Consider the following 57,671-nt stretch of genomic DNA (forward strand, 5'->3'; position numbering starts at 1 on the left):
CGAGAATGATATAATGGTCATGGTCGCTACTGATCGACTATCTGCTTTTGATGTGGTGATGCCTAAGGGAATACCCTACAAAGGGCAGATTTTGAATCAAATCGCCACTAAGATGATGGCTGATACGGCAGATATAGTGCCCAATTGGTTATTGGCCACTCCAGACCCCAATGTGGCCGTAGGCCATGCCTGTGAGCCTTTTAAGGTCGAAATGGTTATACGTGGTTATCTTTCTGGCCATGCCGCACGAGAATATAAGGCTGGTAAGCGAATACTATGTGGAGTTCCCATGCCCGAGGGAATGAAAGAGAACGATAAATTCCCGGAACCCATAATCACTCCAGCGACCAAAGCCGAAATGGGCGACCATGATGAGGACATTTCAAGGGCCGATATCATCAAAAGGGGTATTGTTACCGAAGCGGATTATTCGGTATTGGAAAAATATACGAAAGCCCTGTTCCAACGGGGAACTGAAATCGCTGCCGACAGGGGCTTGATCTTGGTCGACACCAAATATGAATTTGGAAAGACCAAGGACGGTAAGATCGTTTTGATAGATGAAATCCATACGCCGGATTCCTCACGCTATTTTTATGCAGAGGGATACCAAGAACGTCAAGATAGGGGAGAGGCCCAAAAACAACTTTCGAAGGAGTTTGTACGCCAATGGTTGATTGGTAATGGTTTTCAAGGGTTGGAAGGTCAGACCTTACCTGAAATGACCGATGCATACATTGAAACGGTATCGGAACGTTATATTGAACTTTACGAGAATATCACAGGGGAGAAATTTCAAAAAGCCGATATTTCGAATATTCAGGAGCGTATTGAAAACAATGTGCTCAATTATTTGAAAACGCGTTGAAAGGGAACAACTAAGGAAGGGGGACATATTCGTTGTAAAACCAGATTGTTCGCTTTCTGAGGTAATAGATGTATTTTGTCCTATGTAATAGGTTTTTAATTAGGCCTGCACAAACCTTAATGTCCAAGACATTTTGGATCGATCCATTAATGGTTAATTGAAAATGACCGAAAACCACTGTAATTTATATATAGGAACCTAACAAGGGCTGGGCCTCAAAGCCATCTTTTACGTTTAAAGAACAAAAGCGTCAATATAGAGGAGAGTACCATGAGTCCTATAGCTAATGGGTAGCCCCAGGTCTTACCCAATTCCGGCATAAACTTAAAATTCATACCATACATACTGGCGATTAGGGTAGGGGGCATAAAAATCACCGTTACCACTGTAAAGATCTTAATGATCCGGTTTTGTTCCATATCCACCAACCCCAAAAACGTGTTTTGTAGAAACTCCAAACGTTCAAAGTTAAAACTGGTATGGTCTAACAAAGAACCGACATCCTTAATCATCACCCGGATATTCTCATAATCCTCTTGTGGGAAAAACTTGCTTTTGAGTATCGCAGACAAAATACGTTGCTTTTCAATAATGTTCTCACGTATTGAAATGGTGGATTCTTGAAAGGTGGTTATCTTCAAGAGGATTTCACGTTCTATGGTATTATCCTTGACCAATCCTCTACTTATCCCGGAAATCTGTTCCGTAATATTTTCGATCAAGTCGGCATCAAAATCGATCCGTGTATCGAGAATGGTCAAAAAGACATCGATTCCGGTTTTTGGTTTTACCGATTTGATTTTCTTGTACGTATCCTGGAATGTTTTGTATTCATGTTCCCGCTGGGTGATCAAAAAGTTTTCCCTAAGGATGAATGAGACCGGCTCATTGATGTGTTTGTTCTTTTCAGACCTTAAAAAGTTCAGGTTGATCCCTATTTCATTCTCCGTCTCAGTGTATTTTGAACTCGACTCGATTTCCTCACTTTCTTGTATGGTGAACAATTCTACCCCAAAATACTGTTCAATTTGTTTTTTTTCCTCCTTGGTAGGACTGATCAAATCGATCCAGATGATGTTTGGATTTAAGGATTCAAGTCCAGTCTCTACTTTGAACTGACCATTTTCTATGCTGATATGTGTGATCATTCCGTTCCGTGTTATCTATTGGTTCCTGTTTAAGCCGCATACCAATGGTCCTTTATGCGAAAGTGATCATTGAAAAATAGCATGACATTTATTTAAGCGTGGCCAAATTTATGAACTTAGTACCATAACAAACGTACAGAAGGCTTTTTATTTAATCGTGCGGTATTGAATGATTTTAGCTCTAAATAGTATTGTCGGTACTGTGATTTATTACTATTTCGTTTTTTTTGAGGATAAAATAATATCAGCTTGTTGTTAAATTAGTTTATGATTTGTCTTTTTGTTTTCTGATCAGGTACGTGTAATCAAGATGAATACAGTTATAAGGCTTTTCCTTTTTTGGCAATAATAATCGTATGGATTTCAGTGGTACCATCCGATTTGGGATATTCCTTTTCAATACTATGGATTACTGACAAAGAGTTTTTGTCCAGTTCGTTTATGATGACTTTTGGGTCATGATAATAAAAATAGGTTCTATCTCCTGTACTACCCGTAATATATCCCGATTTCTTGTAATCACCAGGGACAAAACTCATATATAAAACAGCTTCCGACTGCATGAGGTCATTACAATCGGAAATCAATTTTAGGCAATCGTTTTTTGACAAGTAGTTCATGGTAAATCCACAAATGATAGCATCAAAGGTGTTTTCTATCTCCTGTATATTACGGCAATCCATGATTCGAAAATCTACATCGGGATTGTTCTTTTTGGCGAGTTCGACCATATTGCTGGAGACGTCGATGGCAGTGACCATACAATTCGGGTTGTTCTTTTTTAAATGGCGTGTAATATTCCCTGGACCACATCCGATTTCCAGGATTGTGGCGTCGGTTGTGTGCCAAGAATCGGAAAAAATAGCATAAGTGTCATTGTATAAATCGAGGAGCATGAATTTATCCTCATATAACTGGGCGATCTTATTCCAGGTCTTAAAGGTTTCCTGATATGATTTTTCCATTTTTTTCGACGGATTTTCACCTAATCGATATTGTTCTCAAGGGTTATTTTTGGTGTGGGGTCGTTTTCACGTATTCTAAGCCTACATTTCTTTTCAATGTCAAAGACGTTTTTCACACCTGACAGATAAACGATATCCGGTACGAATTTATCAGAACCTTTATTGCGACTTTTCATTTTTCCTGTTCGTAGTTCCATTTCCAAGTCACCGTAGATCTGTTTGTTTTTTACTTGGATATTGCCCGAAAATTGTTCCCAATCCTTTACGGTTATTTTTCCATTTCTATATTTTATAAGCCGCGTTTCGGTGCCTGCGAAAAATCCCCCTTTTTGGAAAAGTAAAACCAAGGCCCAAAGGAACATCCCAATACCCACGGCAACGAACAAACCTATTATGAGGGCCGGTACCAATACGGGTTCCCAATTGTCAAGACTGCCCGTGGTCGGTACATCGTTGGTCGTGAAATGTACTTCCTGTCCGGATACCAAGGGTACAATAAAGGCAATGACAAAAATGCTTACAAAGACATTCCAGAACAAAGAGAAAAACAAGAGGGAGAAGGCCTTCTTTCTTGGGTAGTTTCTTCGGCATTTGACGATGAAATCGGGTTGTTCTGGATTTATGATGTTTTTTAGATCAACAGGGATACTGTTTATATTCATCTTTCGGCGCGTTATGGTAAATCGTTTGAATGTGATTTTAAACCGACAAACCCTTTGGGATTATCGGTTGACTTAACCAAGATAATAAAAGCGCTGGTATTTTTTAGTCCAAATACTGAAACCCTGTCGATATATAAATCCGCTACTTACGGATTATTACTTCAATAAACCGGTGAAGATGAGGACGTAATACAACCCTGTTAGTATAAATACGACCCCTGCCACTAATCGCATTGCCTTTTCTATTTTCGTAATTCTAGTGTAGAACACCCCTATTTTACCGGCCGTAAAGGCTAATAGATAGGTAAAAAGAATTACCGGAAGCCCTGTTGCCAAAGCAAATACGATGGGTAAATAAAGTCCGTCTGCCGAGGCTATGGTCATCGGAATCAGCATCCCGAAGAACAAGGCTCCACTATACGGGCAAAAAGCCAGGGCAAAAATCACTCCGATAAAAAAAGACCCCAATAAACCTTGATCCTTGAATTTGTCGGATAGTTTCTCTTGAAAATTCAACTTACCCAAAAAGTTGAGTTTGATCGCATTGAGCATGATCAGACCGATAATGATCAACAAGGGTCCTAGGTATTTCTCCCCATTTTGATTGAAAAAGCGGGCGATATGGAATTTGCTGGCCCCAAAGTATAAGACTAAACCGATCGCAGTATAACTAAATCCCCTGCCCAAGGAATACAACAGGCCACTTAAAAACACCTTGCGTTTGCTCGATATGTTTTTTGAAATAAAAGCAGTCGCGGTAATGTTGGTTGCCAATGGACAGGGACTAATGGCAGTCATTAGTCCCAGTATAAAAGCCGATAGAAGGGGGAAATTGTAATCCGCTAAGAGCGATTGCAGGTAGTCCATTTAAAGCCCCGTTAGTTCCGTATCGATCTTCGCTTTCAGTTCTTTGGAAAATTGCTCCTGATCAAGTCCATTCATAAAGGCGAAATCGGTTAGGTTTATTGGGGTTTCCTTTCCTTTTTTGATGACATTCAGGAATAGGGCAGTGCCCGCGGCCTCGAACTTTTCAGCGATTTTTCCATTTTCCTCTTGATCAACGTCGATAACCTGGAATGTGATTTTATCCTCTTTCAGTTCCTTTGCGAAATAAGTATTGAGTGTATATTGTGTGTTGGCCTCTATCGCCTTACAGGTCATACACCTATGTGTTGAATGGAAGTCCAGCACCTCTATTTTGGAAATGGCTGGGTCAATGGCATTGGTTTTGTTTTTTTCTTGACCGTTACAGGAGGTGAATACGGTGGTTAGGGCCAAGATTGCTAAAAATTTGATTGTTTTCATGTTAAACGTACATTTTGGTTATAGTATGAGGTTGAATAAATATCCTGAAATGATGATGCAAAGGGTTACTACCCCAAAAAAGATGGCGATCAATTTTAAGGTCATTACTTTTTTAAGGAGCATTGCCTCCGGTAAAGACAGTCCAACGACACCCATCATAAAGGCGATGGCGGTACCTAAGGGAATGCCTTTCGCGACTAAGACCTGTGCTACGGGGAGAATGCCCGAGGCGTTGGAATACATGGGTACGGCCAGAATGGTAGCCATGGGTACGGCAAAAAGATTGTCTTTGGCCATATACTGCTCAAAAAAACCTTCGGGTATATAACCGTGCATTAATCCGCCAATCGCAATCCCGATGATCACATAGGGTATTATGCCCTTAAGAATATTGGAGGCTTCCTTCCAAATAACAGGCAAGCGTTGTCTAAAGGATTGTTTTTCTGCTTGGAATATATCCTGGTCCCTTTGGGCATTGGCCAGCACCTCTAGGACCCATGGGGTCAAATAACGTTCCAATCGTAGTTTCTGTAAAATACTGCCGGCAATTGTGCCCAATAGAATGCCACTGATGACGTATATAATGGTCGTTTTGATACCAAACAGCCCTACAAACAAGCCAATTGCAACTTCATTGACCAAGGGGGAGGTTATTAAAAAGGCAAAGGTAACCCCCAAGGGAATGCCACCACTGACGAAGCCAATGAACAGGGGTACCGATGAGCAGGAACAAAAGGGGGTGACCACCCCGAAAAGACTTGCCATAAGGTATTCCAAGCCGTACAATTTATTTCGTGACAGATAGTTTTTAACCCGGTCTATTGGAAAGTAGCTATTGACGACTCCCATTAAAAAGATGATGGTCAAAAGTAGCAGCAAGATCTTTATGGTATCGTAAATAAAGAAATTCAAGGCTTCCGACAGGTGTTGTCCCTTTCCGAGGGCGAAGACTTCATAGACGAGCCAATCGGCGAAATGTTGTATCCAATCAAACATTTTCAATGGTTATAATGGTACCGCTAATAGCGCATGATAATTTTACGGTATTGTAAATAGTACCGAATTTCTCAATGTTCTTTTTGAGTAAATCCGTATTCAAATTTTTGTCACTACTATGGATTTTTAGGGTGTAGTTGATGCTATCCAACCTTGGGGGTTTGTCAAGACGAACCGCATTTACTTCCAGGTCGGCCTTTGTATAGGTGAATTTCAGCATTTCAGAAAAACGCTCTACATTTTTTAGCATGCAGGCGGCAAATGCCCCCAAGAACATTTCTGCAGGGTTGGGTAAAATCTCGGCTGTTTTGGGCGTAGTGCCAAAATCGATGTCGGATTGTTTTATGTGCAGAACAGCATCCTGATCTGAAATGGATGAGGCCTTGATTTGGTAGTTCATGGCGTGTGTTGTATTTAGCTGAGTAGTTTCAATACTTCATCTTTTGAGGGTATTCTACCTTTTACGGTGATAACATCATCTATAACCAAGGCAGGGGTGGACATCACGTTGAACTTCATGATTTCTACGATATCCTCAACTTTTTCTATGGATGCATCAATCTTGTTCGCTGTGACTACTTCTTGAACCACACCGGTCATTGATTGGCATTTTGGACAACCCGTTCCTAAGATTTTGATTACTTTACTCATGGTATTTGTTTTTGTTTATCGCCAATAGACGATTGGTTTATTAAAAAAATATCAATCGAAAAACTCCTGAAACAATGTTTTGGCCATCGTCCAGTTTTCGTGATTGATACAGTACTTTATTTTTGGTGGTTTCAACTCCCCTTGGATGAGTCCGGCATTTTTAAGTTCTTTTAAATGTTGGGATATCGTTGATTGTGCCAAAGGGAATACATCGACCAAATCGCCTGTAAAACAGCAGGATTGATTTTCAAGATGCTTTAAGATGGCAATGCGCGTAGGGTGCCCCAAGGCTTTGGCAAATTTCGCCAAGGCTTCGGTATCTTTCCCGTATACGATATGTCCTAAACTTCTTTTCATATTCTTTATCGCAAATGTACGATGGGTTTTGGAATGCAAATGTGACTTTTGTCATATTTGACAGATTTTTATTCCTTTTTTTTAAAAAGTTTTTCAAAGGCATCATAGACGGCCAAATGCAATACATCACCATGGTCCTGTTCCTCGAAATGGTTGAAGAACAGTTGTATATCATTCTTCTTTTCCAAGGTTAACTTATAGAATAGGGATTGGGCGAGTCTTTCCATCTGTGCACCTTCCTTACCTACACCGATATAAACGGACTTGTCTTTCAATGATTTATCCAAATCATATGTCAACAGTTTCTCATCATTCCACCAAAGACTCGGGCTGATTATGATATAATTATCGAACAATCCAGGTCTTTCAAAAAGGATTTCAGTGGCCAATAAGCCGCCTAGGGATTGCCCTATAAGGGTTTTTGTTTTGGTTGTCCTGTACTTTTCGTCAATGATACCCTGTAATTCCTCAGCGATAAATGCAATGAACTTGTCCGATTTACCCGAGGTCGGTAGTTCCTTTTGGTCGATCTCTACTTCGGAAGGGGAGGTGAAGTCCCTTTTTCTATCAACATTCGCAATACCCACTACGATGGATTCCGGGAGTATGTTTATCCAGGAAAAAGAACAGAATTGTACGATTCCTGCAATATGTATGAAGTCTTCATCCGCAGAGCCATCCAAGAGATAAATTACGGGATATGTCTTTTCGGTATCCCTTTCATAACCATGGGGTAGATAAATATTCACGGTCCTTTCCTCTTGTAGGATTTTGGAGTTTATCTCAAGGGTTTCCCCAATTGAAAATTGACTCTCACTGCTTATTTGCGCATGCCCAAGGGTCATCAATAATAACGTGAAAATGGAACATAGGAAGGTCTTCATATTTTTTATGTTTTGGAAATGGTTAGTTAAATGGGGCTGTCCTATCGCGATTTTACCCTATTTTTTGTTCAGTTATTATTAATTTAACAATTCACGGTATTCAAAATAATCGAAGTCAGCCGCTTTTCTTCTTCCCGATAGGTCTTGGCAGCATAAACCGACAAAAGCTCCAGTGAAGGAGGCATTCTTATCACCTTCCTGAAATTCGTCGGAAAGTGTACTACAATCCAAATCCGGTCCAATGGAAATCCAGTTGGTCCCATCTTGGGAGTATTGGAAATTCAATTTGTCATAACGGACCTTGATCCGTAAATAACATTCTTTTTGGTTGTCCAAGGCTATTTTATTCCAAAGGGGGAAATGCGTATTACCTTTCACACTACTCATAATATCGATACATTTTCCCATTTCTTCATCATGGGTCACATACAGATAATAGAAGTTTTCGTTATCATAGAAAGCTGTAATTCCCGCCATCTGTTGAAAGGTTTCTGGATGGAAATCGAGACAGGTTTCGGCCGTATAGAAAAAGGATTGCTGTCGTCTTGCCACCAAGGCTTGTGTATGGTGCGAGTTTAGGGATTCCCTTCCCTTCAGCCTTAAAAAGCCTGGGCGCTCGGATAACGAATAGCTATCGGCATCGAGTTTTACCCTTAAAAATTGGAAATTGATATCCAACGTTTCAGTAATAAAATCATCCCGTTGTGGGAGAGCATCCCATTTGCATTCAGGAAGTTTTGGGGCCATGACCTTCAGTTGGGGTTCGTTACCACCACATTCCAATCGTAACCAGCCTTCCGGGGTCCACGTCATTTTTTGCAGGGCGGTCTCCCTACCCATTATACATCGCCCCCTCGAGGGCAAGTACCTGCCACAAAGATGTGCCAAGTACCATTCCCCTGTCTGTGTCTCGACCAATGAAGCATGTCCGGCCCTTTGCAATTCCAAAGTCGGGTTGTTGTACGATGTTAAGATCGGATTTTCGGGATCCGTCCCATAAGGGCCTTCAAGTTGTTTTGAACGAGCCATGGTCACAGCGTGTTTGTATACTGTGCCACCCTCGGCGGTCATTAGATAATAATAATTGTTACGCTTATAAATATGGGAACCTTCAACCAGTCCTATATCGGTACCCTTATAGATGTTCGTTATAGGGCCTACAAGTTTTTCTTCCTCGGGTGAATACTCTTGCAATACGATTCCACTAAAAGGATTTTTGCCTTTTCGGTGGTCCCAAAGTACATTCGTCAACCATTTTCTTCCATCGGAGTCATGGAACAAGGAAGGATCGAAACCCGAACTGTTCAGATAAATGGGGTCGGACCATTCACCCATGATATCATCGGTGGTAACCAAGTAGTTATGTACGTCCTTGAACGGACTTTTGAATGTTTTGACATCGGAATAAATCAAATAAAAAGTACCGTTATCATAGGATAGACAGGGAGCCCAAACCCCACAGGAATTCGGTGTTCCGGCCATATTCAGTTGTGAGGTACGATTGAGTGGCCGCGTCAGCAACCTCCAATGGACAAGGTCTTTGGAATGATGGATCTGAACTCCAGGGAACCATTCAAACGTTGATGTTGCAATATAGTAATCATCCGCTACCCTCAGGATTGATGGGTCTGGATTAAAACCGGGAAGGATTGGATTCTCTATCTCCATGGACTGCATTTATAGGGATACGCTACTTTCTTTCTTTTTTGGGCGGTTTACATTCCTTGCAATAATCGGAAAGCAAAAGGATTTCTTTTTTGACCGCATCATGTTCTTTCTTTAAAAGTGCCCCATTATTGCCAAAGTCCGTGGCACTATATATTTTGGCACTGGCTGTATTGCGTTCCGCGATCATTTTATCAAAATAAGGTTGAAAAAAAGTTACGTCGGAAAAGGTCTTTTTATTCTCGAAGAGTTCTTTTCGGATCTTTCTGGTATATAATTCGGAAAGGTCAAAATCGAATTGTACCAGTTTGATGAGTTGGTTGGCCTTTACGCTGTCGGGAGCCATAAGTGTAGCGGCTTCTTTTTGAAAGGTACATGCCAATTTGGAGTTGAAATTCTTGGTCAGCATGAATACAAAATTGTTCATTTGTACCGCAAATTCAATGTTGATGCCCGATTGAACATAAACCGAGGTCACACTTTTGTCGATTTTCGTTTGCGATGCCCTAAAGTCATTGATGGTGATCTGGTAATCGGGGTCCCATTCAATTTTAGGTTCCTGACCTATTGCGGAATACCCCAGTACTACGAGAAGAAGAAATATTTTATAATCCATAGGTTTTGTTTGATGCCAAATCGTGAAAGGAACGTTCCACGCCCATATCGATGGATTGAATTTCGGAAAAAATATCCAGTTAATCCCAATCCTCTTTGGTAATGTAAATATATTTTAATTTTCGGCTCGTCCGGTACTGATTACGACAGTATCATATCAATTTAATAACGAATTTTGCCATTCAACCATAGATGGTTCAAGTTCGTATCCCAATGGTCCTTTGGATTTTATCACACCCCACATGGCGGAAACGGTTCTTATTATGTGCTGTGTGGAGTTCGATTGAACTTTGCAGGGATACATTAACTTTCCCTCATGAGGGGATTTGGGTGTTTTTTGTAATGGAGTTGCTAAGAAATCACCCAAGGCCATTACTCTGCGTACGTACTGTTTGTTGGGTTTATGAACCGCCAATTCTTTTACGCCAAGATTGGAACCTGTTGGAAATTGTTTCGTATAAATCGTATTTCGGTAGGCTCCGTTTTCAATGAACAATGCCATATTGATAGTAAAGATATTTTCCGAAATCACGTCATCGCAGATACAGCCATAATGTTTTAATATTTTTCTATATCGGCGTAACAATTATATATTTGTTGTCCCAGGTCACTTACTGCAATGGGAATTTGCTTTATCATCCATACTTACGGCCCCGGAAATCTTTATATCATTTCCGATTTTTAAGGCGTGGGAGTACCCATAGGCTTTTTCAATTTCTTTTACGACTTCTTTTTCCTTTTGTCCGCAACTTTGAAGGGCAAAAGTCAATAGGAAAAGAATAAGGATTGAGGTCAGTGGGCTAGAGTAATGTGATGGTTTTTTTCTTTTTATAATTTCGACCGTACCAAAGTAAAATTCCTGTTACCGGAAGACTTGCTGTTAATAGGCTAACCAAGAAAGCGATTATTTTTCCGACAATTCCGCCAATTGCATCCATCAAGCAATGGACTTTCGATTACTGTTTTTAATTGAATTGGTAATGATCTTGACTACATTATCGGGGTCGAACCTGGAGCTATCGATCGTCAAATCATAATTCGTTGCATTATTCCAATTTTCACCGGTATAGTGCAAACAATAGTTGGCCCGTTCTTTATCTATTTTCTTTAACGCGCTATCCGAAATCCCCGATTTTACATTATACTCGGTAGAAATTTTCCTTTTGCGGTAGTTTTTATTGGCGTGTATGAATATGTTAAAGCAATTAGGATTGTCTTTTAGGATGAAGTTGGCACAACGCCCGACAATAACACAGGGTTCTTTAGCACAAATATTCCGTATTATTTTACTTTGGACTAAAAACAGGACATCAAGGGGTGGTTGTTTTTCATATACATAAGCATAGTTTTGTTCGTAAAGCTCAGAAAAGAGGGAAGGGGCTAATTTTTGCTCATGTTGTTGGATATACTCCGACGTAAATCCACTTTGTTCAGTGGTTAGTGCAATGAGTTCCTTATCATAGAAGGCAAGGCCCAATTTTTTAGCGAGTCGCATTCCGATTTCATGTCCGCCACTACCGTACTCCCTGGAAATGGTAATGACCAGATTAGTGTTCGAACCACTTACCGAGATACCCGAATCCAGTTTGTGGTCTTCACTTGGTTCAAGCCATGAATCAAGTACATGTATTTTTTGATGAAGGGATTTGGCTATAAAACCAACCAATATAGCGGCCACAATAGTACCTTCCCTAATGCCTTGTAGTTCATGCAGTAATACAAAGGAACTTATCAATCCGACAATAACCATGGAGCTGTCAATACCGATTTTCGCCTTCCCAAATTCCTTCTTAAACGTATCGGCAATGGCCATGGCCAATCCTTCACCAGGTAAATAAGTGAGCTTTGCCTTTACTTCCAAAAAAACACCAGAGGCCAATACCACACACCCCATGAGACACCATAATGCCTTCCAATAGTAATTGGAGACATTTAAATCTGAAACCAAATTCAAGGATATATCAATAAAAATCCCAAAAGCAAAGACCACGGGAAGTTGTACTAATTGCAATAAGCGATAATTTCTACGGAGTATAGCTATTTGGATCAGGATCAGGAAGATATTGAAGAATATGGTCAACGTTCCTAAGGTAAAAGGCAGTTTGAAGCTATATACATAAGGGATGCAGGATATTGGGGAAACCCCTAAATCAGCTTTGACCGATAAGGCCACACCTAGGGCCATAACAAAAAGTCCAAGACAAAAGGTGATGATTTTTAATGGAAGATTACTTTTTCCCATAAGACATGCCAAGGAGTTTCCCTTGGATAAAATTCAGATTGCAAAGGTAGAAAACCAGTAGGAGACAACTTTATATTGGAGGGGGTTTTTTGGGAAAAACATAGACATTTCCGGTCTTGAAATTAGCCGGAATCCACCTTCCTGCCAGCTGTTATTGTGCTTATTGTTTCTATCTTGGTTCCAACGCAATGGTTTTCTTAAGGTTGCCATTGTATACGATCTCAAGCCTTGCCTTTTCCTTGGAAGCGCTACCAAGGTGTTCGATCACAATATCGAACTGTCCATCGGTATCCACAAGGAAATAAGCTGATTTCGAATGGATTTTATAATCCCTTTTTGTTGCTCCGGATAAAGCAATTGAAGTGATGAAACTGCCCGTATTACCGTTTTTATTGTGAACGGTGATCGTTTTGGTGCTGCCAGGTTTGATCTTTACTTTTTTAGGTACGACCAATTCGGAAGCGATTAATTTTTGACCTGAGGGTTGGTCTTTATGATACACCTCCATATGGTGTTGGTTTCCTCCACCTCGGGTAGGGGAGCCGGCAGCAATATAGATACCTTCCCCTGATAAAATGGCCTGTGTGCCATGTCGTGGGTAGTGCATGGGGGCTTTATCGGTCCAACTTCCTGTATTGGGGTTATAGGCTTCCACAATGTTAAAGGCCGGACCCTTTTTTTCTCCTTCGCCGCCCATGACAAACAATTCATTATCATACACTATGATGCCCGGTGCGGCCCTGGGGGTAGGCAAATCGTTTTTTAACGTAGACCATTTGTTGGTTTTAAAGTCATAGATGTCAACGACACCAACCAAGGGGGAGAAAACACCTCCTTCTCCACCAGATTGCCTGCCACCGGCAGCATACAGAACATCATCGAGGACCGCTGCATGGAAATGATCCCTTTTCTGGGATGCATTTTCTAAAACGGTCCAACTATTGTCTTTAGGATCATAGGCATCGAACCAGTTTACATACCCTCCGTCATGGCCAATGGTATTACCCCCGACGATATAAAACACATCGTTGTAAACGACTAAACCGGCACCACCCCGTCGACGATCTTCAGGGATTTCAGGTCCCTTGATCCATTGATCGGTAGGGGGGTGGTACAGCCAAATGGCTTCTTCGGGTATTTCCCGGGGAAAGCTATTGGTCTTAAATGCACCAATGATCCATACAAACCCCTTATAAAAAGTGGCTTGGAAATGGTTGAATTCCTTGGGGGCCGAATTCACCGCCTTTTTCCAGGTATTATTTTTGAAATCGTACAATTCCAATGTTTGTGCGGATTCCCTTCCGCCTAGTAAAATAAAGGTATCTCCCGCTTGTACAAATGAACACTCATGACGTGCGGTATAATTTTCAGATTCATTTTTATCGATCCATTGGCCACCATTTGTTTCGGTAGTCTGGCTACAAAGAAAAAAAGGAGTTAAAAACAATACAAAGGGAAGGCGGAACTTTAAAGAAAAGTCGATTTTACACATGATTAAATCCTGTAAGCTTTATGACCCTCAAATTTAGTGATTATTGAATCGCCGTGAAATTTCTTGACCCATGAAAACAGCTTGATTCCAACAAACTTTCTAAGTAAATCATAGCGCTATTGTAATGCATGGAATATTTTTTTAAACCTTTGGGGAAATCCATCCTTGAAATGCATTTCCCTATGGGTAAATGGATGGATGAATTGTAAGGAGTAGGCGTGTAAATACAACCCTTTCCCGTTTAAAATCAGGCCATCTGTCCCATATTCCTTATCGCCCAATATGGGATTTCCGATATGGGATAGATGTTTCCGCAATTGATGTCTTCTACCTGTTCGGGGTTCCAATTCCACCAAATTGAGCTGACCGAATCTTTCAGAGGGTACGGAGTCGCAAAGTGTATAATTCGATTGTGATTTTTTGCCATCAATCGCTGAAATGATTTCCCCTCTTTCGTCCATGTCACCCATGGTAATCGCGTAGTAGGTTTTTTTTACCGCTTTATTCTCAAATAGTTTGTTAAGGGCGCGAATGCTTTGGCGCGTTTTGCCGACCAATAAAATACCGGTGGTTGCGAAATCCAATCGATGCACGGGTTGTGGGGTTGTTGCATCGGGCAGATTGCTTTGTTTTAAGTTTTGGGGTAGGGCATGGGCAATGGTTTTAAAACTATTGCCACTGACTAAAATTCCTGCAGGCTTATGGATTATCGCCAAGTAATCGTCCTCGAATAAAACTTGAAGGGGAAAGACCAGTTTTTTCTTTGGTCTTGCTATTTCGGGAAGGGATAAGCGAATACATTCCCCACCATGGATAAAAGTAGCGGTAGTGGCCAGAACACCATTCACCGTAATACAATGTTTCTTCAATGCTTTTTTTAAGGCTGATTTTGTTGAAACCGCTTCAAATATACCAACACCGTATTCTTGGAGACGAATAGGGGTCGATTGTTTGGGGACGATATGGGATTCTGTTGGCGTGATACTGATCTTATTTTAGTAAGGAGAAGGCATAGGAGCCTTATCCATAAACAAATTCTAATCTGATGTAAAGATAATGCCTATTTACTTTTATACTTATGGTGCCATTTTTTAAGGGCAGCATCGCTATTTAAAATAAACGTAGAGATTTCCTTAGCTATCATTATGGTCTGATTTTACCCTTGACCAAGAGACTTTTTCTTTTTTTCATTCGTCCAAAAAGCAATATCCGCTCACCTTTCTTCCAGCCCCCTTTTTGATGCCACCATACTGATGATCAACAATTGTATGGCGTGAAACAACATAAGGGGCAAAAGGATAATACCTATTGTAGCGATGTTTCCAAAGATTATTTTAGAGAATACGGTTCCGTGTACCAATGATTTTTTCGTTCCACAAAATTGGGCGGTAATTTGATCTTCAGTATTGAATTTCATTTTTTTGGCCAAGAAACCTGTTAAATAAAACAGGATGCCGAACAGCGCAAAAACACCTATAAGGAGTAACAGCAAATCCAATACGGATACCGAACTGAAGATGTCCCCATCAAATGACCGTGCAAAGCTTTTATAGATGATGAGTAGGATAACGGATTTATCGAACAAGGTCAACTGTTTCGTGTGTTTTCGGGCCATTTCCCCAAAAAAGCGCTGTAAAAGCATTCCGATTATCACTGGTAAAATGATTTGAACAAAGAGTTTTATATAGATGTCGCTAAAATCAAAATCCGTTTGGGCATTATGAACAAACAAGCCCATCCATAAGGGTGTTAGGGCCACACCTATGATCCCAGAGATACTGGCATTGAAAATGGCCGCGGGTATATTGCCCTTTGCAATGGAAACCATGACCACGGATGAGGATACGGTCGAAGGAAGTGCCGCTAGGAAAAAAAACGCCAACCAGATGAGTTCCTGTTCCTCGTTTTGGATGAAGGGCCGAAACACCAAAACCAATAAAGGGAATATCAGGAATGTGGATGCTTGCACGAGAAGGTGCAACTTCCAATTTTTAACTCCGGCTTTTAATTTTTCCGGACTCAATTTAAGTCCGTAAAAAAAGAATATAAGTGAGATTCCAATGGCACTGATCGTGTCGATGGGGATTTTACTTTCCTGTGTTCCCCATTGTGGAAATATATAAGCGATGCCAATGACCGCTATAACAGCTAGCACAAATCCATCAATCTTTATTTTCATGAAACTTTCTTTGTTGCGATACACCGAATAACGGATTTGGCGATATCATAAAAAGGTACGGACCCATTAAACAGGCCCGATACCTATATTGTTTAAAGTAATTGTTTTGTCGCTTTGGGTAAGGTAAACACCCTTTCTAGGGATGTTTTCTATTCATCCCCGTCATATAAAAATTCCATGGTATAGTCGGCATATTCAGGTTGTGAGATTCCTTCGGCATATTTTAAATTTTCTTTCTGATTGTATTTGTTCAAATATTCCTTGTCGATCAACGTGTTCAGTGGATCATTATTGTCAAGTTTTACACCTTTAACGTTAATGATATTTCGTCCATATTTAATTTGTCCACATCCCGAAGTTAAAAATTCGGTAAACCAACTTTTATGGCTTTTATTCCAACTTCTGGCAAAAATTCGATTGTCGACTTCAACCATCCAGATGTTTAAAAAAGTGTCCCTACTTTTTCCTCCTTTGATCCTCACAAGGGTATTGGCTTTTAGATAATGATGAAAATGGGTTGGAAATTCCATAATTGTACCTTAATTACACCCAAGGTGTTTGTTCATGGTTTGTTTTTTTGACAAGAACGAAGTTAATATAAGTAAACGAACCAAGGAAAAATCCGTTCGATTTTCAATAATAGCACGACCTCTATCCATCCACTTCTATTTTTACAATGTACTTCCAATTTTCATCTCCGTATGTAGGATTTGATCGACGGCTTGTCTGTATTTTGCGGGATTTGAAGCCTTTTTTATGGCTTTGTATGCTTTTTGTGGGTTTGATGTAGATCGGGAAAAGTACTCCCAAAATCCCAACATCTTCATTTTTATCGGGGTTGGTCCAGAAAGGTAGGCGTCATATTGCCGATAAATAGTGTCATGGAATTCCGAAAAAATAGACCATCGGTCTTTCGGGTATTCCGTGGTGTCATTCTTTATCATACGCGGTAAAAAGGGATCTGCGATCAAACCACGGCCGATCATAAAATGATCGATGTTGGGAAACCGTTTTTCAATGGCTTTAAAAGCGGAAACACTGGTAATGTCCCCGTTATAATACAACTTGTGTTTGGTGCTATCGATGCATTTTTCAAAAGCATCCAGATTTACGGGTCCCTTATAGAGTTGCTTTCCAATTCTGGCATGAATAGCGATGTTCTTTAATGGATATTGATCTAATATGGGGAAGGTGTCCAGGATTTCCTCTGCGTTTTCGTATCCCATCCTCATTTTCATGGAAACCAGGATATCCGTTTCGTTGTGTGCCCGATGCAAAATCTCATTGATCTTTACAGGCTGGCAAATTAGGCCAGAGCCCATTCCCGATTTGGTAACCATGGGATAAGGACATCCTAAATTCCAGTTTAATTCCTTATAGCCCAAGCTTTGCACGTATTTGGCAACATATATAAACTCGTCGGCACTGTTGGTAATGACTTGTGGGATTACCTCCAAAGTCGTGTTGTTTTCCGGTGCTAGATCGTTTTGATAGGATTGCTTTATTTTAAGTTTGCCATTTAGCCTAATGTATGGTGCATAGAATGTATCGATACCACCAAAGTAATGGTTAAAGGCATTGCGAAACCTGAAATCGGTAAATCCTTGTAAAGGTGATGAAAGCAGCGTAGTGGCCATTTTGTTGTTTAATTGGGCAAAGATAGGGTAATTGGTTGATGGTTTCGGTTTAGGAATATACTAGGGGTAATGGATGTCAGTTGATATCAAAAAGGCGGATTCCAATATGAACTGGGAGTAATTTTGGATCACGGGACCGGGGGTTTAGGCTGTTTTCCAGTTCGCAAACGTACAAATTTGGTACGGGATGATTGAAATTTTAGCGAAACCCACAGTTGTATGAGAACGTTGTTTATCCCCAACGTGACATCCCTTTAATTACGGAAATGGAATTGATAGCGTGGGTGCAAGTCCCTTTAGGGAGGAGCCGGTTATCCCATTACCCCCTTTTTATTTTTAGTTCCATTTCATATTGGTTGATTTTATTATCCAATCCAATACTCATTAATTGATTGATTTTTTCCTTAAGACGGTCGTCTACATTATTGATTTTTATTGTAGTTGAAATTTGTTTGATTGCGGAAAACAGTCTCTCCCAACTATCGGTACCTTTTGTGTTCAATAGGTCAAGTTGTGCCAAATAGCCACTATCAGGCTTAATGATAAAAAACGATTCAGGCTCATTGTTGGTATTCAAAACTTGAAAGTAATTGTAAATTCCATTTAGTAATGATTCTTTCTGATTGTCCCAAGAATATAATTCTTGATTAGGAAGTTCTTCCCACCTTACATCATTGCTTTCGATTTCTTTTATTTTAACCTGCTCCAATATTTTTGGTAGTATGGCCCCATGGAAGCATTTGAAGTTTTTACATATTTCAAAACCAATGGCTTTATAAGTCCGAATAGCTATTGTATTCCCGGTTATGACTTCCAGTTTTATTTTCATTATGCCATTTTGTTCTAGATCCTTAATAGCATATTTATAAATTGAATGGATTATCCTTTTTCCCCTATATTCAGGAAGAACCCCTGTTCCTGTATTGAATGCCGTTAAAGTTCCTTCTCTTTTATCTATAGCGTGAATGATAAAACCTACCAACTTTCCTTTGTCGAACATTCCATATGAATAATTGAAATCGACTTTGGCAGCTTTCCATCGTTCTTTGTAATAATCCCTATCGGTAGGCATTTTTACATAATAGTTTTCAAATGCGTTAAAAAAGCAGTTTAATAATTCGTCAAATGCTATGTTTGATAAATTCTGTACTATCATTTTATTGGAAATAACGGTTTTGGTATATGATAAGTAGCGGGTTTATGAGCATTTTTCTTCCGGTTTAGCCATATAGATAGCAGAAAAGAACTAAACATAGGGTAGAATCCTTAACGGCTATTTTTCTATACATACGTTGTATCTAGCGAGCTCGACATCCTTTTGATCACAGAAATGTAATTATTTTTTCGAGAGGGCACAAGTCCCTTTTGGGTTGATCCGACTATTCAATCGGCGATTGTTTTTTGATAAAAAAGACCATGTTAATTACAATAACCGTTGCACCCATTCAGAGAAAATATCGTACTTATTTAAGCACAATAGTGTTATGCCAATGGTATCATTAAATCCGTGAATCAATACAAGTAGGAGTAGATTATTCCTATTCCTATTGAACAGTATTGAAATGCATAAGGACCATAGAAACACAGATACTATCCCAACAGTTCCTTGGTAGGCATGGGATACACCAAAATAGATGGAAGTACCGAGTGCCGAGAATAACCAGGCTTTATTTGTATTGCCTAATAATCCGGCCAATGCTTTCATATAATAACCGCGAAATAAAAATTCTTCCCCAAAGGCGGCAAATACCCATACAATAAGCATTAAGATTAGATAACCGGCTAAATTCCCTTTTATGTCGTCCAAGGAGGATAGATCATAAGGGCCCAAGAACTGTATCAGTATCGGATCGATGATGACATCAAAGGCCATAAAAAGGATTACGGCTATCAGGAAACTTTTTATAACGGTTTTTAGGGTTATTTTTTTTCCGATACCAAATCTTGACCAATCAAAATCACTACCCCATAAAATGGCAAAGGCAACCCCAAGTCCGAAAAAAAAGACAAAATTCCGGTCTATAAAACCAAACAATGGCGCCACAAGCATTGTTAAAACAACGGCGTAGGGTTTTGTTAAGAATGTGTAAACTTTAGCTTTCATAATGCTGTTTTTTCTCCGTTTGCTTTTATACGGAAGTATTTTTTTTCCTTTATAAGGAGGCCCTCCGATTTTTTTGTCGGCCAATTGCTATTGTAATCCTTAGGGTGTTTTACATCAATAGCAAAGACTTTACCGTCGTATAGTTTCTTGACTTTCCGTTGAAGCGTATGGCCAACCACAATGGCATCCGCATTAAATTTATGGATGCCTTTTTCGACCTCCTCTTGTGATATATCATCGTTGAAATAACCTCGATACCAACATATCCCTTTTTTGTTGGAAAGGATTAATTGGGCAGCGGTTGCTTTGGGTTTGGGAAAGTAAGAATGATGGTAGTTATCCCTATTGATTTGGTTGACCTGATCAATGGTAATATCATGATTTGCGATATCCGGGTGAATGCCACCGTGGGCAAAAAGATTGCCATTGATGAGTTCCAAGGTGTTTTTAGATGCCATCCATCGTCCAATAAATGAATTTTGATCATATAGGTCGTGATGTTGTTTTCCCAGTATCGATGCAACCCCATAATATTTATAGGAAGCGGATTGGTATTTCCCTTGCATATTATAAAGCTCGTGGTTGCCTATTATAAAATGCACTTGACCTCCTTGTTTTTGGGCTTCCTGTTCCAACTTGTAGATAAACCAAAGGACTTGGGTGGTTGAAAAACCCCGATCAACAAAATCACCGACCAGAACCAAATGGCCCTTATCGAAGGTCCAATCCAATTGCCTATTGATGACCTTATTTTGAATAAGAAAATCCCGAAATGTTTTATAACCACTTTCAATATCTGAAATCGCGAAAATAGGTTCATTGTCCTTGTAGACACTTTTAGGGACTTTAAACCCTGATTTTAACGTAAAGTTGAAGGTTGTGGCGTCTAACGGAAAAAAACAGCTAGCCGCTATAGCTTCCTTCGTACTATATGCTTCTTGGTCTAAATAAAAACCTTCCGTTTTATTTCCTCTTATATAATTTACGCTAAAGGTGCTATCTGTTTCATAGAACACATAAGGTCCCTCCTTATCCAAATTGACGGCCAAAGGGTTATTTCCATATTCAAAACTTCCGTTTAAGGAAATTAACGTGACAATGCCAATTAGTAATAGCACTAGTAAGGTACCTAGTATATGTTTTACATAGCGAATGATCTGTTTCTTCATGTTGATTGATTTTATGACTGTTCGTTTTTTGATGATGGCAAAGATGATGGGATGAACTTGGTCTATTGAATTTTTGTGATGAGTCGCCTATTTTGGGGGACACATAAAAAGGGAGAACTTATGAAGTCCGTTCGTAACGTTTTACAGGATATACAACCCTTAAAAGGCTATGTTCATCACAATTACTGGTTGCCCTTGTGGATTCCACTACTTTTGTAACATGATTTCGACACTAAAAAAAAATAATTGGCTCGTTGTTAAAATAATAGCCATGGTATCTATCGCCATTCCGCTGGGTATAATGGTTTATGAGTTTATTTTACTCGGCAATGAATCTGTGGTATTTTTAGAGGATTACCCTGTAGCCATCGGTGTGATCATTATTATCTACTATACTATTCTCTTGGTGATCGGCATACTTTGGATACTATCACAACTATCTGCTTTATTGACCTTGAGGAACGAAACCAAGAAGCATGAAATTATGCATTTACAGAATCAGGTAAATCCGCATTTCTTTTTTAATATGTTGAATAACATGTATGGCTTGGTTGATAAGGACACTGATAAGACCAAAAAACTTATATTGAAGCTATCGGAGTTAATGCGGTATAGTATTTATAAAGGGGAACGAACCAGTGTTACCTTAGAGGAAGAGGTCGCTTACATTCAAAATTACCTCGATTTACATAAAATCAGGTACCATAAGCCTATTGATATTCAGTTTAAGACCGATATTGGGAAGAATGGTACAATAATGCCATTACTACTGATCATTCTCGTTGAGAACGCTTTTAAGCATGGAGTAGAAAATTTAAGGGAAAATGCCTATGTTCATATCAACCTAATGTCCGATGCCAAAAAGATGGTTTTCGAGATTGAGAATAACTTTGATGAAAAGGAGATACCGAAAAAAGAGGGGATAGGATTGAAAAACCTGAAGCGAAGGTTATATTTGGCATATCCTAAAAAGTATACCCTTACGACCACTTCAATGAATTCTATCTTTAAAGCCAAACTTGAATTACAATTATAATGCGCTACCTAATTATAGACGATGAACCCATAGCACACGATATTATAAAAGGGTATTGTGACCTATTGCCGAATATGGAATTGATGAAGCATTGTTATGATGCCTTGGAAGCGCTCGATTATTTGCGTGAAAATACGGTAGACCTATTGTTTTTGGATTTGAATATGCCCAAGTTGAAAGGTTTTGAGTTTTTAAAGACACTGACCAACCCTCCCAATATCATTGTAACCACTGCTTACCAAGAACATGCGCTCGAAGGGTACGAATTGAATATTACGGATTATTTGTTGAAACCCTTCAGTTTTGAACGCTTTTTAAAAGCAGTCAATAAGGTGGGTAGTTCCGCACAATCCGCAACAATTGTTGCATCGACCGGGGAATCAAAGGTTAGTGTATTTCTTTACAGTGATAAGAAACACGTACAAGTTAAACTTTCAGACTTATTGTATGTTGAAGCTGCAGGTAATTATGCCAAGGTGGTTTTAAAGAAAAACACCTTGGTGATTCGGGAAAAACTATCGGATGTATTGGAAATGCTACCCTCCGATGGATTCATACAAGTACATAAATCATATATAGTTGCCAAAGTGCATATTAATACCATTGAAGGAAATAGAATTATAATTGATGATACTATAATTCCCATAGGAAAGTTGTACAAAACCAATGTTCTTGACGTATTGAAATAGAGGTGATCGGTCATATTGCGAAATGACAGGGCTGAGCTAACTGATAACCATATACCCTAGTTGCTCGATGATGCTTCTTGCTATGTTGAACATTTAAAAAGGAACCAAATAGAAATAAAACAAGGATAAATGACACTATTCCTGTAATACGTCCGTCTTTTTAAATTCAAGACTTCTTGCCTTCAGATATTCCCATAGCTCCATCGAATTTGCTGCCTGCGATAATGTTGAAAAATCCTTTTGTGACATGCAATAGGTTAGAAATCCGTCAATGTTCGTTTCGGGAATGCCGAAATTATCTGATATTGTTTTCTTTGGGAACTTGGCTATGATTTCTTTTTCGAACTCCATGTTCTCATCGCGGGCTACCATTTCCTCGAAGGATTTGGTTCTTCCAGAAATTTTATTCATTAATTTATGTGTGTTTATCACTAGGGCTATCCCATAATAATGAACATATTTTCCTCGATCAGCTTCTAAAAGTAACCGTTCACTTTGGGTCATTACTTCAATATCGGCATTTGGCAACCCCAATGATGATGAAGTAACATTGGGTTTGATGGCAAGCCTTTCAAGATCAAGGTCAATCTTACCGGTTAGGTTGTAGGGTGTAACGGTGACTTCTTTTAAATTTATAACGTTATCCACGAGATTCACGACAAGCGGATTTTCAAGCAAGATTGAATCGGTAATACTAATTTCCTTTGTTTTGTATTGAACCGCAGTAAATCGAAGTGTATCCTTTAAGTTAACTTCAATAGTGAACCTTCCCAAAGCGTCAGTAATCGTCGATTTTTTGGAATTTAGGTTGATAATCAATATGTTGGAAACATCATTTTTAAAGCTTTTGGCCTGTCCATGTAACCGCGTTGTTTTTTCTTGACCAAATCCAGTAAATGGGGCCAACACTATTATTAAAGGTAGTAAAAACTTTAAACGCTTCTGCAAGAGTTACATTTTGGAATTTGGATGAAATGCTTTTTTAAAAATAAATGATAATGTGATTGTGTATGGATTAAGTGTGCGTTTTAACATCCAATTGGGAAATACATAAAGAACCAGTCCGACTGCCAGGTGTGAAACAAATGCGGTCAAAAGGGTGGAATAAAAATCCCATAGCAATGGTGATTGGTTTACTAGGCGGAGCAAAACCAGTACAATTTATCCAACCGAGGATTTATGATGACCAAAGGAACAAGAAACCAGATGATGTTTATTTGGAACCCCATAAAAGGGATTTTTGTAATAGCGATAGCTGAGGTCGTCGATGCCTTTGTTTTTAATGAGGTGGCCCATTTTAATCAGTGCTTTAAACGGACCATCGGTATGCCGGCCACACAATTTCGTAAGCAGCAAATAGGGGAATAGTCCAATTGGATTTTTCACGGAATGAACCAACCTTAAGTAATGGTCAATACGGTTAACTGCCTAACACTTTGTGTTCGCTAGAAGGTCTGTGCCTATAATGGTTCGATTGTGATGTTGGCGGTGGCTTCTTTTATTTACTTAACTTCAGAATATAGGCTTGGGCATTTTTGTTCTTGGGATTGAGTTCCAATGATTTTTTATAGTTCTTTAAAGCGTTGTCATCATCTTTGAACATAAAATACGCTTCGCCGAGACTATCGTATAAATTTGCATTTTCAGGGTCTTCTGAAACGGCAAATTCAAATACCCTAATTGCTTTTTGTATTTGGTTGTCATAGAGCAGGTTATAGCCAATATTGTTGAGGTAATTGGATGATGCAAAATATTGGGTGCTGTCAATTTTCAATTCCCTATATTTCTCAAAGGCTTCTTTAGGGTTTTCCATGAACATAGGTTCTACCAATGACCATAAATTGATTTTAGGATATTCGATAAGATCGTATTCGATTATATTGTAAAGGCTTGCCCAATCATTTAGCGCATCATCCGATTTATTGTTCATGATCAGTACGAGTCCATAATCAGAATCGGGGCAGACCAAAATACCACTTTGTACGCCATTTGATGTACCGGTCTTGGAATAATAAAAACCTTCTTTTTCGGCGATTCCCACATCCCATAAATAACCAGTACCACCATCCTCATCCTTAAACAAAAAACGGGTAGACTCTTTGATGAAGGGGGCGTTCCCCTCCAATTGGAATTTCATGAATTTGGTTAAATCGGGGAGTGTTGTAATAATCCCATAAGCACCACCGAGTAAGGGATTTTTGTCTAAGGGGGCGGGCTTTCTGTTTTTGTCATAACTAGTTGAAAGCTCATCCTTATGCGCATCATAATCCTGTAAATAACTATGGTTCATATCCAGTTCCTTGAAAAAATCGGTAAGCAAATCTTTATAGGGGCGTTTATAAACTTGTTCCAGGATATGGGCGACCAATTCAGGTCCAATATTGTTGTAATCGTAATAAGTCCCTGGTTTTTTATCCAATTCAACGGTCTTAAGTTCCTCAAATAGCTTGTTCATATTATAATCAAACGCCCTGTTTTCATAGTAGCCTTCAGCAGTTTTTTTATACACTGCTGCCAATGTATTAGGCGTCTTAAAACCCAGGGTATGGGTCAATAGGTTCCTGATTGTAACGGGTTGCCCTTCGAATTCCAGTCTAGGAAAGTCCGTATTAAGGTATGTGTTTATGTCATCATCCAGTGTGATCTTACGTTCTAGGACTGCCTTGGCCGCGAGGGATCCAACAAAGACTTTTGAAATTGAGGCAATTTCATAAAGAGTATTGTCATTAGGGGTATTGTGTACGCCATTATCGATCTCTCCATAATAATTCTGGTAGATGGCCCCATCCTTATATAGGGAGACAGCCAACGAATTGATATTTCCTTTATTTAACGTATTCTGGGCATATTGGTCGATTAATTCTGTGAGTTTTTCAAAAGTAGCATCTTCCGTTTTCTTACTAGGTGCACAGCCCATAAGTAGTATACCAACAATGGTGAGGATTATTTTTTTCATTGATTATATTTGGTTGAAAGACATTCTTTTAGTGTTTTTGTTACAGTTTAAGGGATATGGGTGCCAACGGATACACAGACGTACGAGTGTATGCTAGGTTGCGATTGCCCCTAAAATTACTAGGCAGCGATGAAAAAGCAGTACGCAAAGTACATTTTTATATGGATTTATAGTCATATCCCTGTGGTGATGGCCCATTAAAAAAGGCTAATCCCATACAAGATGCGGGGCACGTGTTATTAAAAAAATACAGAGGTCAATTGCAAAGGACTGGATAAAGGTTTTTTACAAGGATGTTGTTGTACATTGTTTAATATGGGAAGAATGGTTCATTTAATTGACGTCATCATATGGGGCGGTTAACTTTTTCCTTTCGATCAATTTTCCGTTGATAAGTACAAATTGAATATCGTTATAGGCTTCCAATGTTTCCAATGGATTTAAATTTAGGATTAAAATATTGGCTGTTTTACCAATTCCTAATGTTCCGATCGAACCAATTAAACCAAACGCTTTCGCATTATTGTAAGTAGCGGCTTTAAAAATTTGTTCCAAGGGAACTCCGGCATCGAACCAATGTTGCATTTCCAAATAACCATTATATCCTGGTGGATGGGTATACATGTTCATTGCACCGTTATCTGTACCGAACAACAAATTGGCATTGTTCTCAGCAAGCAGCCTTACTACCTTTTGGATCTTTAATTCATAGGACTTATAAAGTTCCTCAAACATTTCCTCATCACTGCTGAATTGACTCCTTATTGGATTAAAAAAGTGGGGGTTCATTTTTTCAAGAAACTTTGGTCTCGCCAAAATTATATTACGCCCCCATTGGGCCTCTTCCGATTGCAGCCAATCCACATAGCTCGGCGTATATAGTGATTTGAGAATTGGAGCATCCTTAAAAGTATAGTCAAGAATATCCTTTTCGGCTAGTATAACCCTAAAAGTCGGTTGATAACCAATATGCTTGTTTGAAATTTCGAGCAACAGTTTTTTATGGGTCTCAGGAAGGTTGGTGTTTAAAAATTCTTCCGGATGTGCGGTCCAGTTCCACATAGCATGGGCGATAATATCGATATTTGTTTCAACAGCAAATTTTTGCCCCTCATAGGAGGTTGCGTGCATAACCACAAGCAATTCCTCAGCATGGGCTTCGGCAACCAAATCTTGCATTATCTTGACCGTGGGAACTTCCCAAACCTGTTTAAAACCTGAAGAAGCATCCTCATACAAGGTCTTGACGCAAATATTATCCTCCAATGCAATCCCTGAAATAAGACTGGCCACGGAATGTTCTTCAAGATGTATGGAATCTGGATATTTTACGTTTTCATTGTATTTGTCATGTAGAAAAGGCAATTTGTAACGCTCATTTTGAGGTTCTTCATTCATGACCATTTCGAAATCATCCATTACCTGTACTTTTTTGCCACAGGTATAAATCTCGGGTCTTATTGGTGCATTCTTTAGTGTTTTTATCGTATTTGGCGCATAATTATCAACATCGATTAGTGTGGTATATCCAAAATACAGAAAATTCTTTGGCAGTCTCTCAAAGTATTCCTGTACCAATAATGCATGGGACTTTCGTTGTCTAAAATTTATACCAGCAATATTGTTGAGATGGACATGACTGTCAATTAAACCGGGAATGGCATATTTCCCATTTCCGTTTACGGTTTTGAAACTTCCTTTTACATTAGGTTTTTCCTTGCCGGAATAAATGATCTTGGCGTTGTCTATAAGAATGAATCCTTTGTGGTTTTTAACTTCACCATTTTCGTCTGAAGCAATGATAGAGACATTTTCGATCAACAAACCTTCGTTAACGATAAAAGGCCCTGTGGAAGTTCCACAACTATAAAAAAGGGCAATTAGCAATACGGCGATAATTTCTTTCATGATCTTCGGGTATACCTATTTGACTGCTTAGCGTTCTTTTTGTTACAGGAATTAGGACATATCCGCATGATGTATAGGTAGGGGCATGCTCTAAGACACTTTCTTACAATGTGCCGATTCCGGGCAATTTCAATCAGGGTTTTTACTTTTTCTTCCAACGGATCCTAATCGAATATACCATGAATGCCCGTTGTTATTTTGATGTATGGCATATCCATTGATTTCTAATACGGCCTATTCTATATTTTTTCCAAATTATTCATTCAGGCTTCATCCAAAGTGTTTTGTAAATAAGCGATACGCCAAATAGAAAAACAAAGGGGAAATCAGTTGAAAATAAAGAGATTTAAGGATAATGGTGTTTTTCATGGAAAAGATGTGATGCATCTTCCTTGGGACAAGAAAAAGTATTGAGGAAGTTATAAGCATAAACCAAAAGAAGAAAGCGTAAAGAATCCCATTTTTGAACTTATGCACCTGCCATGAATTGCACACCTTGTTGTGGTGTTGTTATTATTTTAATAGACGGAAATAGTCAGGAAAGCCATGATGGTCAATAATAATACCAAAAGAAGGGGCATTACAAATTTCAACCACTTATTGAACCCGATTTTCACTACAGCCAATGCCGCTAATATTAAACTTGTGGGGTTAATCAGATAAAATAGGCCCATACCATATTGATAGGTGTCAACGATGGTTTCCCGTCCTATATTGACAGTATCCGCCAATGGCGACATAATCGGCATTGTCAATACGGCCATTCCTGAAGAGGATGGCATGAAAAAAGATAAACCGCCATAGATAAAAAGCATGAAGTTTGTAAAAACACCTTTGTTCATCCCTTCGGTTATTGTACTGGCATGATATAAAATAGTATCGCTAATAAGTCCGTCTTCCATTAAAATGGTAATACCTCTAGCGATACCAACAATAAATGCCACACTAAGCAACGTTGAAGCGCCCTTAACGAACTCCTCTATAAAAACACTTTCCTTCATCTTGGCAATAAAGCCTATGATAATGGCACCAACAAGAAATGTAGCCGTCATTTCCACAAACCACCAATCCAAAAAGGAGACACCAATGATCATAACCAAAAAACTTAACGAAAACACGACCATAATAAGCCTCAGTCTAGGTGTGAATTTCATTGTGGTATTCATCGTATTTAATCCGAAAAGCGCTTCCAACTCTTCTTTTTGTTCATAAACAAGGGATTTTGATGGATCGGCTTTAACCCGTTTGGCATAACGAAGAATATAGAGAATGGTAATCACTAGACAAACGACCAATATGATCAAACGATTTTCGAGTCCCGTTGTCCAATTTATGCCGGCTGCATCCGAAGCAATAATGGTCGAAAACGGGTTTATGGTAGAACACATTGACCCAATGCCGGAGCCAAGAAAAATAGAGGCAAGTCCTACCATCGCATCATATTTGGCAGCTAGGAAAACAGGAATTAAGATAGGATAGAATGCCATGGTTTCTTCGGCGAGACCAAAGGTTGTACCTCCAGCGGCAATAAGTGTCGTTACTACGATAATAAGAATATACTCTCGCCCTTTAAGGGTTTTTGACATCCAAGAAATTCCGGCATCAAAGGCTCCAGTGAAATTCATTATGCCTATCAAACCTCCAATTATGAGAATTAAAAAAATGATATCGGCAGCGGCTATTATGCCTTTTACAGGCGATTTCACCAATTCGGCAAGGCCTTGGGGCCTTGATTCCAGTTCTTTATAGGTATTTGGAATGGCAATGGGTTTATAGATGTCCCCATCCACAAATTTTTCAATGGGGATTTTTATATTCAGGTCATCCAATGTCTTTTGGGTTGCTGGTAATTCAATGCTCTTTTCCTGGCTGGTTTTTAAGAATGTATCGCTTTGGGCATGGTACATCAGCGTATCATATTTACCTGCCGGAACCAACCAAGTTAAGAGAGCGACAATTATGGCAATAAGGATTAGAATGGTTTGGGCAGTTGGGAATTGGCGTTTTTTCATTGATGGTTTCAGTATCGATTCTAAATTGTTCCATGTTTATAATCGTTTGGTTATGATTGCGTTGCGGATGCCTTCTGAGAAGTAGCGGACGAGTTGATGCGCCGGCGTCCATATTTTTCAGCCCAAGACCAAACCAGTGCATAAAATTAAGGATTTTCCACAGGAAAATACGATCGCAATTAATTATAAGTATTGTTTTGTGGAGGATTTTTTTCGGTCAATAGCTGTGAAATATTTTCTACTTTTTGAAAGTCTGCATCCACTAGCCAGATTTTTAAATTCCGATCAATCATTTCCAATTGAAGGTTTGCCTTATTCTTAAAATTGCCTTGAATTGAACTAGAGACGAATATGCCTACCATTAAACTAAAAAGAGAAACAAGCCAATCTGTTTTTTCCGCATTGAGCTTTACATTTTTCAAATCTTGATATAAATAGTTGCCGCTGTTATTGGGGTCAGACCTATCAACGATCTCAAAGCCGTTCGATTTGAGGGTGATTTTCAGTTTTGGTTTGCTTCTTAATGTTACCGTTTGCTCCATATTAACGTATTGATATTCACGTATACGCAACGGTCGCGGTTCTGGGTTGTTGCGTGGTTGATCACCCAATATAGCAAATGTAAACCAATTGGAATCCCGAAGTTTCGGGACATAATCCCAGAGGCTTTGGGGGTTTGTATGTAAACTTCACTAAAGGATACGTTTCATTCCAACTTCCGGTATGCACTGCGTTTTTGTCAGTAACAAACCAACCATATTGATCATAAGGGCAGACAAAAACACTAGTTAACCATCAGTTTTTCAATCTGGCCCTCAAGGGTTTTAAACATTAGCATATGACCTTCAGCATTGGGATGAAGATAGTCTGGCATCAATTCCCGGTTAACCATCCCTTCCTCATTATAATAAACAGGACCAATATCGATGTAATGGATAAAAGGGTTCTCTTCTGGGAATTTTGAAATGATATTGTTTGTGGCTTTATTTATATTGTCCCTATGGTTTGGTTTATTACCATAAGGTAAGATACCCATCAAAAGGATTTTTGTATTGGGAAGTTTTTATGGATGATCGTACAGATCTTCCTTATACCACCTGCTAGTTCTTCAGGGGTACTTATGGTAAGGTAATGATTACCATCTGTGTTATTGGTTCCGATCAAGACAACCGCTACTTTGGGATTTATATTTTCAAGGGAACCATTTTCAAGTCTCCAAATTACATTTTCCGTTCTATCACCGGAAATTCCCATATTTATGGTGTTGTAAGTATCAAGGTGTTTTTGCCAAACCCCCTCTCGATCCTTGTTATCCATTGTATGGAAAATTGAATTTCCAACCAGTATCATTTCAGAATTCGGATTTAATCTATTCAATATTGTTTGATGTTGGTTGATCCACCAAACGCCTTCTTTTTTAACGGCAAGAGAGGCTGGGTTTTCCATTATTTCAGGAATCCTATTGTTTTCGGATGTAAAGTGCTTTTCATTATTTCTACAGCCAAATAAAATAAATACCCCTATAATGGAAAGTAATAATTTGTTCATGTCCTTTTTGTTATTTGAATAATGTTTCTTTTTAGACCCTGTTTTTTATGGAATGGAGAGAAGTTTGAACTAAGCGAAGTGCGAAGGTACACCGCCTGTTGTGAAAGTGGGCGGGTAGGTGCGCTGGCATGGTTTCCATCTAGGCGCTAAGCTAAAGCTTTTTGTTTTGATTTTACTTTTTTGACCAAAGCAAAAATCGATTATGTCTTTCATTAATATTTCAAGAATGATTTGAGTAAATGCACTACAACTTGTTGATAGAAGCACTCCAATAAATTTCTTACAAAAAAACACGAATCGCAAGTGTATTCGGAAAAAATCGCGATGTAAGTGCTTACACGTGTGTACCAATGTGTATGAACGATTGGTATCCATTAATAAATTACCAATCTCCTTGAAAATCAAAACCATACATGACCCTGGTAGGTTGGGTAGTTGGTGCACCTATGTGCGTGGTGATCGCCCATAGGTCGGTAACGTCTCGTTAAACAGCGACCAGACCTTGTAGGGCCTGTAACAGACAGGGAAACCCTATATGCGGTTTTGGGCAGGGAACAACAGTCATAGGTTCATTTATTTATCCGTTGCCTAGGGCCGATATGTTGGTTAAATTGTTTTTATTTGCCGAGCATTATTCCGTAAAACCTATAGAATCCTGTCCATGTATAAACCTTGCGTTGGTTTTAAACCGCTTACCGTATTTGAATTTCCTAAAAGTAAGACCAATAACTACCTAGTTTTATACGTTATCAAATGAATTACCCTATCAAAACCGCCAAAACCAATGAATAGCCAATTAGCACCTTTCTTTGATCTATCTATGGATTGCCTCTGCATTGCCAATTATGAGGGGTATTTTGTGAATATCAATCCAGCCCTTGTAGAATTATTGGGGTATAGCGAGACCGAATTAAAATCAAGACTGATTTCCGAGTTCATTTATGAAGAGGATAGGGAGCGTACGGCTAAGAATAGACAAAACTTGTTGAAAGATGTGGCACTGGTGAATTTTGAAAACCGATATGTGTGTAAATCCGGAGAGCTTGTCTGGCTCCATTGGACATCCATACCCGTAGCGAGCGAACAGTTGGTCTATGCCATCGCCAAGGATGTTACCCATAAAAAAGAATTGGAGAACGAACGTATTTCGCATTTAAGCCAACTTTCCCAGGTAAACAATGAACTTAAGCAACTGAACTATACAACTTCCCATGATCTACGATCGCCAGTGAATAATTTGATATCGATGGTCGATTTGATCGATATGGGCAAGATAGAGGATGATGATACCTTGGAGATACTCAGTTTTATACGGCTTTCCGCAGAAGGCCTAAAGACTTCCCTGAACACCTATATCGATGCGTTCAAGCAGAATGATGATACGAGTGATAAATTTGAAGTGGTCACTTTCAATACCGTACTACAGAAGGTCCAAAGTACCATAAGCTCCTTGATCAGGACGGCAGGCGTGGAGTTCCAAGTGAATTTTTCAGGTATGGAAAGTATCTTGTTCAATGCCGCCTATATGGAGAGTATTATGCTGAATTTCATTACCAATTCAATCAAATACGCACGACCGCATGTACCTCCCGTTATCTCGATAACCTCCGAAGAAAAGGACGGTAAAAAAACGTTCACCTTTTCCGATAATGGTCTTGGTTTTGATATGGAGAAGGTGGGACACCTTATCTTTAATTTAAACCAAAGGTTCCATGGTAATGAGGATAGCAAAGGGGTGGGGCTATATTTGGTGTACAACCATGTAACCAGCCTTGGGGGTACGATCAGTGTCGATAGTGCCGTCAATGAAGGTACTACGTTCACGATTACCTTCAAAGCGTAACCACACTGTGTTCCCCGAAATTTGGAATCAGTTGAGGGCGTAGAAAATACAATAGATCATTCCCAGGTTAAAGGCGGCATGACAAATTACCGCTCCCCATAAGGATGTCGTTTTTTGTCTGCATCGGTAAAATAGGATACTGACCAAAAACATGCTTAAGACCCAAATAAGGGTTGGGAAAGTCAGAAACCTCCATTCTTCTTGTATGTATACCAATCCAAAATGGGAAATATGGGTCAGGGCAAAAGCTGAACCATCAATGATCGATGCTTTGGTATTTCCTACGGATTTCGCAAAGCTTGAATGAACAAGACCCCTAAAAAAGAATTCCTCACCGATCGGACTGAAGATCATTCCGGTTATGGCCATTATGAGGAAAAGCACCAGTTTGTCATTGGGTTGTATCCCAGTCGGGATATTGTATGACTTACCGATATAGACATACCAATTTTCAAAGGAATCCTTATATAGCAGTTCCCCTAGAAAATAAAGGAACACACTAAAGATCAAGCCCCAGAGAATAGCCAAAACCAACCAATGCCGATTTTTGGGTGTTGTCAATCCAATGGCTTTTCGTCCGTTCTTACTCAAAAAAATGAAGGGTGCTATGGCAGAAACCATCATGATCAGACCGATATAACCGTAATTTGCCGTTTCATTGGCGTTCAAGACCAAAATAAATCGCGGAATGCAGATCAGAAGGATCAGGAACAACCCAAACTTCCAATTAAAATCAAAATAGTTACTCCAGAAGGGTTTCAGTTCCTTTGCCATGGTCGTTTTTGATGGTGGTTTTACGGTTTTTATGCTGACGGATGGTGAAGGGGAATTGCCGTATACGAAAGGTGTAAAACCTTGGTTTTCATACCAAACATACTAAAAACGCTTAAATTATCCGAAGGAACGCAAGAAAGGGCCTTTGATTTTTTACAACAAGGTTCACAAGGACTTAAAGGACCAAAAATCGTTTTTTGGCAAAGGGGCTTCGAAGGTCTTGTATTCCTGGGAACCCGTGGTTTGATAGGTTATTTTCCAGGCGTGCAGACAAATGGATAGCGGGAGGTATTCCTGGTCGGAACCATATTTTTCATCCCCGATGATGGGAAGTCCTATATGGGCCAATTGGGCCCTGATTTGGTGGAATCGACCCGTTTTTGGTTTGATTTCCAAAAGATAACCCAAATCGTTTTGGTTGATGACCTGATAGGAAAGCATGCAATTTTGGGTGTCCTTTGATTTAGATGCGACAATGTCCGCTCTTTTTTCCAGATTGTTCTTTACCAGGAAATTGACCAGGGTTCCCCGGTTCTTTGGTGGCTTGTTCTTCACAATGGCCAAATATGTTTTTTGCACTTTCCGGTTACTGAAAAGTTTGTTGAATTCCACCAGGATACCTTTTTTCTTGGCCATGACCAAGACACCGCTTGTTACCCGATCCAATCGGTGTATTATTCCGATATAGGGCTTTCGTTTATTATTTGAAAGGTGATCAAGGACTTGATTTTCAACGGTGAGGTTCTCGTATCGACTTTTTTCGCTTATAAGTCCGGCCCTTTTGTTTACGACGATAAAATCGTTGTTCTCATATATGACTTCAAGGTTCGGCATCAGCAGTTCTCTTTTTCAAATTCCAACATGGTATCCATACGTTCAAGCAGTTTGGTTGTCGGCTATTCCATATTGTTTTTCAACCACTTTTTGCGTTCCGAGTCGGGAAGATGAATGACCTCAAAGTCCTCAAACAAAGCTTTAAATCCATCGCCATCAGGTGAAGCGGCAGTAAGGCCGACCATAACCGGGGTGTTTTTTGGAAAATAGGCCAACCGCATCATTGTAAAGTCTTGATTGTCCAATGAGTACATGATTTCTATGGCATCCCCGATCCGTTTAAGCTTAAGCCATATCGATTTGGGGTTTTCTGGTAATGCGACAACACTCCAATCGCTCTTTTTTCGGGTAACCACGGCACTAAGGTTGATAATCCCATCTACAAATTCAACCCCCGTCTTGACCCAGTTTTTTTCGTCCTTTCGGACCATAAGACCCATTTGGTCGAACCTGCTTTGATATTCGCCCGTGATTTTCACGTTGGCCTCGAATTCACCCCCAACGTTCAAATAGCAAAATGGTCCATCGTCAACCGTAAATCCGTAATGCGCTTTTCTCCAATAATCGGTGTAGGGGGTAACGAACATCGATAAGGAGGAATCATTTATCATTTCCCATTGGTCAGGCTCATTGAACCATTGAAATTTCTTCATGCTTGTTTTTTCTAATTATTCCTATGATAAATATAGTCGTTTCCTATGGAACCTTAAAGGAGGGGCGGCAAGGATATCAACCCAAAACCCTTAAAATGAAAATAGGGGTTGAAATGAAGGACTGTGCCATGGCCTTTTGCAGGATACCTTGCGGATTACTGTAATTTGGCCTTTATGGCATTCGTCAATTCCTCGACCAATTCAGGATGGTTATTGGCAATATTCTTGGTTTCATCCCCTGTAGCCGTATGCTCATATAACTCGGTAAAACCATCCTTATGTAGGGTCAGTCGATGGGTGGCGGTCCTTATGGTCGTGGCATCCGCCTTATAAGCGATAGCCTGATGGCCCACCGCATCCGGCTTTTCCAATAATCCCTTTAATGAAGTGCCTTGGGCGAATGCAGGGGTCTGTACCCCCGTTAGATCACATAGGGTAGGGAAGATATCAATCGTCGCTACAATGGCATCCGTTTTAGAACCCTTTCGATCCATGCCGGGATAGTGGATGATCATAGGGGAATGTAAGGATTCCTCGAACAGACTATGCTTGCCCCATATAGCATGTTCCCCTAAATGCCAACCGTGGTCACCCCATAGAACAACGATGGTATTTTTATCCGCTCCTGTTTGTTTCAGTGCAGCCAGTACTTTTCCCACTTGGGCATCCGCATAGCTCACACAGGCATAATAATGACGTCGCACTTCATCTGCAAAGGCCTTCTCTGTATTGGGATCTTTACCCCAAAGGTTGTAGTTCCTGAATTCATTGGAATTATGCCATGTGGTTTCCCCTTCGGGCTTTTGGGGATGCGCTATTGGGGGAATATCAACGCCCTCATACAAATCAAAATAGCGTTTCGGGGCTCCAAAAGGCAAGTGGGGTTTGATTATTCCTACCGCCAGGAAAAAGGGTTTTTGGTCATCGGCGGAAAGGGCCGTTAATTGCTTTAAGGCTTCCGATGTTATGGCACCGTCGGGATAAATGGTGTCATCACCCTCAACGGTTTGGTAAACATCCATATCGGAAGCTTTTACACGGATTTCCCCATGCGCCAATCCGTGCATCATACCACGGGGATGTTCCCATTCCGCAACGGGCATAAGGTGTTTGTCCCAAGCTTTGGGGATTTCGATTATTGAACTGTCATTCCAATCCGCACCCCCCATTCCACCTGGGTGATGGGATACCTTTCCCACGGAAACCGTGGTATACCCATGGGTTCTGAACCACTCGGGCATACTGGGGTTTATGCCTTGATCCCCTTGTTCGGTTTTCTTTGCACGGAGGAAAAGCGCATCATTGCCTGCAGGTCCGTATTGGCCCGTTAACAGGGTATATCGCGATGGGCCACAGCTTGGTGCATTGGCAAAATGTTCTAGGAAAGAGACACCATTCCGGGCCAATTTATCAATGTTTGGAGAGCTTATATGGGTTGCACCAAAGCTTTTCAATTCGGGTCGAAGATCATCGACACAGATAAGAAGGATATTGGGGAGTTGCGTGGGTTGTGGTTTTTTACAACCCGTCATCAGAACGGCATATAAAGCGATACAGGCAAGGGGAATTGGTTTCCTTATTCTCATTGTTGGTGGTGGTATTTATAAGCGGGTGTTTTCAATACAGGCATGTCACGGCGGGTCCTTGAAGCACACAGGCAAATTTATCAATCTTTGGGGCCGGATCGATCATTATCCTTAAAAAACAATTCCTTGACCAATAGTGCTTTTTCACGCCATACGTCGATATAGCTACAGGTCATGGAATGGGATAAATACTTCGGGGAGCACCATACGATACTTAAAGGTAGGGACTTTCAGTGGAAATTTCCGTATACCGCATTTTGACCGGTAGCCCATAGTTGGTATTTAGGTTCTGTCTTTAACGGGAATAACGAATTTTAAACCGGACCAAGTCTCATCTATCGCACAAACCTTAATATCCACAAGACCATTGCTCAGGCCAATTTCCCTAACTATATTACCATTAAGGTCCGATTCGACCTTGGATGCTTTTTTAGGCCATGAAATCCAAATAATGCCATTTTGTGCTATTTCCTGTCGTAACTGGGTGATATCCCCAATAAGTTCCGCAGTTGTCTTGGCGAAATAATGTATAAAGTCCTTCTTGGTTTTTACATCGTTTATATGATCTGTTTCAGAAGGGAAATCCTTGAAAAGTTTATAATAATAAGCAGGTTGATTCACAATTTTGATTTTGAATCCCGCTTTGATACCAAGTTTTTTTGCGAGGGGTGTCCCCGAATATCCTGTGGCCTTCATAATTACATTTGTTTTTGGTTTTAGTACGATAGTTTTCCGTGGGGAAATCGGAAACTTGCAAACGGGTAACTACCATTGGAGGGGTAAAACCCATCAATTTTTAAATCAGGTTTACAATTAGGACTTAAGATATTCATTTCCGTTATTTTCAACAATACTTCCAACCGATTTTATTCCGTTTGTAGTAATAACAGGACTTCCGACATAGTGATCCATTACATCCATAGAACAAGTAACGCCTAGGGTCGGGGTAGTAATGAAATCTTATTATGTAGCGTGTGTCACGTACGATAAGGCGATAGCAGTAGGGGAGTGGTACAGTTTTATTATAACCATCCCGTTGCGTCTGGATAAAATTTGACCGACTCTGAGAATAAACATCAACCTATTGAAAATCGGGTATTCGTGTCGTTACGTACTAAAGGGTAAGACCGGTTTAGTGAATTTCAATGTTCTTGAATTCATCTTCAAAATCCTCATTTTCGTTGTTCACAATTTGAATGTCGAAAGTTTGCTTGTTTATTTCAATGAAGTATCTGGTATGGTTCCCTTCAACACCAGAAAGAAAAGAACTATAGTTCAATTTGTACATTTCAATGCCCTTGTTTCTCTTAAAGGCACTTTCCCCAAGGTGGTAGATCAAACCATGGTTTTTGGAAGCATCTTCTAAATACTGCTTCATCAATTTCAATATGACTTTTGAAGTGCCATAATTTACGGGAATATAACTTGGAAGCTTCTTTATAAGAATAAAATTTACCGGATTGGTGGTATCTGAAAAGATCGTGATTCCATCATTTGGGGATTCGATATTGGAAATCCACATTTCGATAATATTGGATGGAATATCCTTCACTCCAAACAACCTTTTTGAAAACTCCGCTTTGTCAATAGTGATGTATTTTTTTGGAAGGAATAGGGTGACATCCGAATATTCCAGGTCATTCCGGGCATATTCCTCAGCGCTAAATAGACCTTCCTTGTCCAAAGTGTTTTTACATGAGAACAGCAATAAAATAATAAGAACGGAAATTGGCTTCATATATGGGGAAGGTTTGTCGTACGATTATGTGTCTAACGTTTTTACCCATATTATGTTGCGTATTTCCGTATTTGGTGTAGCAAAAAATGGAATCGAAATCCTTCTGAATTTTCCTGGACGGTATCAAGGGATGAATGAATCGTAAGGCTAATCCTAGGGATACTACCTACACTGAAATTAACCGATTAATTATTCAACCGTTCTACAATCAATGATGAAAAAGCGTTTACTCCAAATTTTATACAATTCTCATCGACAGCAAAGTTTGCTGAATGTGGCATGGAAATGATGCCTTTTTCAAAATTTGAACCTCCCAACAAAAAATAGACCCCGGGAATCCTTTTTTGGAAATAAGCAAAATCGTCACTGCGTCCATCGGGAACGACACCATACAAGTGGTTTACATGCCGGTTGCCATAAATATCGGAAAGCTTGTTGAGGGTTTTGGATGTTAGTTCCTTATTGTTGAAAACAGTGGGATATTCACTGGAATAGACAACTTCGATTAATTTTTCAGCGTATTTAGAACTGCTGATGTCCTGTTTTAGCATAGGGATAATCGATTCCATTTTCTTTCTATTACTTGAATTTAGAATGGTACGAATCGATATTTGGTCATCCGTTTCCGATATGGTGAATTTTTTATTTACGGTTAGGTAGTCCTTGTATATGGTTTTCGGGCTTCCAAGGCCTATGGTTGGGTCTAACAAATTTCGGTTATCCCAAAATTCACTATCGGGCTCAATGTTCTGGATACCTGATAAAAGTTTTTTTGTATGCGCGATGACCAATTGGTTTTCACTCGAATTTTTATATGATACTTTGATTGTTTTGTGTTCCGCGAATAGCAATTCGGGTCGTGTGGCGATGAGGCCAACCTGCATTGGGGCGATGTGCAATGCATAAATTTCATCGGGATCGATCAACTTGAACAAACCATCGTCAATCATGGCTTTTGCCCCCTTAAGGTTTTCTTCCGAAGGTTGAAATATGAAATAAATCGTGCCTTTGAGGTTGTCTTTCAAACTTGCCAATACATTGGCGATTCCGAGCCCTATGGTTGTGTGTATATCGTGTCCACAAATATGCCGTACCCCTTCATTCCTTGATTGCAACCCTTCGACATCGGGAAGGTTCGACGATAATGCGTCGATATCTGCCCGCCAAGCGATTCGCTTTCCTTTTTTATTCGTTTTTAAGATTCCAACAACTCCATAACCACCCAGATTGGTATGGACTTCCATACCCAGGGATGTTAAATAGGCTGTAATTTGCTGCGATGTTCTTTTTTCTTGGTCTGATAGTTCGGGATAGGTATGGAAATCCCTTCGGATTTTCACTAGGCTATCAAAAATTTGGTCAGTTCGCTGTTGTACCTTTTTATGCAATGTGGAATCAATCACAGCGTGCTGTCCGAACATGGGGATAGTAAGAAGAAGTACGGATATCGAAAATACTATTTTAAGAAGTTTGTTGCTTGAAGTCATTTTACAATATTTAAAGTTCATATTGCAAAGATGGGATACAATATATTCGGTTACCTGACACCTATGTGACAATCTCATTTTTTGGCGATCTTACTTCGAATCCTGCTCAATGATTGTCTTTCTATTCCCAAGTACGAGGATAAATGGGTAAGGCTTATTCTATGAATGATATCTGGGTTTTGGTTTAAGAAGTTCAAATATCTTTCTTCGGCATTCTCAAATAAAAAGCTTTCAACCCTATCGGTTTGTACGGTCAATACATATTCGGCTGTTAGTCGGCCATACATTTCATTGTTTTTAAATCTTTTGTATCCTTCCTGGATATTAACATAGGATAATTCTATGATTATTGATGGTTCAAGGCACTCCATAAAATACTTTGTCGGCTTTTGTCTTATAAAAGCGGGATAGTCTGTTGCATACTCATTCTCTTTAACAAAGCCGGTTGTTATTCTGTTTCCTTTTTCATTGATGTAATACCTTCTTAATAGTCCCTTACAGACATAGCCCATATTTTTTTGAACATCCCCACAACTAAAAAAAAACTCTTTTTTGCCATACTCTTTTATGATTAATTGTGACCGCAGTACATCCAATTCCTCCGAAGTTGCATGAGGGAATAATTTGATATAGGCATCGCAATAGGTTTGGAATTCTTCTTTCAAGTGCTATTTTTTTTGCTTGTTGATTAAGGGTATTGTAAATGGTTTGGCACGTTTTTTTAATCAGAAAAATCAGCAGGCACAAACCGAATCGAAAATCCGAAATCCCTGTGCTATGGGATTTCAAGAAACTCTACGCCAGCAATTAAGATGGACTTTCGTTATTTTCCCAGTTCTTGTCCAATTTCCTTTAATATGGATTCTACTTCCCCCTTGATGCCACCAAAAAACCGCGGACCGTTCGTGGCTTTGGCCAACAGTAAATAATTCAATAGATAATTTTCAAATTCAACGGAATTGAACAACAATTTGTTATTGACCTTTTCGGAAATCGACGGATATTCAAAATCAATAAACTTCATATCCATAATAATGTTTCGTACACTTCCCTTTTCATATAAAAGAGTACGCAATCCATTATCGGTGGTTTTTGCTCCTTTTAATTGCATACTTGTATAATTCAGGGAACTTTCAAAAGAAGCAAGATGCTGTCTTAAGTTTTTGTTTAAAATGATATTGAGCTTACCTGAACTGATAATGTCATTTAAAACCCCTGTTGATGGCAAATATTTTAGTTCATTGCCATAAATAGAGCCTAACATTTGGGAAGTTTCCCGATGACTGACCGTGTCAAGGACATTTTTATCAAATAAGGTCAATAGCTTTTCGAGTGTTTGTATTCGTTGCTCATTTTCTTGAATGGAAGTATTTATTTTATTCAGGTTCGTATCAAATTCTGTTTGAAGCGACATTAAATATTCCTGTTCTACTTTTCTTTGTTCGTTGTAATTGTTGTTATTGTTGATCTGTAAGGCAATCAAAATCCCGATAACCACAAGTACGATCTCTCCAATGGCATACAATAGATATTTGCTGAACTTGTTTTCAGAGAGAAGGCGTTGTCTTATGTGCCTAAAGAATTTGATCATACTATTGGTTTTTTATGCCTTTGCTTACCGTTTGGCCCTCTAAGGTATTTTATCATTGGTTGGTTATGCTGAGGCACCACGACTGGTTAAACAGCTTTTTAAAACGGTTTAGGTTTTGCGGATGCCCGGCATGGGTGTCTTTCAATTTTAGAAAAATAGTTAATTAATCTTGAGGGTGCAAGTCCCTTGGGGTATGGGGTAACGCTTTGGGGCCAGCCGCAAGGATTGTTACAGGTTTTAGGCACCTAATTTAATCAATACAAACCGAATGGGAAATCCGTGAGGATTTTCGGATTAACCCTTAAAGTGGTTATCGATTGATTAAATTCGGAGTGGCAGTAGTTTATTGTTCTTTGTTAAATTCAATAGGTTCTTTTTGTGAATACATTTTTAATGTTGAAATTTTTCCTTCTGTATTTGTCATGAATTGGATGGTATATTGTGGGTTGAAAACCTCATTGAATTCATTTGTCGCTTTCAAGAAAAACGAATCATTATTTAAGTGTTCCAACAGAAATTTATAAGTAGGTAAAACAGCATACAATTTATGATCTTCATAAACTATTTCAATTTTCCCTAATCCTTTTGCGTGATATGTTCCACAAAACGAACTTAAGGAATGGGTTGGCATTTTATCTTTATTGAGTGGTTTGGTTTCCTTATAGGGTTTAAAAATTTCAGTCACATTAACTGGATATTCAGGTTCGGGACTAAGTCCAAATAACCTCCTTGTAATATTGTCGGCGATCAAATGTGGGAGTAATGTATTATCTTGATTTGTTAAAACAACAACACCTATTTTTTCAAAAGGGAACATTATCAAAGCGGAACTAAAACCAAATGTGTTTCCTCCGTGGTCTATTCGGTAATGTCCATAGCTAGATCTTAAACGCCATCCAAATCCATCTCCAAATAGAAAAGCATCTTTATCATAATTTCCTCCTTTGATATTATGGAGTCTTATTGCTTTATTGATATAGTCCGAAGGAATCACTTTAGTCTCATTAAAAACACCATCGTTTAACCATGTTAACATCCAATGGGACAAATCATTAACGGTGCTTTTGATTGCCCCGGCAGGACTAATGGAATGAAATTCCTCGAATTTGACTTTTTCTATAGTGCCTTTATATATACCGTAGGGTAAAGCATAATTCGTTGATTGCTGCATTTTCTGGAGCGTGGTATAGGAATTTGTCATAGCCAAGGGCTCAAATATTTTTTCTTGAATGTTGGTTTCCCAGCTTTTCCCCGTTATTTGTTCAACGATAGTTCCTGCGAGGGTATATCCCATATTACTATACTCAAAGCTGTTTTTAATTTCGCCTTCTGGTCTTAAATGTTTTAACCGTTGTACGACTTTTAATTTGTCTTTGTCTGGGAAAAACACTTCTGAGGTACCTTGGTTCCCAATACCACTTTTATGACTTAACAGATCCTCAATGGTTATCAAATTGTTCATTTTATCATTATAAAACTGAAAATCAGGAATGTAAAGAGCTGGTTTGCCTTTTAATGAAACTTGATTGTTAGATTCCAATATGCCCAAAAGAGAACCTGTAAATGCTTTTGTGACAGAACCTATGGGAAAAACAGTATTTGTTGTTACAGGTAATTGATTTTCCAAATCTCGATAACCAAATCCTTGGGAATAAATGATTTTATCATCCTTTACTATAGCAACGGATAATCCAACAGCATTGTATTGCTCGATCAAATGGGTTATGTCATTTTCAATTCCTTTTAATTTTGGAATATTTTCTTGACTAAAGCAAATTTGTACGAATAATGCGAATACGAGTGGGTATGTGAATTTCATCCTTATGTTTTTTTGATTTTCAGCAAAAATGGAAAAACATGGGATTTTAAAAGTCCGAATAAAGAAAGTCGGACTGATTTTTATTTAGATTTTAAGGAAAGAGCTTCTTTTCTATACTGTGTGGGCGTTTGATTCTCGGTTTTTTTAAAAGCCGTGTAAAAAGACGATTTGGAATTAAAACCTACTTGGTATAGGATTTCTAAAATAGTGATGTCTTCCTTATCAGGATCTTCCAAAATGATTTTGGCTTCGTTTATTCGATACTCATTTATAAAGTCAAAAAAATGTTTCCCCAGGTGATGATTGATCAATATGGATAATTCCTTTTCAGAAATATTTAATTGTGAAGCTAGTTTTTGTAAGGTGAGCTCAAAATCCAAATATGGTTTTTCGATGTCCATAAATGAAGTAAGTTTCTTTAGATATTGATTTTCGGAAGTGTTTTTTTGAATAATCGTTTTGGTTCTGTTCTTTTCAATAATCGAATTTACTGGCTTTAAATGCATGTTGACACCAGTGAAAAGGTCGGGTTGATATAATGCCTTTAAAACAAAAAAGATGGTAATTAATAAGACACAAACGCCAATCAAGGTATTGATATCAAGAATGTACTGTTGGTATATGGAATTGGATAAATACCACCTTATGAGTACAAAAGAGTGGGCAATACATGCAAACACCGTAATTTGAAATATCCATTTATAAATGGCATAATTCGCATTGGAATAATTTTCAAGATATAGTGTTTTGTATTTTTTCAAAACAAGGAATACGGCAATGATGTAAGTCAGGAATTGTAGCTCACCAATTACTTCATAAAACAATACACTTTGGTCGGAAAATGCAGTTATCTTAAAAATGAACGCAAATAGCAAGAACAAAAGGCCATGGATGAGGTGTGTTTTCTTAAGCTTGAAATTGGTATAACAAGCAGCTAATACGTACAGGTAAAATAGGGGTAACTGTAATAAACTGGAGGAAACTTTTAAAATATGGATGTTGGGATAGTCCACAGTTTTGTTTGTGAATAAACCAATTAAGTCAAAGGCTATGACCAATAGGTAAATACCAAAAAGTCTATTGGCTAGTTTGTTTTTTGTTTTAACCGTAAACAGAAAAACAGAGAGAAGTATCATTATAAAAACAACAATCTCTCCGATAATCCTAATAAATTCTATTTTGTTCTCCAATAATATTGTGGTTGTTTTTTTATCGCCAATAGTCCCGGTTATGGCTAGTCATGGGGATTAACACTTTACTTTACAAGGACACACCAGCTTGGGAATTCCTGTGGAATTTCGAAAGGCAGTTGAAAAAATCACTTATAGTCATTGATGTATGTTCCATTTAATTTGAAATCGTAATGACCACATTACCCCTTTTTTTTCCTTCTTCAACATATTCATGTGCTTTTACAATTTCATCTAATGTATAATACCGATCTATAAAAGGTTTTAATTCCCCCTTTTCAGCCATTTCCTTTATCAACCTCATATGTTCATTGCGCTCTTTGGTCAGCATTTTAATTGAAACGAAATTGCCACCAGGCTTTAGTACCTTTTTTGCTTTAGCTTTGGATGTCTTTCCAACAGCGTCAAAAACGATATCGAATTTTTCATTGCAATCGGAATAGTCCTCCTTTGTATAGTCAATCAAATTTTCAGCACCCAATGATTTTGCCATTCCGAAATTCGGGGTGCTGCACACACCTGTTACCCTTGAGCCTTTCTGATTGGCAATTTGTACGGCATAGCTGCCAACGCTTCCAGAAGCACCATAAATCAATACGTTTTGTCCATTTTTCAAATTTGCTTTCTCCAAAAGGTACATGGCGGTCATGGCTCCAACTGGTAATGCTGCAGCTTCGTGGTAATCCAGGTTCTCCGGTTTTAATCCAACCACACCATGTTTCCATTTTTGGGGTAAACAGATATATTCGGCATATGAACCTGTATTTAGCATTGTCGTGGTCCCAAATACGCTATCACCAACATTGAATTCAGTAACACTTTGTCCTATTTCCTCAACTATTCCCGCGAATTCATGGCCCAAAATTTTCTTTTTAGGTGCAAAAAGACCAAATATTAATCGGGCAGGAAGCCAAAATAGAGGTGGAAAATCAGAGCCCCGAAGTCGTACATCACCTGAAGTAACCGTAGCTGCATGTATTTTTACCAAAATTTCATCAGCTTTGGGTTTCGGTTTTTTTATATCCTTTATCTTAAGGACTTTTGGGGGACCATATTTTTCGTAAACAGCGGCTTTCATGTTGGTTTTCTGGTTTTCCGGAAATGTTTTTATACTATTTTTAGATAGGATTTGTACGACTTAACACCCAAGGTGATTTTCAACTACCCCAATCCGATCTTGCATATAAAGGCTTAAAACGGAACGCCAATGCAAGCGTAAATGAGTTATTTTGTTGTCTGTTTTATAATCGTACCCCACTGATTTATTCAATATTGACGGATTGGTTTGCTATGTATGCTGTGACATTATAAAAGGTATCTACCCAATAATCCTGTTCATTCTCTTTAAGATAAATCAATAATTCCTGTAGCGCTTCATTGGATACGTTTAGGTAACCACCTCCTACACTATGGAACATAAATGTGGCGATGGTCCCTTTTCTTCCAGCCTCTTTTACATAATCAATTAATTCTTTGCCTGTAGGACTGTCTACACACCAACTGGGCATAAAATAAACGTCAATATTTTCCATGGTGTTTGGTATGGGGCCATCACTTCTTCCTGCTGAAAATAGTTGCTTCACTATAGCTACGTAGGTCGAATCGCCCTGAACTTTATAGTTTGAGCAGGTATAACCATAGGTTCTATTGGTTTTTCCGTCAATAGCTTTAAGCAGCGTATTGGCCGTATACAATTCCATTCGTATTTGATCCAAACTATAACGGCTTAAGTCATATTCCGGTTCAACCCAATCAAATTGCCTACCATCACATGGATGAAATAATGAATGGTTACCAAGTTCATGGCCGTTTTTGGCAATCGTTCTCCATTCAGCGGTGCGATTATGCAACGACTCCTTATTTCCTGGACAATAAAAAGTTGCTTTCATATTGAATGAGTCCAGTAAGGGTATGGCATTATCCAGATGGGAATCTTGACCATCATCAAATGTTAAGCAGACAGCGGCTTTTTTCTTTTCAGGCCATTTGAAGTTCTTATTGGAATCCTGGGAATATGAAAATTGGACGGTCACTAGTATAACCATTACATAAATGAATGTTCTTTTCATAATTATATTTTTATTGTCACTTCCCAAAATACGGCTAAAGATCGGTATTGAATTTAAACGCCATATTGATGGAGGTAATTAGGTTTTTTTATCTTTTCATTCATAATGCCATCTCCAAAAGCGTTGACGGACTTGGTAAACATGCCCAAGTCTTTAAATATAGCACTTTATGCCCTATTTTTTAAAATATTGTCAGCCGTAGTTATTTTTCCATAACCTGTTGTAATTCTTTGACTTTCCAATTGTCATTTTCTTTGATAAATAACTCAAGCATTGCAACGTGACTTGTGCCGGCCAATACCATGATTCTTTCGTCGGATCTTGTTACATTTTTTTGAATTAATGACCACATATATAGATTTCTTTTGAACCATTCGGATGTTAATAAGGGTCCCGAAAAATCATTTGTTCCACCTGCCAACAGCATTAAATCATTGTGAAAGTAATTCGAAAACTTTCGTATCTCTTGACTATTGACAAAATAGGTAAGTTCAGTAAGCGAAACTCCAGATTCGATTTTTTGGTCAAAATCAACAGTGAATTTGGAGATTCCTTCTTCAATCCTTTTTTTAAGATCAGACTGATTATTATCTTCAATTTCTTTCATGACATCCTCAAATGGGAATGGGGTAGCATAGTCTATTGCGTATACTTTTTTCAGGTTATTCTCTTTTGCTACCCTAAAAGCTAATTGAAAAATTTCATTTTTTAAATAAAAATTTGAAAGATTATCGTTATCAAAATAATTGCCTTTTGTATAAATAAGATAAAGGGAATCCAATTCCTTTTGTTCATTGTAGGGCCATTCTACAAATATCTTTGTTGGATTGTAATTTTTTATTTTTGAACTTATTTTTTTTAATTCAAGTTGGGAATCTTCGCTGAGAATGTCAAATGATTTGGTTTTGGCTACATCGGCACCTGGATTATTATAGTGAAATGTTCCAATAAGCAATGCTTCTATGACATGTGGTCTTTCTTGGGCATTCATACAACTTAAAGCGAGAAATACGATTGATAGGATAACAAGGTTCTTCATATAAAGGTGTATTGGTAATTTGTTTGGTTTAATTATTTAAACCATTACTTATAAAGACGCTAAAAGTTGTCAAATGGTTGCCTGAATGTTTTTTTAATTAAGACTAACGAGTTTGTTTATGGTTAGTTGGGGATTTTCGTTTGAGGAACTTCCGTTGGAAATTCAGACGTAGTAAACTTGCAACTACCTTTGGTTAAGCCCAAAATTGATCAATTATTTTTTTACATCGTTAGCTGTACTTATTTATTCAGTTGGAAATTTACTGTCTAATTCAAAAATTTGATTTATGGTATCAAAGTCCTTTATAATAAATTTCATTTCACCTTTTTTGTATAGTTTTTCTCCAACAAAATCAATTGGAAACGCAATTGGACCCAGAGGTGTTTTTTAGGGCCAACCGTCAATTGGTGGTGAACATCCAGGCCGTAAAAGAGGTAACGCCCTATTTTAAAGGTCGCCTGTATTTACTTTTGGAACCGGCCCCAGAAGGAGACCAGATAATCAGTAGCGGAAAAGCGAACGCTTTTAAGGAATGGTTGGATATGTAGGCTTAGCGGCCTTATGGATGCGTACTACGGTTACCGTTTTTTAGTTATATAAGGTTCTAATTACCAGTTTCTTACATTTCGGACATATAGTTCCTCCTCGGAATAATCATTATAGACATCTTTTCGAGTAACTATTGGATTTCTTAAAGAATCGTTTTGAATGACATCAAAAGAAGACGAACTTATTATAGATTACACACTGCCATTTGAAGGGTTGAATGTTTTTATGCTAAAAACTAAAGGAGTGTATTCAACAAAAGAATTGATTGTAGGGATTTCCGATAGGAAAATCCGCTAGGATTTCATGGATACGCTTTACCTACCAATAACAATTAATTGTAAACGGTGCTGGTTGTAGTTTCTAGTGGTTTATTGATAGGCCTGATTAATCCTCTCAACATAACATGTGTTATGAATCGATAATTATTGATATCTAGCCCTGGGTCTTTGTCGGTATATGTCCGTATTATATTTTGATACCCAACGTTTTTTTCTTTTTCCACGAACAGTTTTGAAATCCGTTGGTAATAATCCGGCATTGAAAGCAGTGGCCAACAAACTAGGTAAACAATGTTTAACAATAACTAAATCGGGAAGGCCATACGATGAAAGTTACGTTATGATATTACCTGGATAAGTAGTGCATAAGTACCATAAAAAGAGCCCAAAGAATATAATTTTTGAATCTATGGGCCTAGAATGATAATGTTCTGGGTCAAGGAAGAATTTGTTTGTTTTTCACCTCAGTTCTTCGGTGCCAACAATTTTTATTCCACGCTGTAATTTCCATTCGCCCATTTTATTGTTGGTTCAATCCATTCTTTTAAAGGTTTAAATAAAAATCCGTGTCCCATTCCTGTATTCAGTTCTATTTCTTTAAAGTGTTTTATTTCACAATTCGAGACTTTCTTTCGTTCCAATGAAGAAACTCCAAACGGGTCGGACTTTTCATAAATCGTTAAAATATTTCCGCAAAAATTGATTTCAGGTATATTTTGAATATCACTATTCCTAAAACTTGCAATAAACACAAAATTCAAATCTTGATTATTTGCCAAAGTCGAAACGTATTGAGCAATATATCCGCCTTTTGAAGTTCCAACCACAGTTATTTTTTTCGGTTCTATTCCGCTTTTTATTAAACTGTCAATTTGGGTTAAAATTTCGATTGCGTATTCTCTCGCGTTAACAATCCCATTCCGTTTTTCGCTTATTACTTTAAGTCCTTCTTTTTTAAATTCGGCTATAATCTCGTTGTATTCAGTCCGACCAAATTCGGGATGCAATTCATTCAGCTCGTGTTCTTCTAAAAATCGGTTATGAAGGAAGAAAACAAATCGGTCATCATTTTTGTTTCCGCACGCAAATAAAGTTGAGCAAAAAAGAATTCCAATTAATAGACTTATTTTCATAGATTTACGAATTTTATCAAATGTCACGTCCTAAAATACGGCTATAGATTAATATTCAATTTAAGCGGCATCTTGAAGCACGTAATTAGGTATTTCAAGACTTAATTTAGCAAATAAAAACCAATTGGAATCCCGAAGAATCGGGACGCGAGTTGGAAGCGTCGGGCATTGGATCCAGGGCCGTCATAAAAATACGAAAACCTTTTGATTAGCTCCAAAGTTCTTATTATTCATCGGTCTTGTTGGGCTTTCGTTATTTTTAAATCAATAGCTATAGAAGCTATTTACAATTCATTCTTTATTTTTCTTCAGCACTTTACTGATTTCAGTTTCTAATAATTCTATTTCATTGATGGTACTTTCAAATCTTCGAATAAGTCCTCCATTATTAGCATATTTTATCGATAACCAATTCTCGAATTTTATAAATTCTTCGGATTGTTTGTTTGTTAACCAGTCATCATTTAATTGAATTATGGGGTTTTTCAAATTAATGGATGTAATGTCAAAGCCATCATTGTTTACTGCTAATAACCAGCGAAATTGACCGAGTAAATGTGTGGTACCTATTGCATTGATACTTTGGCTAGCTCGGACTTGATAAAAATCCATTTCAGGATACATTTCGATGTAAAGTTTAAGTAATTGTGCTTTAAGGTTCCTGTCTTTAATCAACTTTAATTTTCCGTTGGATGCCATTTCAGTATATATAGCTGTCTGTGGTATAAATTTGTTGGAAGAACTATACAGATTCCAATTAGAAAAACTTTTGTAGAGCGAATATTGATTGTAACTGTCCAGTTGAAGTCTATCTATTTCATTCGCTAGGGCAAGAGATTAATTTTCATATCTTTTGACATACTCATTCAATCTTAATTTATCTTGATGTAAATCTATGGCAAGATCGTTATAAAAGGTCATAACTTCGTTTCCGTCATTCACATGCTGCCTCCACTCGCCTAGACTAACAGCAATGATTATTCCGATGACTACGAGCAGAATTTCTCCTACTGCATAGATCAGGTATTTACCGATACGGTTTTCCTCTACTAATTTTTGACGAATTTCTCTAAAGAATTTTATAATTGGTAAGTGGTTGGTTATAATAAAGCACAGCAGTCTAGTTTATAGCTCGTAGTGGGTATAAAAATTATTTTAGGTTAAGCACGAACCGTACCGACATTTCGGGGTTCGTAAGCCGGCCAGAACCGAGCAATGAATAACACACGGTGTTGATGGTTCGTTTTTATATTTTCCTTATAAATGTACATTTATGGTATAAAGAGCAATTAAATAGATAGTGAACGACATTAATGCTACTAAATACGGTTTGTATTTCCTGTCATTTTTTTTATCCCAAAATATCAAACCTAGAAGAATTCCAATGACAATCAAATATGGGATATGTAAAGAGCCTAAATTTTCCAACTCCAATAAAAAAAATATAATTCTACCTAAAGTTGGTCCAATAAAAATTAATGCGATTGCTATCATATACCTCATATGAATAGCAACATTGTTCTTGTATTTTATGGCAAGTGCATAAAACAATATTAAAAGGGCAATATCAAAACTAGCATTTAAAGGAAAAAGGTTCTTTCCGTATTCCTTAATCATTTGTGGTATAAAAGAAAGAATTAAAGCAAAAAAAATAAAGTAGGAAATTTTCCCAAAAAAGCGATGAAGTTTGAAGCTCTTAAACCTAATCAGTAAGGGTTGTGTGATAAGTAGTGTAATCCAAATTGAAGCTACAAATGCGTGGATATGTGTATAAGAATCAACTGTTCCGGCAAATTCAGGTGACAGGACAAAATAAGTTTTATAAAACCCTAAAAATGTCAATGGAATGAACAGTAAAAAAATAAATCCAATATTTTTATATTCTTTTTCCATAAAACTTATTTATTCTTTTAAACGTGATTTTCCTTAAATGACCACCAACGCTTGAACTAAGCGTAGTGTGCTGGAAGGCCGTCTGCGACAGCAGCGGGGGCGATGGCCGGTTTCCGTCATGGCACGAGGCTAAAGGGTATTGTTTTGCTTTTTCTTTTTTGATCCAAAGCTACCCCGAAGCGTCGGGGCATAAGGTTTAGCCACTTTATAAATATACACAGACCTTGCGAATTAGACACATGTTGGTATTACGTTTTGTTACCCAACGTTTTTTTTCACAAACAGTTTTGAAATCCAATTGTGATAATCCGGCCTTGAAAGCAGTGGCCAACAAACCGCGTAAACAATGTTTAGCCATAGCTAAATCGGGAAGGGCATACGATGGAAGTTACGTTATGATATTACCTGGATAAGTAGGGGATAAGTACTATAAAATAAGCCCGAAGAATACAATTTATGAATCTATGGGCCTAGAATGACAATGTCCTGGATTAAGGAGGAATTTATTGACTTTTTACCTCAGTGCTTTGTTGGCGGTTCGTTTTTACTTTTTTAAATGCTTTGTCCAAAGGTCAATAGGTTAGTATCTGGGTCAAGTAAAGAGAATTCCTTTTGTCCCCAAGGTTTTGATTCCAATTTCCCATTTGGGTGTATTTTTATTTTATAGTCTAATAATGTTTGGTAAAAATCGTCGATGCCATTGGTCCTAATATAAACTTGTCCGTAATTTTCTTTAGGGTTAAGTTCCTTAAATTCAAAGAAATGAATTTCAATTGTATCTTTTCGAACCATTAAATACGCTTCATAATCGCCTATTTCTTTAAACCCTAGCTTATCTATATAAAATGCTCTGGTAACATTTTTGTCACGCATTGGTAATTTCGGAATGATATCAGTCAGCATAATTTCAAGATTGGTATTTGTAATTCAATTTTAAATTGTTGCGTATTCTTAAATGACCACCAACGTTTTCGTATAAGAATGGTTACGTGTTTGCATGCGAGGATTTTCCGAAGGAAAATCAGACGTAGTAAACTTGCAACGACCTTTATTTAAGCCCAACACCAGTGATTTTTTATATAAGGTGTTTTCATTGGTTATTTTTCTTTTTGGGTAATATTCCATTCAAGTCCTCTTTCTTTAGCAAAACTTTGAATTTCTTCTAAACCAATTTCTTTCCTTCTTTGGTTTACATATTCAGGTTGTTCGATGGGAAAGAACGTAGGAACATTACTGGATTGATAGTTTATTTGAGTTCCATATAATTGAGGTTTGCCAGAGTTGATCAACATTCTGTCAATAAGACGGGCATAATGACTGGGTTGTGATTCCTCTTTTAAAACAGAAGCTTTTAATAATGGTGCATACTTTTTTTTAGAGGCAACGCTGCCGTGTTGCAAAACACTCCATAGGGTTCCATTGGCCAATCTGCCAACTTGGGAAATTCCCAGCCAGCCATATTCATCTATAATACGTGTCACTTCTTTTTCAAGAATCTTATCTTGGGTTTCTACAACTTCCCAAAAATATTCATAGGCATCCGAATCTTTTCCAAGTTTATTTTCCGCCTCAATATAGATACGTCTAAAAGTTTGGTCTTTCATAAATATCGTCCCTAATTTGACTTTTAACGAATCGAATTCCTTTTGGGACTGACCTAATGCTGAAAAACTGATACTTAATATGATTATTATAAGAATAGCTTGTTTCATAGTTCTAATTATTGCAAACGGTCTCGGCTCGTATGTTTGGTTCTAAGTTTGAAGATAAGATATTTAGTGTAAAAAAGAGTTTATAAAAAAGAGTGATATCGAGAAAGCGTTCACCAAGGTATTCCTGGATGCCCGTACCAAGATAAAGAAGAAGGAATGTCGAGCGATAAAGGACGTATGTATCGATTGTCCCATAAGAAACCAATGTATAGGGAAAAGCGCCCAGGAGAAGAAGTTCAGCGTCACCTTTAACCGGGAAGAATATGAAAGGACCATCGCAAGGGTCGAAAGCCCACAGGGCAAGCGGCAAAGTACGGTAGAACCTGTTTTCGGCACCTTGACCCAGTTCATGGGGTTAAGGAAGATAAATACCATAGGGCAACAGTTTTTATTCTTTTACCCCATGAAACTGATCAGATCCATTTGAAAGAAATATCTTCATCTTTCCTCCATCGTTGGAGGGATTGAATTCAACTTTGGCTGGAAAGTCCTTTACCCTGAATTTGGTTTTGGTATTAGCAGAAAGTTCATCAGCAGGTCCTCCATCAACCGAAATAAAAAGTTTCAAACCTTCTCGAGATACTTTTGCTTTGAACCCTTCAACCATTTTATAAGTTCCAACATACGAATCAAGTAATTCTACATCTAATTGAACTGTAGCATTTTCATAAATTACCGAAGCAATATCAAATGCAATTTTGTTAGTGTTAATGGTATTGATATCGCTAATATTCGAGAGTACAAGAATGAGGTAATCGTCTTTAGGAAAATAGAGGTCTGAAGAAGAAAAACCAAAAATAAAACCATTATGAAAAATTGAAGTTTGACCAAATTTTTCATCATTATAAAAACCAAATCCGTAATTAGATTTTTCTCCGCTTGATAAAATGTATGACGACCAAGCTCTGTCCAAAGATTCTTTAGAAATGACTTTATGACTAATTAGCCCTTTATACCATCTAGCCATATCATTGGCCGTTGTATGGATTGAGCCAGGGCCTTTGGACTGTGTATAAGAATATGGTCTTGCAAGCACAATAGACTCTTCTTTTATTTCATAACCCACTGGTTTGTTTGGGATACTTTGTCCATCTTTCGGAAAGAACGTCTGATTCATTTCTAATGGGTCAAAAATATTTTGTTTCAGATAGTCTTGGTAAGACATGTGCGAAACCTTCTCAATTATATGACCAAGTATAATGTAATTCATATTTGCATAGGCATGACGTGTACTGGGTTTAAAGTCCAATGAGTCCGTAAGGAAATATTTAATTACGTCCGAACTTCTTTCAAATTTCCTGTCAGCTTCATTTTCTGCCCAAGACATATCAGTATATCGTTTTATACCTGAAGTATGAGAAAGTAAATTTTCGACCGTAATAAACTTGTATTGGGAAGGTATATCTGGAAGGAATAGATGAAGACTATCAGTCAGGTTTAATTTTTTTTGCTCAACCAATTGAAGTATGCTTACTGCTGTAAATTCTTTACTAATACTAGCTAAATTAAAAACTGAATTAATTTCGAGATTTTCATTGGTTTGCAAATTTGATTTACCGAAAGCTTTGTGGTATATAATACTTGTATCTCTTTTCACAAATACTTCAACTCCTGGTTTGTCATTCACATTCAATACTTGCAATTGTCTGTCGATTTTATCTCCTAAACTAATTTCTCTGTCTTTTCCACAGGATGTTATTATGAGGCTAAAAAGTAGTGCCCAAAGTATCTGTCTCATTCTATTTGTTTTAATTGGTGCCAATGTTTTGGCCAAAACCTGTTTTAATTGGTTTTAGGTTTTGTGCCTGTAGTACAAGTTAAGAAAAATGTCTTTGTCGATCATTGCCGATCGGGACAGGGATCGTAACTTTAGGTATGCAGGGAAAAAAGGATTATCAGGAAAAACTGTTCGCCCATTTCAAGTTGAGCGAACGCGTACCAAAGAACAATTTCCACAGGCGTTTGAAAGCGGAGTTGGACCTAGGTTTTCTCTATCCCCTTACCAAGGGGTAATATGGGAGGAGGTCAACTTTAATGAAGGTTTGGAAAACTAAGCATCGAAAATTGGTGTTTCGCTTCTGGGTTGATAAGAAAAAAGCCCCTTCAAGAAGCTTATATGAATCTGTTTTTTTCCGGATTAAAGGCTTGTGCAATGGTTACCGGTGTTAACTGTTGGCTTTTATTTTAATGATGATGTTTCTCTTTATGTTGTTTCAATAGATCTTTTCCATAATCATTTCCATTAGGAGTCCTAACAACTGTATGAATATGGTTTTTTGATGGTTTTCCGTCATCTGCATTTGGAACTCCGACGACTCTCTGGTGGTCAAATTCAATAAGTACAACTGGACTGTGAATTCGATAGTAAAAAATAGCATCTTCAGAAGTGTCTCCAACCCACGAGAACCAAGTATTGTCAATATTTTCAGTTACTTCATCCATTTTAACTTTATCGTGTCCTTCCCTAATATTACTGATATACAAGAATATTAAGCCTAATAGTTTTTGTTTTTGCTCATTAGAAAACTTTGAGACCTGAATGCCTTGATAATTAAGAGTTAAATTATCTTTATTTGCCTCAGCCACATTATTATCCCCAGTTTTTGTGTTTGAAATTATAGCATCCTTCTTTTGTTCTATTGTTAGGGATTGCATCAAGGCTAATCCGAAATTTTGTTCGTCTTGAAACAAAGTATTTCCTTTATACTTTCCAGAAGTTGTAATTATTGGTTCTCCACCCATAAATACTGGTGACATTACAACTTGGTCTCCTAAAATAAAGTAGTTGATAACTAAGTGATGTCCATCTAATTGCCAACCCCAAGGCTCACTGCTTGAAGGTGTTCCCATAATAGTGAGGAAATATAATTCTTCATCATAATCCAATGAACCATTATTAAGTTCTTTAAGGGTTTGGTCAGTCTTCATAATGTCCTTACTTAACTGAAGCCCTTTTGCACTTAACGACTCTTTAATTAAATTAAAAGCGTCTTTCTTTTGAATTTCGTTTAATTCCTTTAGGCTTACTCCCTGTCTGTCATATATTCCATTGTCTACATTACACCATTTTCTCCATTCCTCATCATCAATGTCAAATGTTGAGCGCTGCAGTTGCACTGGTGATAAGCTATTCAAAAAATCTTTAGCAGTTATTTGAATTGGTAGAGTTGAAACTCCAGTAGAACTGATTTGAAATATATTTGTCGAGGCATTATCCTCTGTAAAAATTCCGGCGTATGGTTCTTTCAGGGCATCTGCTTCCATTTTTGCAAAACGTTCTTTTACAGGATTAACTACCTCAATATTATCCGATGTTTTGCTATTTCCCTTTTCGTATACTTTCTCTTTACAACCAAATACACATGCGAATAAAAATAGTATGATTAAGTTTTTCATCAATTTATGTTTTTGAGCTGTTCGTTAAGAGACATGGTTGGTACGGGAATAAAAAGTAGTTAACTTTCAATTAAGCACTTAGTCAAAACTTTTTATTCTGTTTTATTTTTTCTTTATAAAACCAAATCAAAAAGATTTGGCGGACTTCGTTAAATTCCTATACTTTAGGTTAAGCACCAAAACCCGTATTAATTATAGCCATTGTGAGCTATAGTACTTTTTCAATTTGATACATCTCCATCATCTTATTCTCCAATATTTTTTTTGGCAGATTTTTTAATAGAAAGTTTCTAAAGTTTTTGCCATATCTCCAATGAGCCATTTTTCCTGTTGTCCATGATTGTTTCACAATTGTATTTACTTTTGATTGTCTTTTTTGTTGAAACAACTTAAAAATATTTTCATTTATATTGGACTTAATTAGGTTGCTAAGGTAGTAAGCATCTTCAATAGCCTGAGCTCCACCTTGTCCCATATTAGGAGTAGTTGCGTGCCCTGCATCACCAATTAGGCAAACGTTCCCTTTATGCCAATTTTCAAGAGGTTCAAGGTCATAAATGTCATTTCTTAAAATATTTATTTCAGATGTGGCTGATATTAATTCCCTTACTAAAGGATGAAAGTTGCTAAACATTTTTAAAAGCTTTTGCTTTATTAGACTTTCATCATCTTTTTGGTTGGGTTTGTCAATGGCCACAGCAAACCAATACACTTTGTTTCTTGCTATTTTCGAAATTCCAAAACGAATTTGATTTCCCCAAAGCTCGATTCCTCTATTTTCAAATTCTTTGTTTAATTTAATATTTGCGACACCTCTCCAACAAGTTTGCTCTGAAAATCTAGTTTTACTATTAGGAAATAATTGCTTTCTTACTTTGGAGTTAATTCCATCTGCTCCAATTAAAAAGTCTGTTAAAAATTCGGAGTTATCATCAAATTTTATTTTGATACTGTCATCATTTAATTTTTCAAATGATTGAAAACCTTTACCTAAGGATA

At 38.1% G+C, this 57,671-nt stretch carries 60 protein-coding genes and 1 pseudogene (2 of these 61 running past the window's edge); 9 read left to right on the forward strand and 52 right to left on the reverse strand.

The window, feature by feature from the left end; translation table 11 throughout:
* Positions 1 to 868, forward strand: partial view of a phosphoribosylaminoimidazolesuccinocarboxamide synthase gene (locus LX92_RS19735; RefSeq protein ID WP_109654311.1) — the 3' portion only. Its footprint begins 86 nt before the window's first position; only the last 868 of its 954 coding nucleotides appear in the window; its start codon lies off the left edge, out of view; its stop codon occupies positions 866 to 868.
* Positions 869 to 1,083: 215 nt separating this feature from the next.
* Here LX92_RS19735 and corA read toward each other — a convergent pair whose 3' ends face one another.
* The 22 genes from corA to LX92_RS19850 all read right to left on the reverse strand — a co-directional run bounded on the left by corA (position 1,084) and on the right by LX92_RS19850 (position 20,939).
* Positions 1,084 to 2,016, reverse strand: coding sequence for a magnesium/cobalt transporter CorA (gene corA / locus LX92_RS19740; RefSeq protein WP_109654313.1), 933 nt, complete (start codon positions 2,014 to 2,016; stop codon positions 1,084 to 1,086).
* 320 nt (positions 2,017 to 2,336) lie between these two features.
* Complete coding sequence (locus tag LX92_RS19745) at positions 2,337 to 2,981, reverse strand: class I SAM-dependent methyltransferase (RefSeq protein WP_109654315.1); 645 nt, start codon at positions 2,979 to 2,981, stop codon at positions 2,337 to 2,339.
* Positions 2,982 to 3,001: 20 nt separating this feature from the next.
* A complete protein-coding gene (locus LX92_RS19750) occupies positions 3,002 to 3,643 on the reverse strand; it encodes a hypothetical protein (protein ID WP_109654317.1) in 642 nt (213 codons plus the stop codon).
* Between the two features lie 156 nt (positions 3,644 to 3,799).
* Positions 3,800 to 4,510, reverse strand: coding sequence for an aromatic aminobenezylarsenical efflux permease ArsG family transporter (locus tag LX92_RS19755; RefSeq protein ID WP_109654319.1), 711 nt, complete (start codon positions 4,508 to 4,510; stop codon positions 3,800 to 3,802).
* Entirely contained in the window at positions 4,511 to 4,948 is a 438-nt protein-coding gene (locus LX92_RS19760; protein ID WP_109654321.1) for a nitrophenyl compound nitroreductase subunit ArsF family protein, read from the reverse strand.
* A gap of 18 nt (positions 4,949 to 4,966) precedes the next feature.
* Positions 4,967 to 5,944: a permease gene (locus tag LX92_RS19765; protein WP_109654323.1), complete on the reverse strand. Its 978-nt coding sequence runs from the start codon at positions 5,942 to 5,944 to the stop codon at positions 4,967 to 4,969.
* Complete coding sequence (locus tag LX92_RS19770) at positions 5,937 to 6,344, reverse strand: OsmC family protein (RefSeq protein WP_109654325.1); 408 nt, start codon at positions 6,342 to 6,344, stop codon at positions 5,937 to 5,939. Before LX92_RS19770 ends, LX92_RS19765 begins: the two co-directional genes overlap by 8 nt.
* A gap of 14 nt (positions 6,345 to 6,358) precedes the next feature.
* Complete coding sequence (locus LX92_RS19775; protein ID WP_109654328.1) at positions 6,359 to 6,595, reverse strand: thioredoxin family protein; 237 nt, start codon at positions 6,593 to 6,595, stop codon at positions 6,359 to 6,361.
* Positions 6,596 to 6,646: 51 nt separating this feature from the next.
* Entirely contained in the window at positions 6,647 to 6,952 is a 306-nt protein-coding gene (locus LX92_RS19780) for an ArsR/SmtB family transcription factor (RefSeq protein ID WP_109654330.1), read from the reverse strand.
* A gap of 68 nt (positions 6,953 to 7,020) precedes the next feature.
* A complete protein-coding gene (locus tag LX92_RS19785; RefSeq protein ID WP_109654332.1) occupies positions 7,021 to 7,836 on the reverse strand; it encodes an alpha/beta hydrolase in 816 nt (271 codons plus the stop codon).
* A gap of 78 nt (positions 7,837 to 7,914) precedes the next feature.
* Positions 7,915 to 9,504, reverse strand: coding sequence for a glycoside hydrolase family 43 protein (locus LX92_RS19790; protein ID WP_109654458.1), 1,590 nt, complete (start codon positions 9,502 to 9,504; stop codon positions 7,915 to 7,917).
* A 22-nt stretch (positions 9,505 to 9,526) separates the two neighbouring features.
* The gene (locus LX92_RS19795) at positions 9,527 to 10,117 is read right to left on the reverse strand and encodes a hypothetical protein (protein WP_109654334.1); all 591 of its coding nucleotides are present in this window, start codon (positions 10,115 to 10,117) and stop codon (positions 9,527 to 9,529) included.
* A gap of 606 nt (positions 10,118 to 10,723) precedes the next feature.
* Positions 10,724 to 10,885 carry a RidA family protein gene (locus tag LX92_RS22995; protein ID WP_317047079.1) on the reverse strand — a complete coding sequence of 54 codons (162 nt, stop codon included), beginning with the start codon at positions 10,883 to 10,885 and terminating at the stop codon, positions 10,724 to 10,726.
* Positions 10,886 to 11,053: 168 nt separating this feature from the next.
* Entirely contained in the window at positions 11,054 to 12,358 is a 1,305-nt protein-coding gene (locus LX92_RS19810; RefSeq protein WP_109654336.1) for a cytidylate kinase family protein, read from the reverse strand.
* Positions 12,359 to 12,527: 169 nt separating this feature from the next.
* The gene (locus LX92_RS19815) at positions 12,528 to 13,850 is read right to left on the reverse strand and encodes a Kelch repeat-containing protein (RefSeq protein ID WP_109654338.1); all 1,323 of its coding nucleotides are present in this window, start codon (positions 13,848 to 13,850) and stop codon (positions 12,528 to 12,530) included.
* A 116-nt stretch (positions 13,851 to 13,966) separates the two neighbouring features.
* Positions 13,967 to 14,812 carry an RluA family pseudouridine synthase gene (locus LX92_RS19820; RefSeq protein ID WP_394340354.1) on the reverse strand — a complete coding sequence of 282 codons (846 nt, stop codon included), beginning with the start codon at positions 14,810 to 14,812 and terminating at the stop codon, positions 13,967 to 13,969.
* Positions 14,813 to 15,063: 251 nt separating this feature from the next.
* Complete coding sequence (locus LX92_RS19825; protein ID WP_109654460.1) at positions 15,064 to 16,029, reverse strand: bile acid:sodium symporter family protein; 966 nt, start codon at positions 16,027 to 16,029, stop codon at positions 15,064 to 15,066.
* A 149-nt stretch (positions 16,030 to 16,178) separates the two neighbouring features.
* On the reverse strand, positions 16,179 to 16,559 hold the full coding sequence (locus tag LX92_RS19830; RefSeq protein ID WP_109654343.1) for a DUF2255 family protein: 381 nt from the start codon (positions 16,557 to 16,559) through the stop codon (positions 16,179 to 16,181).
* 141 nt (positions 16,560 to 16,700) lie between these two features.
* Entirely contained in the window at positions 16,701 to 17,666 is a 966-nt protein-coding gene (locus tag LX92_RS19835) for a tRNA dihydrouridine synthase (protein ID WP_109654345.1), read from the reverse strand.
* Positions 17,667 to 17,985: 319 nt separating this feature from the next.
* Positions 17,986 to 18,822 carry a GNAT family N-acetyltransferase gene (locus LX92_RS19840; RefSeq protein WP_109654347.1) on the reverse strand — a complete coding sequence of 279 codons (837 nt, stop codon included), beginning with the start codon at positions 18,820 to 18,822 and terminating at the stop codon, positions 17,986 to 17,988.
* Between the two features lie 267 nt (positions 18,823 to 19,089).
* Complete coding sequence (locus LX92_RS19845; RefSeq protein ID WP_109654349.1) at positions 19,090 to 19,770, reverse strand: CPBP family intramembrane glutamic endopeptidase; 681 nt, start codon at positions 19,768 to 19,770, stop codon at positions 19,090 to 19,092.
* Positions 19,767 to 20,939, reverse strand: a complete 1,173-nt coding sequence (locus tag LX92_RS19850) for a metallophosphoesterase (RefSeq protein ID WP_109654351.1) — start codon at positions 20,937 to 20,939, stop codon at positions 19,767 to 19,769. Before LX92_RS19850 ends, LX92_RS19845 begins: the two co-directional genes overlap by 4 nt.
* Before the next feature lie 271 nt (positions 20,940 to 21,210).
* Here LX92_RS19850 and LX92_RS19855 point away from each other — a divergent pair, with 271 nt between their 5' ends.
* Positions 21,211 to 21,975, forward strand: coding sequence for a sensor histidine kinase (locus tag LX92_RS19855; RefSeq protein ID WP_223308425.1), 765 nt, complete (start codon positions 21,211 to 21,213; stop codon positions 21,973 to 21,975).
* Positions 21,975 to 22,664, forward strand: a complete 690-nt coding sequence (locus tag LX92_RS19860; protein ID WP_223308424.1) for a LytR/AlgR family response regulator transcription factor — start codon at positions 21,975 to 21,977, stop codon at positions 22,662 to 22,664. The genes LX92_RS19855 and LX92_RS19860 overlap by 1 nt, the downstream gene beginning before the upstream one ends.
* A gap of 135 nt (positions 22,665 to 22,799) precedes the next feature.
* Here the strand turns inward: LX92_RS19860 and LX92_RS19865 are convergent, their stop codons facing one another.
* Entirely contained in the window at positions 22,800 to 23,612 is an 813-nt protein-coding gene (locus tag LX92_RS19865; RefSeq protein WP_146197878.1) for a hypothetical protein, read from the reverse strand.
* Positions 23,613 to 23,843: 231 nt separating this feature from the next.
* On the opposite strand from LX92_RS19865, the gene LX92_RS19870 reads away from it, so the two are divergent.
* Entirely contained in the window at positions 23,844 to 24,032 is a 189-nt protein-coding gene (locus tag LX92_RS19870; protein ID WP_146197879.1) for an AraC family transcriptional regulator, read from the forward strand.
* A 130-nt stretch (positions 24,033 to 24,162) separates the two neighbouring features.
* Here the strand turns inward: LX92_RS19870 and LX92_RS19875 are convergent, their stop codons facing one another.
* From LX92_RS19875 to LX92_RS19895, 6 genes are all read right to left on the reverse strand, one after another.
* Positions 24,163 to 25,620 (reverse strand): serine hydrolase domain-containing protein, encoded by a 1,458-nt coding sequence (locus tag LX92_RS19875; RefSeq protein WP_109654361.1) that lies wholly within the window; start codon positions 25,618 to 25,620, stop codon positions 24,163 to 24,165.
* Between the two features lie 333 nt (positions 25,621 to 25,953).
* On the reverse strand, positions 25,954 to 27,528 hold the full coding sequence (locus LX92_RS19880; RefSeq protein ID WP_109654363.1) for an amidohydrolase family protein: 1,575 nt from the start codon (positions 27,526 to 27,528) through the stop codon (positions 25,954 to 25,956).
* A gap of 518 nt (positions 27,529 to 28,046) precedes the next feature.
* Entirely contained in the window at positions 28,047 to 29,540 is a 1,494-nt protein-coding gene (locus tag LX92_RS19885) for a YfcC family protein (protein ID WP_109654366.1), read from the reverse strand.
* Between the two features lie 179 nt (positions 29,541 to 29,719).
* Positions 29,720 to 30,082, reverse strand: a complete 363-nt coding sequence (locus tag LX92_RS19890; RefSeq protein WP_109654462.1) for a hypothetical protein — start codon at positions 30,080 to 30,082, stop codon at positions 29,720 to 29,722.
* Positions 30,083 to 30,324: 242 nt separating this feature from the next.
* Positions 30,325 to 30,576: an SGNH/GDSL hydrolase family protein gene (locus tag LX92_RS22665; protein ID WP_211315898.1), complete on the reverse strand. Its 252-nt coding sequence runs from the start codon at positions 30,574 to 30,576 to the stop codon at positions 30,325 to 30,327.
* Positions 30,576 to 31,088 carry a GDSL-type esterase/lipase family protein gene (locus LX92_RS19895; RefSeq protein WP_211315899.1) on the reverse strand — a complete coding sequence of 171 codons (513 nt, stop codon included), beginning with the start codon at positions 31,086 to 31,088 and terminating at the stop codon, positions 30,576 to 30,578. Before LX92_RS19895 ends, LX92_RS22665 begins: the two co-directional genes overlap by 1 nt.
* Positions 31,089 to 31,872: 784 nt before the next feature.
* Between LX92_RS19895 and LX92_RS19900 the strand changes: the two genes are divergently transcribed.
* Entirely contained in the window at positions 31,873 to 32,931 is a 1,059-nt protein-coding gene (locus LX92_RS19900) for a sensor histidine kinase (protein WP_109654368.1), read from the forward strand.
* 27 nt (positions 32,932 to 32,958) lie between these two features.
* Here LX92_RS19900 and LX92_RS19905 read toward each other — a convergent pair whose 3' ends face one another.
* The 3 genes from LX92_RS19905 to LX92_RS19915 all read right to left on the reverse strand — a co-directional run bounded on the left by LX92_RS19905 (position 32,959) and on the right by LX92_RS19915 (position 35,192).
* Positions 32,959 to 33,705 (reverse strand): CPBP family intramembrane glutamic endopeptidase, encoded by a 747-nt coding sequence (locus tag LX92_RS19905; protein WP_109654370.1) that lies wholly within the window; start codon positions 33,703 to 33,705, stop codon positions 32,959 to 32,961.
* A gap of 165 nt (positions 33,706 to 33,870) precedes the next feature.
* Positions 33,871 to 34,539, reverse strand: a complete 669-nt coding sequence (locus tag LX92_RS19910; protein WP_109654372.1) for an RluA family pseudouridine synthase — start codon at positions 34,537 to 34,539, stop codon at positions 33,871 to 33,873.
* Between the two features lie 62 nt (positions 34,540 to 34,601).
* Complete coding sequence (locus LX92_RS19915; protein ID WP_109654374.1) at positions 34,602 to 35,192, reverse strand: DUF1349 domain-containing protein; 591 nt, start codon at positions 35,190 to 35,192, stop codon at positions 34,602 to 34,604.
* Between the two features lie 23 nt (positions 35,193 to 35,215).
* Here LX92_RS19915 and LX92_RS22520 point away from each other — a divergent pair, with 23 nt between their 5' ends.
* On the forward strand, positions 35,216 to 35,356 hold the full coding sequence (locus tag LX92_RS22520; RefSeq protein WP_170117902.1) for a hypothetical protein: 141 nt from the start codon (positions 35,216 to 35,218) through the stop codon (positions 35,354 to 35,356).
* Here the strand turns inward: LX92_RS22520 and LX92_RS19920 are convergent.
* From LX92_RS19920 to LX92_RS19975, 11 genes are all read right to left on the reverse strand, one after another.
* Positions 35,348 to 36,778, reverse strand: coding sequence for a sulfatase (locus LX92_RS19920; protein ID WP_109654376.1), 1,431 nt, complete (start codon positions 36,776 to 36,778; stop codon positions 35,348 to 35,350). The genes LX92_RS22520 and LX92_RS19920 overlap by 9 nt on opposite strands.
* A 282-nt stretch (positions 36,779 to 37,060) precedes the next feature.
* Entirely contained in the window at positions 37,061 to 37,474 is a 414-nt protein-coding gene (locus tag LX92_RS19925) for a DUF3052 family protein (protein WP_109654378.1), read from the reverse strand.
* A gap of 436 nt (positions 37,475 to 37,910) precedes the next feature.
* Positions 37,911 to 38,516, reverse strand: coding sequence for a hypothetical protein (locus tag LX92_RS19930; RefSeq protein WP_146197880.1), 606 nt, complete (start codon positions 38,514 to 38,516; stop codon positions 37,911 to 37,913).
* A gap of 185 nt (positions 38,517 to 38,701) precedes the next feature.
* Positions 38,702 to 40,003 carry a M20 metallopeptidase family protein gene (locus LX92_RS19940; protein WP_109654385.1) on the reverse strand — a complete coding sequence of 434 codons (1,302 nt, stop codon included), beginning with the start codon at positions 40,001 to 40,003 and terminating at the stop codon, positions 38,702 to 38,704.
* Positions 40,004 to 40,077: 74 nt separating this feature from the next.
* A complete protein-coding gene (locus LX92_RS19945) occupies positions 40,078 to 40,668 on the reverse strand; it encodes a Crp/Fnr family transcriptional regulator (RefSeq protein ID WP_109654388.1) in 591 nt (196 codons plus the stop codon).
* A gap of 158 nt (positions 40,669 to 40,826) precedes the next feature.
* Positions 40,827 to 41,594: a DUF6090 family protein gene (locus LX92_RS19950; RefSeq protein WP_109654392.1), complete on the reverse strand. Its 768-nt coding sequence runs from the start codon at positions 41,592 to 41,594 to the stop codon at positions 40,827 to 40,829.
* A 343-nt stretch (positions 41,595 to 41,937) separates the two neighbouring features.
* Complete coding sequence (locus LX92_RS19955) at positions 41,938 to 43,413, reverse strand: serine hydrolase (protein ID WP_109654395.1); 1,476 nt, start codon at positions 43,411 to 43,413, stop codon at positions 41,938 to 41,940.
* 80 nt (positions 43,414 to 43,493) lie between these two features.
* Positions 43,494 to 44,603: a helix-turn-helix domain-containing protein gene (locus LX92_RS19960; protein ID WP_146197881.1), complete on the reverse strand. Its 1,110-nt coding sequence runs from the start codon at positions 44,601 to 44,603 to the stop codon at positions 43,494 to 43,496.
* A gap of 157 nt (positions 44,604 to 44,760) precedes the next feature.
* On the reverse strand, positions 44,761 to 45,681 hold the full coding sequence (locus LX92_RS19965; protein WP_109654401.1) for an NAD(P)-dependent alcohol dehydrogenase: 921 nt from the start codon (positions 45,679 to 45,681) through the stop codon (positions 44,761 to 44,763).
* A gap of 184 nt (positions 45,682 to 45,865) precedes the next feature.
* Entirely contained in the window at positions 45,866 to 46,672 is an 807-nt protein-coding gene (locus LX92_RS19970; protein WP_109654404.1) for a polysaccharide deacetylase family protein, read from the reverse strand.
* A gap of 202 nt (positions 46,673 to 46,874) precedes the next feature.
* On the reverse strand, positions 46,875 to 47,711 hold the full coding sequence (locus LX92_RS19975) for a DUF5694 domain-containing protein (RefSeq protein ID WP_146197882.1): 837 nt from the start codon (positions 47,709 to 47,711) through the stop codon (positions 46,875 to 46,877).
* A gap of 356 nt (positions 47,712 to 48,067) precedes the next feature.
* On the opposite strand from LX92_RS19975, the gene LX92_RS19980 reads away from it, so the two are divergent.
* Positions 48,068 to 48,259 (forward strand): LytTR family DNA-binding domain-containing protein, encoded by a 192-nt coding sequence (locus LX92_RS19980; protein WP_170117903.1) that lies wholly within the window; start codon positions 48,068 to 48,070, stop codon positions 48,257 to 48,259.
* A gap of 767 nt (positions 48,260 to 49,026) precedes the next feature.
* On the opposite strand, the gene LX92_RS19990 is transcribed toward LX92_RS19980, so the two are convergent.
* From LX92_RS19990 to LX92_RS20010, 6 genes are all read right to left on the reverse strand, one after another.
* Positions 49,027 to 49,671: an alpha/beta hydrolase gene (locus LX92_RS19990; protein ID WP_109654414.1), complete on the reverse strand. Its 645-nt coding sequence runs from the start codon at positions 49,669 to 49,671 to the stop codon at positions 49,027 to 49,029.
* Between the two features lie 291 nt (positions 49,672 to 49,962).
* A complete protein-coding gene (locus LX92_RS19995) occupies positions 49,963 to 50,370 on the reverse strand; it encodes a hypothetical protein (protein WP_109654417.1) in 408 nt (135 codons plus the stop codon).
* Positions 50,371 to 50,508: 138 nt separating this feature from the next.
* On the reverse strand, positions 50,509 to 50,790 hold the full coding sequence (locus LX92_RS23080; RefSeq protein ID WP_394340355.1) for a DUF6090 family protein: 282 nt from the start codon (positions 50,788 to 50,790) through the stop codon (positions 50,509 to 50,511).
* Positions 50,791 to 50,928: 138 nt separating this feature from the next.
* A complete protein-coding gene (locus LX92_RS20000) occupies positions 50,929 to 51,564 on the reverse strand; it encodes a hypothetical protein (RefSeq protein ID WP_109654420.1) in 636 nt (211 codons plus the stop codon).
* Positions 51,565 to 52,116: 552 nt separating this feature from the next.
* A complete protein-coding gene (locus LX92_RS20005) occupies positions 52,117 to 52,491 on the reverse strand; it encodes a bleomycin resistance protein (RefSeq protein ID WP_262509860.1) in 375 nt (124 codons plus the stop codon).
* 170 nt (positions 52,492 to 52,661) lie between these two features.
* Complete coding sequence (locus tag LX92_RS20010) at positions 52,662 to 53,276, reverse strand: DUF6624 domain-containing protein (protein WP_109654425.1); 615 nt, start codon at positions 53,274 to 53,276, stop codon at positions 52,662 to 52,664.
* Between the two features lie 178 nt (positions 53,277 to 53,454).
* Here LX92_RS20010 and LX92_RS20015 point away from each other — a divergent pair.
* Positions 53,455 to 53,655 (forward strand): annotated as a pseudogene (locus LX92_RS20015) (transposase); the annotation flags it as partial.
* Positions 53,656 to 53,664: 9 nt separating this feature from the next.
* Here LX92_RS20015 and LX92_RS20020 read toward each other — a convergent pair.
* Entirely contained in the window at positions 53,665 to 55,014 is a 1,350-nt protein-coding gene (locus LX92_RS20020) for a serine hydrolase (protein ID WP_109654428.1), read from the reverse strand.
* Positions 55,015 to 55,151: 137 nt separating this feature from the next.
* Here LX92_RS20020 and LX92_RS22525 point away from each other — a divergent pair, with 137 nt between their 5' ends.
* Positions 55,152 to 55,289, forward strand: coding sequence for a hypothetical protein (locus LX92_RS22525; RefSeq protein WP_170117897.1), 138 nt, complete (start codon positions 55,152 to 55,154; stop codon positions 55,287 to 55,289).
* Between the two features lie 171 nt (positions 55,290 to 55,460).
* On the opposite strand, the gene LX92_RS20025 is transcribed toward LX92_RS22525, so the two are convergent.
* On the reverse strand, positions 55,461 to 56,672 hold the full coding sequence (locus LX92_RS20025) for a DUF3500 domain-containing protein (protein ID WP_109654431.1): 1,212 nt from the start codon (positions 56,670 to 56,672) through the stop codon (positions 55,461 to 55,463).
* Positions 56,673 to 56,880: 208 nt separating this feature from the next.
* Positions 56,881 to 57,671: the 3' portion of an FAD-dependent monooxygenase gene (locus LX92_RS20030; RefSeq protein WP_244915952.1), read on the reverse strand. It continues 523 nt past the right edge of the window; the window shows 791 of its 1,314 coding nt (coding positions 524-1,314); its start codon lies beyond the right edge, outside the window; its stop codon occupies positions 56,881 to 56,883.

This window comes from Maribacter polysiphoniae, from assembly GCF_003148665.1.
In the GTDB taxonomy this organism is placed as follows: Bacteria; Bacteroidota; Bacteroidia; order Flavobacteriales; family Flavobacteriaceae; genus Maribacter_A; species Maribacter_A polysiphoniae.

Excerpts from the sequence above, each read along its gene's own strand:
- corA (WP_109654313.1), bottom strand. The coding sequence starts at position 2,016 with ATGATCACACATATCAGCATAGAAAATGGTCAGTTCAAAGTAGAGACT.
- LX92_RS19745 (WP_109654315.1), bottom strand. The coding sequence starts at position 2,981 with ATGGAAAAATCATATCAGGAAACCTTTAAGACCTGGAATAAGATCGCC.
- LX92_RS19750 (WP_109654317.1), bottom strand. The coding sequence starts at position 3,643 with ATGAATATAAACAGTATCCCTGTTGATCTAAAAAACATCATAAATCCA.
- LX92_RS19755 (WP_109654319.1), bottom strand. The coding sequence starts at position 4,510 with ATGGACTACCTGCAATCGCTCTTAGCGGATTACAATTTCCCCCTTCTA.
- LX92_RS19760 (WP_109654321.1), bottom strand. The coding sequence starts at position 4,948 with ATGAAAACAATCAAATTTTTAGCAATCTTGGCCCTAACCACCGTATTC.
- LX92_RS19765 (WP_109654323.1), bottom strand. The coding sequence starts at position 5,944 with ATGTTTGATTGGATACAACATTTCGCCGATTGGCTCGTCTATGAAGTC.
- LX92_RS19770 (WP_109654325.1), bottom strand. The coding sequence starts at position 6,344 with ATGAACTACCAAATCAAGGCCTCATCCATTTCAGATCAGGATGCTGTT.
- LX92_RS19775 (WP_109654328.1), bottom strand. The coding sequence starts at position 6,595 with ATGAGTAAAGTAATCAAAATCTTAGGAACGGGTTGTCCAAAATGCCAA.
- LX92_RS19780 (WP_109654330.1), bottom strand. The coding sequence starts at position 6,952 with ATGAAAAGAAGTTTAGGACATATCGTATACGGGAAAGATACCGAAGCC.
- LX92_RS19785 (WP_109654332.1), bottom strand. The coding sequence starts at position 7,836 with ATGAAGACCTTCCTATGTTCCATTTTCACGTTATTATTGATGACCCTT.
- LX92_RS19790 (WP_109654458.1), bottom strand. The coding sequence starts at position 9,504 with ATGGAGATAGAGAATCCAATCCTTCCCGGTTTTAATCCAGACCCATCA.
- LX92_RS19795 (WP_109654334.1), bottom strand. The coding sequence starts at position 10,117 with ATGGATTATAAAATATTTCTTCTTCTCGTAGTACTGGGGTATTCCGCA.
- LX92_RS19810 (WP_109654336.1), bottom strand. The coding sequence starts at position 12,358 with ATGGGAAAAAGTAATCTTCCATTAAAAATCATCACCTTTTGTCTTGGA.
- LX92_RS19815 (WP_109654338.1), bottom strand. The coding sequence starts at position 13,850 with ATGTGTAAAATCGACTTTTCTTTAAAGTTCCGCCTTCCCTTTGTATTG.
- LX92_RS19825 (WP_109654460.1), bottom strand. The coding sequence starts at position 16,029 with ATGAAAATAAAGATTGATGGATTTGTGCTAGCTGTTATAGCGGTCATT.
- LX92_RS19830 (WP_109654343.1), bottom strand. The coding sequence starts at position 16,559 with ATGGAATTTCCAACCCATTTTCATCATTATCTAAAAGCCAATACCCTT.
- LX92_RS19835 (WP_109654345.1), bottom strand. The coding sequence starts at position 17,666 with ATGGCCACTACGCTGCTTTCATCACCTTTACAAGGATTTACCGATTTC.
- LX92_RS19840 (WP_109654347.1), bottom strand. The coding sequence starts at position 18,822 with ATGATAGTACAGAATTTATCAAACATAGCATTTGACGAATTATTAAAC.
- LX92_RS19845 (WP_109654349.1), bottom strand. The coding sequence starts at position 19,770 with ATGAAAGCTAAAGTTTACACATTCTTAACAAAACCCTACGCCGTTGTT.
- LX92_RS19850 (WP_109654351.1), bottom strand. The coding sequence starts at position 20,939 with ATGAAGAAACAGATCATTCGCTATGTAAAACATATACTAGGTACCTTA.
- LX92_RS19855 (WP_223308425.1), top strand. The coding sequence starts at position 21,211 with ATGGTATCTATCGCCATTCCGCTGGGTATAATGGTTTATGAGTTTATT.
- LX92_RS19860 (WP_223308424.1), top strand. The coding sequence starts at position 21,975 with ATGCGCTACCTAATTATAGACGATGAACCCATAGCACACGATATTATA.
- LX92_RS19870 (WP_146197879.1), top strand. The coding sequence starts at position 23,844 with ATGATGACCAAAGGAACAAGAAACCAGATGATGTTTATTTGGAACCCC.
- LX92_RS19875 (WP_109654361.1), bottom strand. The coding sequence starts at position 25,620 with ATGAAAAAAATAATCCTCACCATTGTTGGTATACTACTTATGGGCTGT.
- LX92_RS19880 (WP_109654363.1), bottom strand. The coding sequence starts at position 27,528 with ATGAAAGAAATTATCGCCGTATTGCTAATTGCCCTTTTTTATAGTTGT.
- LX92_RS19885 (WP_109654366.1), bottom strand. The coding sequence starts at position 29,540 with ATGAAAAAACGCCAATTCCCAACTGCCCAAACCATTCTAATCCTTATT.
- LX92_RS19890 (WP_109654462.1), bottom strand. The coding sequence starts at position 30,082 with ATGGAGCAAACGGTAACATTAAGAAGCAAACCAAAACTGAAAATCACC.
- LX92_RS22665 (WP_211315898.1), bottom strand. The coding sequence starts at position 30,576 with ATGGGTATCTTACCTTATGGTAATAAACCAAACCATAGGGACAATATA.
- LX92_RS19895 (WP_211315899.1), bottom strand. The coding sequence starts at position 31,088 with ATGAACAAATTATTACTTTCCATTATAGGGGTATTTATTTTATTTGGC.
- LX92_RS19900 (WP_109654368.1), top strand. The coding sequence starts at position 31,873 with ATGAATAGCCAATTAGCACCTTTCTTTGATCTATCTATGGATTGCCTC.
- LX92_RS19905 (WP_109654370.1), bottom strand. The coding sequence starts at position 33,705 with ATGGCAAAGGAACTGAAACCCTTCTGGAGTAACTATTTTGATTTTAAT.
- LX92_RS19910 (WP_109654372.1), bottom strand. The coding sequence starts at position 34,539 with ATGCCGAACCTTGAAGTCATATATGAGAACAACGATTTTATCGTCGTA.
- LX92_RS19915 (WP_109654374.1), bottom strand. The coding sequence starts at position 35,192 with ATGAAGAAATTTCAATGGTTCAATGAGCCTGACCAATGGGAAATGATA.
- LX92_RS22520 (WP_170117902.1), top strand. The coding sequence starts at position 35,216 with ATGATAAATATAGTCGTTTCCTATGGAACCTTAAAGGAGGGGCGGCAA.
- LX92_RS19920 (WP_109654376.1), bottom strand. The coding sequence starts at position 36,778 with ATGAGAATAAGGAAACCAATTCCCCTTGCCTGTATCGCTTTATATGCC.
- LX92_RS19925 (WP_109654378.1), bottom strand. The coding sequence starts at position 37,474 with ATGAAGGCCACAGGATATTCGGGGACACCCCTCGCAAAAAAACTTGGT.
- LX92_RS19930 (WP_146197880.1), bottom strand. The coding sequence starts at position 38,516 with ATGAAGCCAATTTCCGTTCTTATTATTTTATTGCTGTTCTCATGTAAA.
- LX92_RS19940 (WP_109654385.1), bottom strand. The coding sequence starts at position 40,003 with ATGACTTCAAGCAACAAACTTCTTAAAATAGTATTTTCGATATCCGTA.
- LX92_RS19950 (WP_109654392.1), bottom strand. The coding sequence starts at position 41,594 with ATGATCAAATTCTTTAGGCACATAAGACAACGCCTTCTCTCTGAAAAC.
- LX92_RS19955 (WP_109654395.1), bottom strand. The coding sequence starts at position 43,413 with ATGAAATTCACATACCCACTCGTATTCGCATTATTCGTACAAATTTGC.
- LX92_RS19965 (WP_109654401.1), bottom strand. The coding sequence starts at position 45,681 with ATGAAAGCCGCTGTTTACGAAAAATATGGTCCCCCAAAAGTCCTTAAG.
- LX92_RS19970 (WP_109654404.1), bottom strand. The coding sequence starts at position 46,672 with ATGAAAAGAACATTCATTTATGTAATGGTTATACTAGTGACCGTCCAA.
- LX92_RS19975 (WP_146197882.1), bottom strand. The coding sequence starts at position 47,711 with ATGAAGAACCTTGTTATCCTATCAATCGTATTTCTCGCTTTAAGTTGT.
- LX92_RS19990 (WP_109654414.1), bottom strand. The coding sequence starts at position 49,671 with ATGAAAATAAGTCTATTAATTGGAATTCTTTTTTGCTCAACTTTATTT.
- LX92_RS19995 (WP_109654417.1), bottom strand. The coding sequence starts at position 50,370 with ATGGCATCCAACGGAAAATTAAAGTTGATTAAAGACAGGAACCTTAAA.
- LX92_RS20000 (WP_109654420.1), bottom strand. The coding sequence starts at position 51,564 with ATGGAAAAAGAATATAAAAATATTGGATTTATTTTTTTACTGTTCATT.
- LX92_RS20010 (WP_109654425.1), bottom strand. The coding sequence starts at position 53,276 with ATGAAACAAGCTATTCTTATAATAATCATATTAAGTATCAGTTTTTCA.
- LX92_RS20020 (WP_109654428.1), bottom strand. The coding sequence starts at position 55,014 with ATGAGACAGATACTTTGGGCACTACTTTTTAGCCTCATAATAACATCC.
- LX92_RS22525 (WP_170117897.1), top strand. The coding sequence starts at position 55,152 with ATGCAGGGAAAAAAGGATTATCAGGAAAAACTGTTCGCCCATTTCAAG.
- LX92_RS20025 (WP_109654431.1), bottom strand. The coding sequence starts at position 56,672 with ATGAAAAACTTAATCATACTATTTTTATTCGCATGTGTATTTGGTTGT.